At 59.1% G+C, this 52,925-nt stretch carries 41 protein-coding genes and 3 pseudogenes; 21 read left to right on the top strand and 23 right to left on the bottom strand.

Annotated features, from left to right (window positions below):
* Positions 1 to 226: pseudogene (locus BLP65_RS17220) on the bottom strand (group II intron reverse transcriptase/maturase); the annotation flags it as partial.
* Between the two features lie 1,018 nt (positions 227 to 1,244).
* Between BLP65_RS17220 and BLP65_RS11940 the strand changes: the two are divergent.
* The gene (locus BLP65_RS11940) at positions 1,245 to 1,760 is read left to right on the top strand and encodes a hypothetical protein (RefSeq protein WP_092997413.1); all 516 of its coding nucleotides are present in this window, start codon (positions 1,245 to 1,247) and stop codon (positions 1,758 to 1,760) included.
* A 190-nt stretch (positions 1,761 to 1,950) separates the two neighbouring features.
* On the opposite strand, the gene BLP65_RS11935 is transcribed toward BLP65_RS11940, so the two are convergent.
* Complete coding sequence (locus BLP65_RS11935; protein WP_092997410.1) at positions 1,951 to 2,370, bottom strand: hypothetical protein; 420 nt, start codon at positions 2,368 to 2,370, stop codon at positions 1,951 to 1,953.
* Between the two features lie 255 nt (positions 2,371 to 2,625).
* Between BLP65_RS11935 and BLP65_RS11930 the strand changes: the two are divergent.
* A pseudogene (locus tag BLP65_RS11930) lies at positions 2,626 to 3,080 on the top strand (integrase core domain-containing protein); the annotation flags it as partial.
* Positions 3,081 to 3,777: 697 nt separating this feature from the next.
* Here BLP65_RS11930 and BLP65_RS11920 read toward each other — a convergent pair.
* Positions 3,778 to 4,998: an IS110 family RNA-guided transposase gene (locus BLP65_RS11920; protein WP_092997401.1), complete on the bottom strand. Its 1,221-nt coding sequence runs from the start codon at positions 4,996 to 4,998 to the stop codon at positions 3,778 to 3,780.
* A 250-nt stretch (positions 4,999 to 5,248) separates the two neighbouring features.
* Between BLP65_RS11920 and BLP65_RS11915 the strand changes: the two are divergent.
* The 3 genes and pseudogenes from BLP65_RS11915 to BLP65_RS11905 all read left to right on the top strand — a co-directional run.
* Positions 5,249 to 5,455: pseudogene (locus BLP65_RS11915) on the top strand (hypothetical protein); the annotation flags it as partial.
* A 380-nt stretch (positions 5,456 to 5,835) separates the two neighbouring features.
* Positions 5,836 to 6,741 carry a hypothetical protein gene (locus BLP65_RS11910; protein ID WP_092997398.1) on the top strand — a complete coding sequence of 302 codons (906 nt, stop codon included), beginning with the start codon at positions 5,836 to 5,838 and terminating at the stop codon, positions 6,739 to 6,741.
* Between the two features lie 11 nt (positions 6,742 to 6,752).
* The gene (locus BLP65_RS11905) at positions 6,753 to 7,436 is read left to right on the top strand and encodes a DUF389 domain-containing protein (protein WP_139181503.1); all 684 of its coding nucleotides are present in this window, start codon (positions 6,753 to 6,755) and stop codon (positions 7,434 to 7,436) included.
* Positions 7,437 to 8,387: 951 nt separating this feature from the next.
* Here the strand turns inward: BLP65_RS11905 and BLP65_RS11900 are convergent.
* A complete protein-coding gene (locus tag BLP65_RS11900) occupies positions 8,388 to 11,585 on the bottom strand; it encodes an Ig-like domain-containing protein (protein ID WP_092997392.1) in 3,198 nt (1,065 codons plus the stop codon).
* A 282-nt stretch (positions 11,586 to 11,867) separates the two neighbouring features.
* Positions 11,868 to 13,676 (bottom strand): glycoside hydrolase family 15 protein, encoded by a 1,809-nt coding sequence (locus BLP65_RS11895; protein ID WP_092997389.1) that lies wholly within the window; start codon positions 13,674 to 13,676, stop codon positions 11,868 to 11,870.
* A 501-nt stretch (positions 13,677 to 14,177) separates the two neighbouring features.
* Here BLP65_RS11895 and BLP65_RS11890 point away from each other — a divergent pair.
* The 3 genes from BLP65_RS11890 to BLP65_RS11880 all read left to right on the top strand — a co-directional run bounded on the left by BLP65_RS11890 (position 14,178) and on the right by BLP65_RS11880 (position 16,467).
* Complete coding sequence (locus BLP65_RS11890) at positions 14,178 to 15,179, top strand: nucleoid-associated protein (RefSeq protein ID WP_175452550.1); 1,002 nt, start codon at positions 14,178 to 14,180, stop codon at positions 15,177 to 15,179.
* 14 nt (positions 15,180 to 15,193) lie between these two features.
* Entirely contained in the window at positions 15,194 to 15,823 is a 630-nt protein-coding gene (locus tag BLP65_RS11885; protein WP_092997382.1) for a pyridoxamine 5'-phosphate oxidase family protein, read from the top strand.
* 170 nt (positions 15,824 to 15,993) lie between these two features.
* A complete protein-coding gene (locus tag BLP65_RS11880; protein ID WP_092997379.1) occupies positions 15,994 to 16,467 on the top strand; it encodes a hypothetical protein in 474 nt (157 codons plus the stop codon).
* Positions 16,468 to 16,474: 7 nt separating this feature from the next.
* On the opposite strand, the gene BLP65_RS11875 is transcribed toward BLP65_RS11880, so the two are convergent.
* The 3 genes from BLP65_RS11875 to BLP65_RS11865 all read right to left on the bottom strand — a co-directional run bounded on the left by BLP65_RS11875 (position 16,475) and on the right by BLP65_RS11865 (position 19,775).
* Positions 16,475 to 16,822, bottom strand: coding sequence for a YdbL family probable chaperone protein (locus BLP65_RS11875; protein WP_092997377.1), 348 nt, complete (start codon positions 16,820 to 16,822; stop codon positions 16,475 to 16,477).
* A gap of 86 nt (positions 16,823 to 16,908) precedes the next feature.
* Positions 16,909 to 17,112, bottom strand: a complete 204-nt coding sequence (locus BLP65_RS11870; RefSeq protein WP_092997785.1) for a YnbE family lipoprotein — start codon at positions 17,110 to 17,112, stop codon at positions 16,909 to 16,911.
* Between the two features lie 62 nt (positions 17,113 to 17,174).
* Positions 17,175 to 19,775, bottom strand: coding sequence for an intermembrane phospholipid transport YdbH family protein (locus BLP65_RS11865; protein ID WP_092997374.1), 2,601 nt, complete (start codon positions 19,773 to 19,775; stop codon positions 17,175 to 17,177).
* A 300-nt stretch (positions 19,776 to 20,075) separates the two neighbouring features.
* On the opposite strand from BLP65_RS11865, the gene BLP65_RS11860 reads away from it, so the two are divergent.
* Positions 20,076 to 20,684, top strand: coding sequence for a PEP-CTERM sorting domain-containing protein (locus tag BLP65_RS11860; protein ID WP_092997371.1), 609 nt, complete (start codon positions 20,076 to 20,078; stop codon positions 20,682 to 20,684).
* 124 nt (positions 20,685 to 20,808) lie between these two features.
* On the opposite strand, the gene BLP65_RS11855 is transcribed toward BLP65_RS11860, so the two are convergent.
* From BLP65_RS11855 to BLP65_RS11830, 6 genes are all read right to left on the bottom strand, one after another.
* A complete protein-coding gene (locus BLP65_RS11855; RefSeq protein ID WP_092997368.1) occupies positions 20,809 to 22,077 on the bottom strand; it encodes an MFS transporter in 1,269 nt (422 codons plus the stop codon).
* Positions 22,078 to 22,111: 34 nt separating this feature from the next.
* Positions 22,112 to 22,828: a tRNA threonylcarbamoyladenosine dehydratase gene (locus tag BLP65_RS11850; protein WP_092997365.1), complete on the bottom strand. Its 717-nt coding sequence runs from the start codon at positions 22,826 to 22,828 to the stop codon at positions 22,112 to 22,114.
* 62 nt (positions 22,829 to 22,890) lie between these two features.
* Positions 22,891 to 23,658 carry a TatD family hydrolase gene (locus tag BLP65_RS11845; RefSeq protein WP_092997362.1) on the bottom strand — a complete coding sequence of 256 codons (768 nt, stop codon included), beginning with the start codon at positions 23,656 to 23,658 and terminating at the stop codon, positions 22,891 to 22,893.
* Positions 23,659 to 23,772: 114 nt separating this feature from the next.
* Positions 23,773 to 24,195 (bottom strand): hypothetical protein, encoded by a 423-nt coding sequence (locus BLP65_RS11840; protein ID WP_092997359.1) that lies wholly within the window; start codon positions 24,193 to 24,195, stop codon positions 23,773 to 23,775.
* A gap of 197 nt (positions 24,196 to 24,392) precedes the next feature.
* On the bottom strand, positions 24,393 to 24,836 hold the full coding sequence (locus BLP65_RS11835; RefSeq protein ID WP_092997356.1) for a F0F1 ATP synthase subunit epsilon: 444 nt from the start codon (positions 24,834 to 24,836) through the stop codon (positions 24,393 to 24,395).
* 8 nt (positions 24,837 to 24,844) lie between these two features.
* Positions 24,845 to 25,534 carry a cytidylate kinase-like family protein gene (locus BLP65_RS11830; RefSeq protein ID WP_092997353.1) on the bottom strand — a complete coding sequence of 230 codons (690 nt, stop codon included), beginning with the start codon at positions 25,532 to 25,534 and terminating at the stop codon, positions 24,845 to 24,847.
* A gap of 314 nt (positions 25,535 to 25,848) precedes the next feature.
* Between BLP65_RS11830 and BLP65_RS11825 the strand changes: the two genes are divergently transcribed.
* From BLP65_RS11825 to BLP65_RS11815, 3 genes are all read left to right on the top strand, one after another.
* Positions 25,849 to 28,785, top strand: coding sequence for an insulinase family protein (locus BLP65_RS11825; RefSeq protein WP_092997350.1), 2,937 nt, complete (start codon positions 25,849 to 25,851; stop codon positions 28,783 to 28,785).
* 109 nt (positions 28,786 to 28,894) lie between these two features.
* Positions 28,895 to 29,818, top strand: a complete 924-nt coding sequence (locus BLP65_RS11820; RefSeq protein ID WP_092997347.1) for an ABC transporter ATP-binding protein — start codon at positions 28,895 to 28,897, stop codon at positions 29,816 to 29,818.
* Positions 29,815 to 30,588, top strand: coding sequence for an ABC transporter permease (locus BLP65_RS11815; RefSeq protein WP_092997344.1), 774 nt, complete (start codon positions 29,815 to 29,817; stop codon positions 30,586 to 30,588). The genes BLP65_RS11820 and BLP65_RS11815 overlap by 4 nt, the downstream gene beginning before the upstream one ends.
* 124 nt (positions 30,589 to 30,712) lie before the next feature.
* Here BLP65_RS11815 and BLP65_RS11810 read toward each other — a convergent pair whose 3' ends face one another.
* The 8 genes from BLP65_RS11810 to BLP65_RS11775 form a co-directional block, all read right to left on the bottom strand.
* Positions 30,713 to 32,293, bottom strand: a complete 1,581-nt coding sequence (locus BLP65_RS11810; protein ID WP_092997341.1) for a peptide chain release factor 3 — start codon at positions 32,291 to 32,293, stop codon at positions 30,713 to 30,715.
* Positions 32,294 to 32,374: 81 nt separating this feature from the next.
* Entirely contained in the window at positions 32,375 to 32,836 is a 462-nt protein-coding gene (rimI, locus tag BLP65_RS11805; RefSeq protein ID WP_092997338.1) for a ribosomal protein S18-alanine N-acetyltransferase, read from the bottom strand.
* Complete coding sequence (locus BLP65_RS11800; protein ID WP_092997782.1) at positions 32,833 to 33,531, bottom strand: uracil-DNA glycosylase; 699 nt, start codon at positions 33,529 to 33,531, stop codon at positions 32,833 to 32,835. The genes rimI and BLP65_RS11800 overlap by 4 nt, the downstream gene beginning before the upstream one ends.
* 382 nt (positions 33,532 to 33,913) lie before the next feature.
* On the bottom strand, positions 33,914 to 35,461 hold the full coding sequence (locus BLP65_RS11795) for a 2-isopropylmalate synthase (protein WP_092997335.1): 1,548 nt from the start codon (positions 35,459 to 35,461) through the stop codon (positions 33,914 to 33,916).
* Positions 35,462 to 35,642: 181 nt separating this feature from the next.
* Complete coding sequence (gene pssA / locus BLP65_RS11790; RefSeq protein ID WP_092997332.1) at positions 35,643 to 36,404, bottom strand: CDP-diacylglycerol--serine O-phosphatidyltransferase; 762 nt, start codon at positions 36,402 to 36,404, stop codon at positions 35,643 to 35,645.
* Between the two features lie 280 nt (positions 36,405 to 36,684).
* Positions 36,685 to 37,743: a ketol-acid reductoisomerase gene (ilvC, locus tag BLP65_RS11785; RefSeq protein ID WP_281180221.1), complete on the bottom strand. Its 1,059-nt coding sequence runs from the start codon at positions 37,741 to 37,743 to the stop codon at positions 36,685 to 36,687.
* A 131-nt stretch (positions 37,744 to 37,874) separates the two neighbouring features.
* Complete coding sequence (gene ilvN / locus BLP65_RS11780; protein WP_092997327.1) at positions 37,875 to 38,369, bottom strand: acetolactate synthase small subunit; 495 nt, start codon at positions 38,367 to 38,369, stop codon at positions 37,875 to 37,877.
* Positions 38,370 to 38,886: 517 nt separating this feature from the next.
* Positions 38,887 to 40,584: an acetolactate synthase 3 large subunit gene (locus tag BLP65_RS11775; protein WP_245688315.1), complete on the bottom strand. Its 1,698-nt coding sequence runs from the start codon at positions 40,582 to 40,584 to the stop codon at positions 38,887 to 38,889.
* Between the two features lie 272 nt (positions 40,585 to 40,856).
* On the opposite strand from BLP65_RS11775, the gene BLP65_RS11770 reads away from it, so the two are divergent.
* From BLP65_RS11770 to BLP65_RS16960, 5 genes are all read left to right on the top strand, one after another.
* Positions 40,857 to 41,300 carry a DUF4124 domain-containing protein gene (locus BLP65_RS11770; protein ID WP_092997324.1) on the top strand — a complete coding sequence of 148 codons (444 nt, stop codon included), beginning with the start codon at positions 40,857 to 40,859 and terminating at the stop codon, positions 41,298 to 41,300.
* Positions 41,301 to 41,315: 15 nt separating this feature from the next.
* Complete coding sequence (locus BLP65_RS11765; RefSeq protein WP_092997321.1) at positions 41,316 to 41,666, top strand: phenylpyruvate tautomerase MIF-related protein; 351 nt, start codon at positions 41,316 to 41,318, stop codon at positions 41,664 to 41,666.
* Positions 41,667 to 42,061: 395 nt separating this feature from the next.
* Entirely contained in the window at positions 42,062 to 43,780 is a 1,719-nt protein-coding gene (locus BLP65_RS11760) for a proline--tRNA ligase (RefSeq protein WP_092997318.1), read from the top strand.
* A gap of 786 nt (positions 43,781 to 44,566) precedes the next feature.
* The gene (locus BLP65_RS11755) at positions 44,567 to 44,902 is read left to right on the top strand and encodes a hypothetical protein (RefSeq protein ID WP_092997315.1); all 336 of its coding nucleotides are present in this window, start codon (positions 44,567 to 44,569) and stop codon (positions 44,900 to 44,902) included.
* Positions 44,903 to 44,980: 78 nt separating this feature from the next.
* Entirely contained in the window at positions 44,981 to 45,352 is a 372-nt protein-coding gene (locus BLP65_RS16960) for a hypothetical protein (protein ID WP_217631982.1), read from the top strand.
* A 120-nt stretch (positions 45,353 to 45,472) separates the two neighbouring features.
* Here the strand turns inward: BLP65_RS16960 and BLP65_RS11745 are convergent, their stop codons facing one another.
* On the bottom strand, positions 45,473 to 46,387 hold the full coding sequence (locus BLP65_RS11745; protein WP_217631981.1) for a DMT family transporter: 915 nt from the start codon (positions 46,385 to 46,387) through the stop codon (positions 45,473 to 45,475).
* 411 nt (positions 46,388 to 46,798) lie between these two features.
* Here BLP65_RS11745 and kaiC point away from each other — a divergent pair, with 411 nt between their 5' ends.
* The 4 genes from kaiC (at position 46,799) to BLP65_RS11725 (ending at position 52,779) form a co-directional block, all read left to right on the top strand.
* Complete coding sequence (gene kaiC, locus BLP65_RS11740; RefSeq protein WP_175452549.1) at positions 46,799 to 48,514, top strand: circadian clock protein KaiC; 1,716 nt, start codon at positions 46,799 to 46,801, stop codon at positions 48,512 to 48,514.
* 2 nt (positions 48,515 to 48,516) lie between these two features.
* Positions 48,517 to 48,810 (top strand): circadian clock KaiB family protein, encoded by a 294-nt coding sequence (locus tag BLP65_RS11735; RefSeq protein ID WP_092997307.1) that lies wholly within the window; start codon positions 48,517 to 48,519, stop codon positions 48,808 to 48,810.
* Complete coding sequence (locus tag BLP65_RS11730) at positions 48,797 to 49,723, top strand: sensor histidine kinase (RefSeq protein WP_092997304.1); 927 nt, start codon at positions 48,797 to 48,799, stop codon at positions 49,721 to 49,723. Before BLP65_RS11735 ends, BLP65_RS11730 begins: the two co-directional genes overlap by 14 nt.
* Positions 49,724 to 50,400: 677 nt before the next feature.
* On the top strand, positions 50,401 to 52,779 hold the full coding sequence (locus BLP65_RS11725) for a S8 family serine peptidase (RefSeq protein ID WP_092997301.1): 2,379 nt from the start codon (positions 50,401 to 50,403) through the stop codon (positions 52,777 to 52,779).
* Positions 52,780 to 52,925: the final 146 nt, after the last annotated feature.

Genomic DNA, 52,925 nt, shown 5'->3' with positions numbered 1-52,925 from the left:
GGCGGATGTGCGGCCAGTGCACGCGTGCAAACGCGGGGAAGTCCTCGATGGGCATTCCGTCAATGCCGGGCGTCCCCTTGTTGGCCTTCACCCGTTTCCATGCGCGGCGCACGTTGGCACTGTCCAGCACCCGCGCCATCAACTCCTCGTGCAAGGCTGGCTGCATGAAGCCACGCCGCGACACATCTCCCCCGGTCGGGTTCGGCGATGGTGACGAGTGACTCACGGCTCCTCCTTGTTTTCTCATGTTTGGTCCTTCACCGCGGCATCGCTCCAGATACCGCGATTACTATGACCTCTGCTGACTTCTGCCCGATCACGCTGGAAATTGCTCCCCAGCGCGCTATGTCGCTACGTAACGGCTTGCCGCCTGATTCGCTCGCCCCGGCTGACGGCAGGCCGGGGCGCCAAGGCTTGGTCAACCAGTGGCCTATCTGGTTATACTGGCCGTAACGTAGGACATCGCGGAGTCGGGCAGACCTCCCCGAATAAGGACATGAACTTTCAGTGCACAGCCGCCGCATTTACCCTATCCCCTGCACCTGATGGGCTTCGTCATCTTGTGCTGACTCGCCCGGGGACTGAGCCTTCTATGCGATTTCTGTCCGTCGGCTCGCACTTTTGCGCTCGGGCTTCCTCCAGACAGACCCTCGCGGGGCTGCCCTTGCCGTCGGCTAGTAGTTATTTCCGTCCCGAAGGACATCTCAGGTACTCCTACAGGGGACTTTCACCCCATCAGTTCATGCCCATGTCGGGCGTACACAACCGCCTAGAGTCCGACGTCTTGCACTTCCGCTGCGCTCCAGGGCAAGGCGCGGCTCAAGCGGAACGTTATGCGTAAGGGTGTTCGAACAATCGATACCTTTCTATTCGTCTTTTCATCATTGGGTTTGGTGATTGGCGTAGCGTCACTGGTCCTTGGGTTATTCTTGGTCGCTACTGGTCACAGGACGATAGTGGAACGCTTAAATAATGCGGCAGTGATGATGTCAGTGCTTTTGGCATTCGGACTGATTTCCGGTGCGACGATATTGGCATCGAGGACCCGGTTCTTTGACATCCAAGGTGTTCGTGCGGCGTATAGATTTTCCGTGATTGCCTCCTCGCTTGCGTTTGGAGCCTTGTTTTTGTTTGCGATTGGCTTGGTTGCGTATCATGAGATTCGATGAATACCCGCATAACTTTCACGTCAAGCGCGATGCTCGTTCCTCGCGCGCCTTACGCTAGCGTTAGGCCCTTTTTTTATGGATCAAGAAGAAGAGCGCAACCGTGAAGAAGAGCATTTGATCTTCGTAATTCGGTCTACGAACATTGTGGAGACGAAAATGAAACGCGTTATAGAGGCGTTCATAAACCCTTCACCAGATCGTTCCGAATTCGTAGTCTCATATCTTCTGAATAATGCCACGATACCTTTCGGGGCTAAGGTGAAAGTCATTCTCGCCATTGCGAAGCGTCTTTTTGTCAGGGTGGACCGAAACGCGTTTCATACTCTGCTGAGTCGTCGTAACGCCTTTGCACATCAAGATCATCTCAGCTCCATTCGTGTCATAACCGACTCTGAAGATTACCCTGATGTTTCTTTCGTCGTTGAGTCAATAAAAGGCTCAGGCGAGCTTGAAATCGTCACCCAAGAGAGAGTTTTTGCGGAGTTTATGGAAGCGTTCATCAAAGTAGATGAGTATCTTGATGAACTGCTCACTGCGTTGGGTGCAACAGCGGGAACTACCCGGACACCCATCGTAAGAAGAGGAAGATAAAACTCTCATAATCTCCAATGATTGGCATTGCCCTCTTTTTTTTGCTGCGACTTCAGCCTAAGACACGGCAGCGATATGCTTAAACAGACTTGGTTGGATCCGTTTTGAGGCGGTAATCCGAACTCTGCGCGAGTGTAACCCGCGGGTCCGGCGATCCGCAGCGTAATGGTGCGAAAGTAAAGAGGGAGCATTACGCCAGCAGCGTTCGGCAAGCGCCCATCCCGAGCGTGCGTCGGTAGCCGAGTTGCTGGCAGGCCTGCTTGAGGTTGTGGGCCCCGCCCACCAATCCCTTGAAGGGGCTCTCAAACTGAGTCGTCAGATAGCCCCACTGCTTGGGATCGATCGCCAGGCGCTGGAGGATGGATGGAAGGTGCTCGGGGATGGCGCCGCGCTTGCCTTCACGGATAAGCCGTCCGGTGAAGTCCACTAGGTCAAGATAATCGGTGAGACGAAACGGCAAGCCCTTGGGCATGGGCTCTCGCGGATTGCCGGCAAAGGGCAGAAGGCGGGCCGGCTGTGATGGAGTCTCATTGGGATGCTCCGCTTGCGTTGCCGCGGCGGCTCGCTCCTGAACGGCGGTGAAGTCAGACGCCTCCGGCGTCTGTGCCATCTGCGCCCGAACCGAGAGGAAGCGAAGCCGTTTTAATGATTTAAGAAGCGTAATAAGTGAAATTATCGTAGCAGCTAGAATGCTGGCAAGGCTTTGGCCTAGAGATCACTTCCGTACCGATAGCCAATGGGAAACGCATCAAGCGCAAATCGATAAACAAGAAGCGGTCTTTGGGGAGGATTGGAAGAAGATGGCCCTATACAGACCTACCACCAGATTGCCAAGGTGGTCGGTATTGGGCAAAGCACAGTGGCCCGCCGGCCCAACAGCCGTGGCGCCGGTTGGGAGTATGTTCACATCGCTATCGATGACCATTCCCGAGTGGCCTTTGGCACAAATCCACCCGGATGAGACGGGTCGCAGCGCCTGCCGCGCCTGTTGCAGACGGTGCGCTACTACCCCGGGCTGGGTATTCGCTTCAAGCGCGTGCTGACCGACAACGGTCCCTGCATTGCTCAGAGCGCTTCGAGTGCCTCTGCCGGCGACTGGGGCTGAAGCATTGGCTGACCAAGCCGTACAGCCCCCGGACCAATGGCAAGGCCGAACGGCTTATTCAAACCGCCCTGCACGAGTGGGCCTATGCGCGCTCGTACAAGAACTCAATGCAGAGAGCCGGGCAGCTTCCGGTTTGGCTACATGAATACAACTGGCACCGCCCCCATGCCAGTCTGGATTACAAGCCTCCGGGCAGCCGGTTGGGCTTTCCGTGAACAACCTTATGCGGGGAGAAAAGGGTCAGGTCTTTCATCGTGCATACAGAGCAAAAAATACCTGCCCCTGATGGTTGCGTAACGCTGCAGCCGACCGTGAACCTCCCCTGCGTTAGCGGTTAGCATCGTTGCGCCAACTACCCGGACACCCATCGTAAGAAGAGGAAGAAAAAACTCTCATAATCGCCAATGATTGGCATTGCCCTCTTTTTGCTGCGACTTCAGCCGAAGACACGGCAGCGGCATGCTTAAACAGACCTGGTTGGATCCGTTTTGAGGCGGTGATCCGAACTCTGCGCGAGTGTAACCCGCGGGAGGCCGATCTCGGCGCGAGCATAGTTCGCGGATTGGGGGGATCCGCGCGGAGTAGCCGAAAATAAAGAGGAAGCGTTACGCCAGCAGCGTTCGGCAGGCGCCCATCCCGGGCGTTCGTCGGTAGCCGAGTTGCTGGCAGGCCTGCTTGAGGTTGTGGGCCCCGCCCACCAATCCCTTGAAGGGGCTCTCAAACTGAGTCGTCAGATAGCCCCACTGCTTGGGATCGATCGCCAGGCGCTGGAGGATGGATGGAAGGTGCTCGGGGATGGCGCCGCAGCGAATGGGGTCAGGTCTTTCCTATTGCATGAGAGCAAATAGGGTCAGGTCTTTCCTCTCGCAAATGCAAGAGGAAAGACCTGAACATCCCGCTGGTATTTTCAAGCTATTTCGAGCTAGTTTTCTCGGGTGAAGGTTCCCTGATCTCGTACGCCCTTCCCTGTTTGAGCATTCGAAATAGCACACGGCATAGGTGGCGTCCCAACGCTCGGATAGCCTGATTATGGCTCTTGCCCTGGGAGCGCTTCTTCTCATAAAAGCGCTGTGACTCAGGAACCTGCTTCCGGTGTCGATCGACACCCACCATCATTGCTGCCTTCGCGCGCGTGTTCACATGTTTCGGGTTCTTTGAACCGCGCTGGTTTCCGGAGCTGTTATCGAGGTTGGCCATGCCCACGTAGACCGCAAGGCTACCTTCTTTGGCGAAGCGCTCAATGGTACCGATTTCACCGGCCAGCTCCGACGAACATACGGTCGCAAAGCCCGGTATGGTATCGACCAGCTGTGCAATCTCTGACTGGCCCATGAGTTCTTCACAGCGGACTTCGAGCGCCTTAATCTTCTGCCTCAGGTCCAGTATTCGCTGGGCATCTTCAACAATCATCGGGCCGACCCACTCAATATCGTGGCTGAAGCTCGCGGCCTTCTGCCAATCGCCTATAACCTTGGCGTATTTGCGTCCGATGCCTTTAATCGAAAGCACCGTATTCTGACGGATACGGGCAAGCTTACGAAGGTCGTCACTATAGGTGATAAAGTTCAAAAACCAGAGGTTTTCCGCATCCTTGGTGATTGCCAGCAATCCGGGGCAGACCGCCTGCAAATCAGCCTGCATGCGGCTTAGAAGGCGACTTTTCTCATCAACGAGCGAACGGCGCCTGCGGGTCAAACGCTTCAGTTTTTCGTTCTCGACCGGCGTTGCTGTGACCTCCTGGAGCACCCCTTTGGCCGACGGGAGGTAGTCCCGAAGCTGAAACAGCTCAAGGCCTTTGCGTGCATCGATTCGGTCGGTTTTCGCCGCAGCGGGAAAAATCTCTTTAAAGCGAGCAAGCTTCAGATTGTTGATGTTGAAAAGGCGATAGCCTCGCGAGCGTACGAGGGTGTCCAGCGGGCGAGCCCAACCGTTGTAACCCTCCATGGCCACCGACACTTCTCCGCCGTAGCGATGGTGGTGGCGTTCGATTCGCTCGAAGAAAAGCTCGAAGCCTTCCGGCCGGTGGGGTAGGTCGAATTCGTCCAGCACTTCTCCACAGGGCAAGCCGATCGCTACACTGTGACTGTGACAGCCCACATCAATGCTGACGCGAATATCGGAGGTTGTTGTCATTGTTCGTGTCTCCGTAAGTCAGAACCAGTAGAAAAAATCATCCGCCGGTCTCGTCTACTTACAGAGCCACATCAGAGCGCTGATCGGCACCATCCCGTTCGACCCACCGGATGATGCAGGGTGGCGGGGGCGGCATTTCAAGTCTAGTGAGCCGATTCCGGCCACCGACCCCAAGAGCCACACCCCCGCCGAAGCTAATCTTACCTATTATGCGGGGGCTCCGCTAACCTGCAAATCCGATGGTAGACCCTATTTACCCTCGGCGTCTGACCGAACCAGCGCGCGAATTCGCGGGGAGACGACGATGGAGCCCGGCGTGCGCCGCCTGCTACGCGTGCATATCGACGACGCGATCGAGGCCGACCGCGTGTTCACGATACTGTTGGGCGACGAGGTCGAGCCACGACGTAATTTCATCGAGAGCAATGCGCTGAGGGCGACAAATATCGACGTCTGAGTCCCCTGGCGTCCGTGTTTCTGAGCTACCTATGCGGCAATGAACGCGCCGGCGGCGGATCGACGGTGATGGCTGCAAGGGAAAATTCAGGTGCCCCGGAAGAGCCGAATCCAATCCTTGCCAAAAAGCTTCGGGGGAACCATATTAATCTTCATGCAGAAAGCCGTTCTCATCCACATCGTCATCATTGCGTCGACTTCGTCGCCAATGCGGCCCACGCGCCATTCATCAGCTTACCGTGGATATCGCCGACAATTCGAGGTGACCCGACGTGCTTGACGTAGAGTGCTGGAGCGTCGCTAGAAAATGAGGTTTTGCAATTTCTACCCGCTCGCGCCAGGGGCTGGTGCTCTGGCACGAGGCCTGCGCCCTGGAACGTCGTGAGACTGGACCCCCCGAACGACAAGCGCGGTCCGCCGGTCTGGCAGCTTGCCTTCATCGGACTCGTGCTGCTCGGCACGGCCGTGGCGCTGATGCAGTGGGCGCAGACGCTCAGCATCACGCGCACGGTGGTCGGCAGTCCCGGCATGTTTCCGTACCAGGGCCCGATCACCTCGGTGCACGAGATCGCCGGCGAAAGCGCGAAGGCGAACCTGCTCGCGAAGGATGTGGTCCTCGCGGATGTCGAGATCGATCAGGTGATCGGAGAGCGGGTCTTCCTGATCTCGGAGCATGGTGAGACCGTGCCCGTGGTCCTGTTCGGCGAGTTGACCGGCTGGCAGCACGATCGTGCGGTCACGCTCGAGGCGGGCCAGCGGATCCGGATCTACGGCGTGATCCGGATGCTGCGCAGCATTGAGGAGATCGTGGACAAGCAGGCCCTCGCCGCAGACGACACGCAGAAGCTGCGGGGCCATGAGATCTTCATCAGCGCGTTTCGCGTGGCGCCGCTGCCGATCCGCGAGCGCGTGCGAATTCCCCGCGTGATCACCGCGGTGTCGCAGTTCGTGCAGGCCTCCGATCCCGAGGCGCTGCAGGCGCGCGAGGTGGTACTCGACAAGGTCAAGGTGCTGGACGTCCTTGGCGACCACGCGTTCCGCGTCGGCGACGAAAGCGCGAGCGTGCCGGTCGCGCTGCTCGGCGAGATGACCCGGCGCCAGGCCGACGATGTGGTCCAGATCCGCATCGGCCAGATGGTGCGGATCTATGGTGTGATCCGATTGCTACGCAGCCAGCAAGAGATCGAGGACATTTTGATGGTTTCGCCCGAGGTGGCCGCGCAGCTGCGTGGCAACGCTCTCTATGTCAGCGCGCTCCGGGTGGTCCTGCTGGAGCCGTCGTCGTGAGGACTGCGGTCGTGCATGACCAGCTCGTCCGTAGCGTGATCTCCGACGTGAAGACCGACTACGCCTACTACACGTTCATGACACTTTCCGGTATGCTCGCCGCGGTCGCATTCCTCACCGATTCAATTCCGCTGCTCCTCGGCGCGATGATCGTGGCGCCCGCGTATCCGCCCCTTGCCGCCGTGTCGTTCAGCATCGCGGGTGGCTATCCCCGTATGGCGGGGCGCGCACTCCTCGTGCTGTTCGGGGGGGTGGCGCTGGCGATCATCGCCGCGGTCGTGACCACGTGGTTGTTCAACGTCACCGACATCATCTCGAGCGCCTCGAACCTCGTCTCGAAACCGCTGCTCGAGGAGCGCGTCCGTACCGGCTGGTACAGCATCCTCGCCGCGGTCGTAGCCGGGGCCGCGGGCACCGTCGCCGTGATCCAGCGCAAGCAGGACGCGCTGATCGGGGTCGTCGCCGCGGTCGCGCTCATTCCCGCGGGCGCCGCCGGCGCGCTCGCCGCTTATTCCGGCGACCTCGGCCGTGCGCTCGGTGGCTTCGTGCTCCTCGCGGTCAACATCCTCGTGATCATCGCGGTCGGTCTGCTCGTCCTCGTCGCGATCCGACCGGGGCGCGCTGACGCCGCCAAGCATGACGCGGAAGGCGGCGAGATCGGAACCACGTCCGCCGAGGCCGACAGGGACGCATAGCACTAGCCCTGCAAGGTCAATGAGCCGGCGGGAGTCGCATTACGCGGTTCGTGTGGTGCCACTCCGAGCATGAGGGCATTCGCGCGCCGGTGCACGTGTTCACCGACCAACCCAAGAAGGTCGGGTCTTTCCGCTTGCATTCGCAAGAAGAAAGACCCTGTTACGGGTGAGCCTCGGCGGCTTGCCTGCGACTGAACCACCCCACCGCAGTCGAGTCGCCGGAAGGCCCACAAGCGCCGTGTGGAAAAATACCTGCCCCTGATAGTTGCGTAGCGCTTCAGCCGACCGTGAACCTCCCCCGCTTTAGCGGTTAGCATCGAGAACTACCCGGACACCCATCGCAAGAAGGGGAAGAAAAAACCCTCATAATCGCCAATGATTGGCATTGCCCTCTTTTTGCTGCGACTTCAGCCTAAGACACGGCAGCGGCATGCTTAAACAGACCTGGTTGGAACCGTTGTGAGGCGATAATCCGAACTCTGCACGAGTGTAATCCGCGTGAGGCCGATCTCGGCGCGAGCGTAGTTCGCGGATTGGGGGATCCGCACGGAGTAGCCGAAAATAAAGAGGGAGCGTTACGCCAGCAGCGTTCGGCAGGCGCCCATCCCGGGCTTTCGTCGGTAGCCGAGTGGCTGGCAGGCCTGCTTGAGGTTGTGGGCCCCGCCCACCAATCCCTTGAAGGGGCTCTCAAACTGAGTCGTCAGAGGTCAGGATAATCGGTGAGACGAAACGGCAAGCTCTTGGGCATGGGCTCTCGCGGATTGCCGGCAAAGGGCAGAAGGCGGGCCGGCTGTGATGGAGTCTCATTGGGATGCTCCGCTTGCGTTGCCGCGGCGGCTCGCTCCTGAACAAGTCTCTCCTTGAGAGGATGTTTCGAGTACCCCGTAGGGGCTTTGGAAGTTTAGTTGGCCCCGAGCGCGTTATACGCCCGGGGCCGGCAGCGGCCCGTTCTTACGGGCTGAAAAGCACGGCTGTGGGAACGTGGAAACCGAGTCCGTGTTCATCGGTTCGGACCGTGAAGCTGGTGCCCTGGTCAGCCGATATGGCAAGCCCGCCAAACGTCCCTACATAGAGGTAGCCTTCGTAGGTGTCGATGCTGCTGAGGTTTGCGTCCGGCAGACCGTCGGCGGTGGTCAGGTTCGTAAAAGTTGTGCCACCGTCGCTGGATATTGCCAGACCCGAGAAGGAGGTCGGATCGTCACTGTCGGCGACGACCTCCGCATAGAGGCGAGTGCCATCGTAATGCAACAGGTCGACGGGGATGGCGCCAAGGCCATTGTCACGGGTCAGCAACGTCGGGAACGTCACCCCCCCGTCGTCGGATACCACGATGCCGTACTCCGTTCCCACGTAGACGTCGCCGCTCGCGTCCACGACAACATCCGTCGGGTTTGCGAGGCTGAAGCTGCCGTCATACACCTTGGGGTCCCAGCCGTACATGGTGAAAGTAGCACCGCCGTCGTGGGAATAGTAATAGCCGAAATTGTTTCCGGTGGCATACACATTGCTCCCGTCCACCGCCAATTGTCCTCTGGCCTTCCACACGTCGTCCGAGACGCTTGTATCCGGCTGCTGGAAGCTGGCGCCGCCGTCGTGGGAGACGGCATAACCGGCGGGCAGGGAATTGGCAATAAAGTCGGTGGTGACGTGGATGGTCTTGCCGTCCTCCGAGACATCCAACTGATTGATCACGTAGCTTGGGAGGCCGTTTCCAAGGTTCAGGTTGGTGAAGGTGTAGCCCCCATCATCAGAGACGGAAATACCACCGGCATTGTGATAATAGACTTCGTAGCCGCTGGCCACATACAACCGACCGTTGGCATCGGCCACGATGTCGTGAACGCTGTGGTCGGCGAGCCCAATGGCGGTGAAGCGGGCGCCATAATCGTCGGAGTAGGCTAGGCCAGCGTCGGTGAAAGCCCAGACACGCGAACCGATGATTTCGATATCTTTAACGGTGCTGCCCGGCAGTCCCTCATACATGGTTGTGATGGTTCCGAAACTGGTGCCCGAGTCCCGGGACACCGCGAGCGCCTGTTTGGTTGCGTACTCGCCGAGGGAGCTGCCAAGCCCCACATAGATGTCGCTGCCGGAAACGGCCACGGAAAGTGCTACTTCGCTGGGCAGGCCGTTATCCGTCGTCAACCAGTCATAGGTCACGCCGTCATCGGACGTGATCGCCACGCCGACGCTCGTGGCCAGGTAAAGCGTGCCGTCCGGCGTTATGTGTACATCATTAATATAGATGGTACCGTCGGCCGGGACTTGGCGCTCGGTGAAGCTTGCCCCGCCGTCGGTCGAGACGAGAAGGCCGGCCGGACGGGTGGCTGCATACAGCGTATCGCCATAGCTTGCCAGTTGGACGATATCGGCTTCGTAGACCTCGTCAAAGGTAATACCCCGGTCGGTCGAACGCCAGAGGCCCCAACTGTCGCCTGCGAAAACCGTAGTACCCAGTTCCCAAACTGCCTGAATGCCGCTCGGCGCCGTCGGCGACTCTGTGAAACTGGCTCCCCCGTCAGTGGAAATATCGAGCCCTCGGAAACCGCCGGAGTAGACACGGCTGCCCCTGGCGTAGAGCGCGTCGGAGCCACGGAGCCCCGGGGCGCCACTGCGGTTTAGCCAGGTGTTCCCGTCGTCATCGGAAATGTAAAGCCCGGTTCCGACGGCATAGATGCGCCCGTTGGTGCTGTCGATGAACAATGGCTGGTAGCTGCTTCCCGCCTGTATAGCGCGGGTATTGACGAAACTGTCCGGGACCGGTCCGGCGCCGCGGGCGAGCCCCGACCCGGTTCCTACGTAGGTAAAGCCGGTTGTGGACAGAGAGTAGAGTATGTCGCGGACCGCTTCAGTGTTACCGGCAGCATCCTGACCGGCGAATTTCAGGTAGGTGTCGCCTTCGGCCAGCGTGGCAGTCGCGGTGGACGCCTCGACCACCGTTCCGTTGAGCGGATCGAAGCTCGGCACCGTGCCGTCGGTTGTGTAGACCAGGCGCACGCAGCCGGTGGCCGGCGTCCCACTGTCGGTGCAGCTCAGGTTGACGGTCTTGGATGCCTCGCGGTAGACCCCGCCCAAGGGACTGGCGGTGGTGGTCGGTTCGGTGCAGTCCCCATTCGTCGTGAAGTCCCAGCTGACGTCAGCCTCCAGCGGATTGCCGGCCCGGTCGGTCACGGCAGTGCTCAGGGTGGCGGTGTAGAGTGTGTTGCACTCCAGCCGGTCGATGGGCTTGAAGCTGACTACCGTTGCATCGGTGCTTGGCGACAAGGTGCCGACGACTTGGTGGTCCGCAGCACTTACCGTGAAACTTTCCTCGCTGACGCTTGCGGGCAGTACCGGCTCGCTGAAAGTCGCGCTGATGGTCTCTGTCAGGGAGACATCCGTTGCCTCGCTCGCGGGCACTGTTGAGGAGACAGTGGGAGGGATAGTATCGACGACGTAGGTTTCGGACTGGACCGGCTCGATGTTCCCCTCCTCATCGATGGCGAAGAACTTCAGAGTTACTTCCGTATTATGCGGCGTAATCTCTATGGGATCGGCATAGCGGTTGGAGTCGGTAGAAGGTGTCGATCCGTCGACTGTGTAATAGATGCCGGCACAGCCCGAGGCCGCGTCGTTACAGCTCAAGGTTATGCTCTGCGGGGCATTGAATAATCCGGAAACCGGGGACGCGGTGCTTTCGGGCGGCGTCAAATCGGCGGTACGGAATTTCCATTCCGTATAGGGCAGCGGGTTGAGTAAGGAGTCGACCACGCCATCGAGTTCCACTGTGTACGTGGTGAATTCGTCAAGCGTTCCGTAGGGATTGAGAGTGGCCGTCCGGCTGTCGGTGTCATAGGAGCGGCTTCCCCATACCGTCCCCCACACTGGGTCGATAAGCTTGAATGTGACCGAGTTTATCGAGTCACGGTAGATGTCCTTGCTGAAGACCACTTCTACATTACTATCCAGAGGCACCCCTGTGGCGTCGGGAGCGGGGCTGCGCGAGGCCACCCCCGGGGCGCTCGTGTCCGGCTCTTTAATCGGATCTTCGAGAATGGGGTCGGAAGTGGAACCGCCACCTCCGCCCCCGCAGGCCGAAAGTAAAACAGTGAGTGCAAGAGAACTGCCGAAGACGCTCTGGCGCGTTACTCGCCGTGTAGCTTGTTTCATCCTTGTTATCCCTGGTGAGTGGAATTCTTGTTGTTTGTGTGCATGCGTTGCGCATGGGCCCTAACCTGAAACGCTACCGTGAAAAAGTCGGCTCAAATGGGAACTGTGTCTCAACAATAAAAAATCTCGGGGAGAGTGTGACGGATTCATTAACACTATTTCATAAGTGTCCAATCGGAGGGCAGGCGACTTCGGTTGAAGTAGAGGAAAAATCGCGTTCTTGGATGATATTTCATGCAGTAGACCGAACTCGGCACCTGCGTTAGCGGTATCGTTGCGCTTCTATTCCGCCTGGCTGATGGCCCAGGCTGCATTGATCAGACCGATATGGCTGAAGGCTTGGGGAAAATTCCCCATCATCTCCCCGCTACGCGAGTCGAACTCTTCCGAGAGCAGACCCACATCGTTGGCGCAGGCGGCTGCGCGTTCGAATACGACTTTCGCCTGCTCCACCTGCCCCGCCAAAGCGCGGGCGTGAGCGAGCCAGAAGGTACATAGCAGGAAGGCGCCCTCATCGGCCGGCTCGCCATCGATCTCGCGATAGCGGTAGACCAGCCCCCGTTCATCGGTCAGGTGCTCCTCGATGGCGTCGATGGTGGCGAGCATTCGCGTATCGGTGGCGGGCAGGAAGCCACTCAGGGCCATGACTAGTGTCGAGGCGTCCAGTGTGTCTCCGTGAAAAGTTTGCGTGAATGCGCCGATCCTTTCACTCCAGCCGCGTGTCAGAATTGCCTCACGGATCTCGTCCCGTGCTGCCACCCATCGACCGACACTCTCTTCGCCACCAATCAAATCCGTGAGCCTGATGGCACTGTCCAACGCCGCCCAGCACATCAGTTTGGAGTGCAGAAAGTGGCGAGGCTTCCCCCGGATCTCCCACATACCCTGGTCCGGCTCCTTCCACCGGTTCGCCGCCACATCGGCAACCTCGGCCAGAAAGCTGCGGGTCAATGGATCAATATGTTCGGCAAGTTGGTGCCTTAGCCGTTCGGCCGCCGCCAGCAGTTCCCCATAGACGTCAAATTGCCGCTGAGTCCAGGCGCCGTTACCGACTCGTACCGGTGCACTCCCCCGCCAGCCGGGGAGATGCACAAGCTGCCGTTCAGTCAGATCATGTTCGCCACCGATACCAAACATGATCTGCGCATCCCGATCCTGTCGTACCTGGGCCAGGGAGGCATCGGCGATAAAATCGAAGAACTTATAGGCTTCATCGGGGCAGGCGGCCACCCAGAGTGCATCCAGGGTCATACTGGCATCCCGCACCCATGAGTAGCGGTAATCCCAATTGAGTCCGCCGCCCATCCGTTCCGGGAGAGACGTGGTCGCCGCCGCAACGAAAGCTCCGGTGGGATAATAAGTCAGGGCCTGGAGCAGCCGGCCACCGAAATGGACCTGTTCCCTCCAGGGACCCTGATAGGCCTGGTGCATCACCGACCAGTCTTGCCAGTTCGTGATGGTATCTTCGAGATATTCCTGGATGGCTTCGACCGACCAGGGGCCGGGGCTCGGTTCGGCGCTACTGCGAAACTCCAGGGCAAAAGCCGCACGCTGTCCCTCTTCCAGGCGAAAGTGCGCGTGAGCGGTGGAGGTATCCGTCTTCAGGGGAATGGATGCGGAGAGACGCAGGACGGATGCCCCGCCGCGGGCCAGCACGCCGCCCACCACCGGGCGCAGGATCGGCACTATCAAGCCGTACTCCGGACGTGGAGCGTAGTTTGTCGTCAACTCCATTGACCCGCGCGTGCATACTGCCTCCCGTAAAACGGCATGGGGCGAATCCTTGCCGATAGCATGGGCCCCCTGATGCAGGCCGATAGCGAGTGCATCACGGATGACCACCTCGCCCTCCCGCGAGCGAAAAGTGGTATTCACCACCATGGAGCCCTCGACGTAGCCGCGTTGACCCTGAATATCGTCTACCGGCCCAAGCTTCCAGTAGCCACCCTCGCCACCCAGCAGACGGGCGCACAGGGCCGGAGAATCAAACCGGGGGAGCGCGAGCCAATCAATGGAGCCGTCGCGGTGGACGAGCGCCGCTCCCTGACAGTCCGACAGGAGCGCATATTCGGCAATGGGGCGGTCGTGCATCACAGCATCTCCAGGCGCTTCCGCTTCAGTCAAAAACTAGTGTACTGTTGCATGCTTGTCGGTGCTTTCAGCGAGTCGCTGGCCGGCCAGACCGCTCCTGCGCATCCTGCGCGCGCGGCATTCGTGCATCCATGCACATCATGCAAGGCGCGTTTCGCAGGAAATGGCGCGCCCTTTGCAAGAAACGCAACGCCGCAGATGGCCGGCCAGCGGCTCGCCCGAAGGGAGCCCCCCAAAAATGCCATGACGGCGTTGCGGACTCCATCCCTGGAGTCCGCCCTTCGGGCCAGCCTTCGGCTGTCCGAATCCGCTCCCGGCGGATTCGTGCAGCGCTTGACAAGGGAATAACCATTGCCTGCGCGCTGCGCCTTGTCCTGACGTTTTTGGGGGGCTCTGAAAGTATCGCCAAGCATGCAACAGTACACTACAGGCTGCGGGAGTCCGTTGGCCGCAGCCTCTGCTGAGAGTAGAATTGCCACCTCGCTCCCAGGCTTCGAGTCCATGTCCATCACGCACGCCACCGTCCATCGTATCCGCCGTAGTACCGATTCCGAGGCCGAAATGTCTCTTCGCCAGCAGGAACTGGCTACCGAAGAGTCCTGCGAAGCGCTGCTGGATAGCTTGAAAAGCGCTTTTCTCGGAAGAATTAGCCGCGAACACGGAAGTTTCTCCACGGAAGAGGAGTCGGCTCCCCTGCCTCGGCAGCTGACGGATTTTGTCAACGAGGAGCGTGCCTTCGGGGAATTGACGGCAACCCTGATGGAGGATTTGCGACGGCACCTCGATAGCGGCAAGGTCGAACTAAATGCACACTGCCTCTTCTTCGTGGAAAAGACACCGGTCCGCCACCTCTTCTACTGGTTTGTAGCGAGCCAGAAGGAGGCGCTCTCCATCGGCGACGACCTCGAGGTGACGCCCAGCTACTCCCTCGACACCGGTCCCTCGCTGTTCGGCATCAAGGTGGACTTGGCCGAGTGGAAGGTACGACAGCATTACTCCTATCTGACCCTGCTGCCGCCTCGCGGTAATCCGGGCCTCACCGACGCCTTCCACGCACTGACGGGGTTTGCCAATGGCCTCGACAAGGCCGGTGCCACCCTCGCATTTCTCGAGGGCGTGGAGGCTTACTCGGAAAAGCTTCCGGAAGAGCAGGTCGGCGAGTATCGCAACCAGGTGGTCGAATACTGCCTGGAACGGGATCAACAGGATGCGCCGGTCGACCTGAAAGAACTGGCACAGACGCTCGACGGTGTTGATCACGACGAGTTCGTTCAGGTGGTAGAGCGTCGCGCTCCGGAAGGCGAACAGGAGTTGATGATGGACCGCCGCAGCCTGCGCCGCTATGTCAAATTTGCCGGTCGGGAGAAAGACCTGGCGATCAGCTTCGGCTCCTATCAGCTCAACCAGCGGGTCCACTACGACAGCGACACCGATACCCTCAGCATCAACGGCCTGCCCAGCGCCCTCAGGAAACAGCTTCTGGAGCATCTGCGGCGGGATTAGTGTGCTGCTGTTGCATGCTGGGCGGTCCGGGGCATGGGCCCGCTATCCTTGCCGGTATGGACACCGACAGCTTCGACACAATCCTGGAAAACACCTGGCGCCAACTGCGCCGGGCAACCGCAGATGAAACCTCCGCCCTGCACCGCCCGGTATTGGCTACCGTTGACCGAAACAATGAACCGGATGCCCGCACCGTCATACTTCGCGAGATCCGGCGGGAGTCGCGGCAACTTTTCGTGAATACCGATCGCCGTTCATCAAAAGGCGACGACCTGGTGCTACGCCCGTGGGGCGTCTTTGTGTTTTTCGATCCGGAAAGTGCCGTGCAACTCCGGATACTGACGGAGATCCGAATTCACGTCGAAGACGAGGTCACGGCCGAGGCATGGCGAAAGCTGCCGGCCAAGGGACGGCGGCGCTATCTTACCGCCGCTGCACCGGGCAGCCCCGCACCGGCTCCAGGTGCCGGGGTGCCGGGTCCGGACGAATCCGTAGATGATGCCGCCGGGTACCGTCACTTTGCCACCCTGGAGGCCGTTGCCATCCACCTGGACTGGCTCCACTATGCCCCCGAAGGACCGGCGCGGGCGGAGTTCGACTGGGATGAAGAGGGAAAGGTCTCGGCGCGCTGGCTCCATCCTTGACCCGTGCATTTCACCAAATGCCGATTCGTGACAGGCCTTCTCTTCGGCAGGCCCCCGGCGGAGGCTATCTGCCGTGGTGTTTCTCATGTTCCGGGAATTGGGGCAGTCGGCGGAATACCTCTCGCTTTGCCGTTAGAATATGCGGCATTCTCAAGTCCCGAGTCTTCCCAATGAGAGCACTTTACCTTTTTCTGGTTGTGATCCTTGCCCTCACGGCAGTGTTTGCGTTCATGGGGGCTTCCGCCAATCTCTTCGAATGGTATGAGGCGCGACAGGAACAGAGTCCATTGCAAGGTAACGAACGGGTCACTGGCCGCATCATCGACAAGCGGGTGGTTCGACAGGAGCATGTCATGCCTTCGGGGCTACCCCTTATTCAGGAACAGCATCGACTCTACATCGAGATACAGAAGGGGGTGCGTGCCGGTGAGGTAGTGTCGAAGGCAGCACCCCCATCGCAGTATGATCGCCTGGCGGTGGGGAGCGAGGTCGACGTACTGGTGGGCAGCGATAAAGCGCGTATCGTCGAGCTGGACTATCGTGTGAAAACGCCCACCTGGGCTTTCCTGGGCATAGCCATTTTCGCTGCACTGGGTTGCGCGGCGCTGGTGTATCGCATCCGCCGGATGCCCCTCGGCAGCTGATCGCGCATTATTTCCGAATCCAGGTGCCCTCGGGAACCTGGACGAACATCCCACCAGGCGTCTTTTCAATCGCCTTTTTCCCTGCAAGTTGTTGCACGATTGTCACCGAGGTGTCATTGCGGGCGGCGATCTCTTCATATTTTTCCAGCCGCTTCCGGTTAATCTCCCGCACCAGATCCGAGACCTCCGGCGGGGGGTTATCGATAACAACACCCAGATAGCCATCCGGGCGTTCACCGACCAATCCACGGGTCTTGGCCTCCTCAAGCTCCAAAGCCGATGCCACGGACCATCCCGCGAGCGCAGCGAGCAGGACTATCAAACCGAAAATCCGTGCCGTAATTGTTCTGGTCATTCTTTCATCCCCAGGCCTGTTATCCGCCGAGGCGCCTGCCACTGAATCAAAGCGCCCCGATAGTGCTTGGCGTAGCGGTGTCTTGGTTAAAACAGTGGACTCTCTTCGCTGAACACCTCATCCAGCTCTTCATCGACCTTAACGCGAATATCGTGCTGTACCTTCACATTAAGGTTGATGGTAATGGGTTCTTCCGGCGGGGCGAGTTGCACGGTGGGTGTGCAGCCGACAGCCGATACTGTCAGCAGGCTCACAGCCCACAGCCCCCGCCAGAGGGAATTCACTGGCATCCGCATCTTTTCCTCCAGAGTGCGCATACATCCATCGTACCTCCTTCCATGGCCGGATTCCGCTACTGCTTTGGATTTTGTCGCCGGCGATAGAAGTCCTGTACCCATTGATCGATCTGCCCCTCAAGCTCCTGGCCCGCCCGCAGGCTCCGCAGCAGGTCGGGTATATTCTCCTCGAGGTTGATGTTGAATTGAACACTCCTCCCCTGAAAGAGGTCCGGATTGTTACCGAGCAGCCGTATTTCGAGCTCCAGCTGTCCGCCAGGTGCGTAATCGGCATTGGCCTTTAGTGATTCGTAGTGAAAGTCACGCAATGCCGCAATAGCCAACTGCATTTTCTGCCCGCTTTTTTCCAGTGCCTGGCCCTCCTCCCCCGGACGGTAACGAATCACCCCCGATTGGATGGCGGCCACCTCGCCACCCTGCATGGCGAGCCCTTTTTCACTCAACTGGAGGGGAAGCACTCCACTGACCCGTCCAAAACCCTCTATCGGGGCCTGTTCGAGGTCCAATAGTTGATCCAGGCCGATCTGCTCGAGTTCGACCGCGAACCGGTTTACCGGCTGCGCCAGATCCAGTTCAATGATGTCGCTCCGGACCCGGCCTCCAAGCAGTTCAACAGAGGGGTTTTCCAGTCGCAGCTGCAGCGGCAACCCTGGACCGATGCGCAGCGCGGCCCGCGTTTGGAAACCGCGTCCGGGAAAACCGGCAGTCATGCGTTCGATGGTCAGGGGTGCAGGCTGACGAGTCTGGAGTATGCCGTCGGGCTCCAGCGCAAGCCAGGCGTCGAGTTCGGCCCCGGAGAACAGCAGCTCTTTGTAATACCCGCCGAGTTTTTCACCCTTCAGATCGAATTCGCCCGATAAGCCCGCGCTCTCCCCAGTCTGCCACTGGAATTGTCCCCCCGCATGGATGGTGCCCTTGCCGACATCAAAGGGATACGGCCACGGCTGGTAAAAGCTTGCAAGGGAGTGCCCCTCCGGCCTCAGGAGTACCGGTTCGAGCTGCCAGCGGGCCGCACCGGTCTGTGCTTCGAGGTGATGCGTGACCGAAATCGTGGCCGACAGAACAGGACCCGTCGCAGCCGCGGAGATAACGACCTGTTCGGGGCCGGCCGTAAAACGGCCTTCGGCCGACAACGGGGGCAATTCACCCGCACCGACCCTCCCCTGCAGCGACCGAGCGGAAAATGTGCCCGCTGCCTCCCAGTGCTCGCCCGCTCCGCTCAGTTCCTGCACCTCCAGGGACGCCCCTTCCACCGCGGTCTGTGCAGTTTCCATCCCCCAGTCAGGAGCATCCACCCTCCAGCGCGCAGGACTCACCGTCCACTTTCCCTTCCGCTTCCAGGCGATCTCCGCCTCGTTGAGAAGGCTGAGCTCAAGGGGCGATTCCGAAGGTCCCGCGTACGGTTCGAAAATAGCGATGTTCGCATCAGGTCGCACCCTCCACTGCAGGGCATCCTGGGTCCAATGCAGCGGCCCGCCAGCCGCCAGCCGGATCGGCGGTTTGCCATCCCGGCGCGCGGTCCCTGTCGCCTGAACCAGGGTGCGGATTTCAGGGACTTCGCCGAGATCCACTCTCGGGTCGGTAAGACGGGCAGTTGCGTCCAGGCGCTCAGTGATTGCGTCCGCCGTCACGACGATTTCACCGCGGCCGGCAAACACGGGAGAGCCCACGTTGCGAACCCGACCCTCGGCCCGAAAGGAGTCACGGAAGGCAATGCCGAGCCGTTGCGATCCCGGCCCGCGGCCGTCCACCCGACCGCCCTCTGAAACCGTCAGGACCAAACGTTCCGAATCGAATTGGACGTTCCCGTCCAGGTCCGCCTGCCAGGCGGTCAGCCCCTGAAGGGAAGCATCGAGACGGTACTCTCCTTCGAAGCCGTTCTCGTGAACCACCCCGTCCAGCAGGGTCCGGCCGCGTCCCTGCCACTGTTCCGGCATCTTCCACCAGGGGGCCAGGGCGTTACGTACAGAGGCTGCCGAGCCCTCCAGTGCGGCCTCGGCCTTCAGCCCGACGCCCGCCCTGCTCAGGCGCAGTCGAACCCGGGGCTTGGAAGATTCCGAGGGGGCAAAGAGCTTCAGCTCCAGTATTTCCTCCTGCCATTCGGTAGTCACGATTGCCCTTTCGGCACCGCTGCCGGCGACCACCATCCGACCATTCAGGTGATCGGCGCTGTAAACCCAGTTTCCTGCCACAGTCGCCGCAGGTTTCTCCGGCACTTCGATAGTCAGCGCTTCGATGGTCAAGGTCTGAAAGGGCAGGAGGGGAAGGCGTGGCAACCGGCTCGGAAACTGTCCGATCCCGGCAGCGCCTTTACGCGCCGGAACAGCAATGTTTCCTTTCTCCAGATAAATGCTATCGACCCGCCCCTCAAGCACTCCGGCCAGTCCGTAGGTCACCTCCAGCGGTCCGAGGGATACCGGCACCCGGTTCCAGGTGAATCGAAGGCTTTCGACACGCAACCGATCCGGGCCGACATGAGTGACCTTCACATGGGGGTGTGCCATGCCGTGGCTTTTTAGCAGATGCTGCGCCAGCCATCCGGTGGCTACCGGCAGCAAAAGGTAAAGCAGCACCGCGACCACCACCAACGCGGGCAGGAGTCTTCCCAGGATCCGCGCCAGCCGGGTCAACACGACGCCCTGGTTAGACTTCTGCAAACGCCAGATTCGTTGTTGTGCAACAATGTCGTCTCCTTATCGACTCCTGTTGACCACCCGGTGCGAAGGCCATATAGCCCTCGTACATACCAAAAAGGCCATTCCATGACACTCCTGCCGTGGAATGGTTTACCTACCCGTAAAAATACCCGGTTCTACAGAGTTTGCCGCCCGAAAGCGGGGCGAATACCCCATCTCCTTCAGTAGCTGCATGGCCTAGATTACAGTTAGAGCCGTAGCACAGGGATGACACGGCTCTGGAAAGGCATCTATCGCCAAGACCACAAAGGGAGAAAACCAATGATTGCAAAACGTGCCCTGTTGGGTACAACACTCATCGCCGGAGGCTTCATGCTCTCCGGGGCGAATGCCGCGACAATTAGTTGTCCGGCGTCCATCGAAGGGAATGTAACCAACACAGCAGCTTGCGAATACAGCGATACCGCCAACCAGGATTTCCTGAATACCGATCCAATCACCGTCAACCAGGAGGCGTTTTTCGGTTTCACCGATTGGGAATACGCAGACAAGGCGGATATTAATGACGGCATCAGCTACGACACTGCCCATGATATCGGTTTCACCATAACCGGTGATGCTCAATCCGGCAGCTGGGCCATCGACGGGACGGCCTGGAACGACTGGGACGATATCATGATGGTGTTCAAGGACGGCGCCAATACGACTTTGGTCGGCTACCTTCTGGCAGAGAGCGCCACCGGAGGTACCTGGTCCAGTCCGTTCGAAGACGATCCCTTCGGAGTGGGAAATACCCGGGATGTCTCTCACATCAGCGCCTATGTCAGGGGCGATGGTGGGGTCACGGTGCCGGAGCCGGGTCCTCTGGCGCTCATGATCGGCGGCCTGGTCGGGCTCGGCATGACCCGGCGGATTCGCTCCCGCAGCTAAGCCGAGGCGGGCGCCGCAAGCCGGCGCCCTCCCTTCCGATCCGGTTTGCGTCCTCTCCCCGAAGAAGGAGTGAGCCGGGGCGAAAGCTAACCTTCTCCTCTTGCACTATTTCGCGAATGGATCGCTAGGTGTGTCCCGAAATCGCCCGACGACCAGCCTCCACATCGACCCGGGACAGGAACCAGGCACCCGCGCCGAACAGTACCAGCAGAACCACGAGCGAGGCCCGGTTGCTGCCGGTGAGTACGCCGGTAACGCCCACCATTACCGGGCCGAACACAGCCGCGAACTTCGACATCATATTGAAGAAACCGAAGAACTCACCCGATTTATCCGGAGGAATCAGCCGCGCATAAAGCGAACGACTCAGCGACTGCAGGCCCCCCTGGACCAGTCCGATGGTCACGGCCATGGCGTAGAAATCGCCTGCGGTCTCCATGAACATCGCCCAAAACACCACGCCGGTGTAGACGGCCAGGGCGATATAGATTCCATTTTTCGGCCCGATGCGCTCTCCGATTCGGCCAAAAATCAACGCGGCCGGCACACCGACAAACTGAGTAATAAGCAACGCCATCAGCAGGCTTTCATGCGCCAATCCCAGTGCCAGACCATAGTCCACAGCCATACGGACTATGGTGTCCACGGCATCGATATAGAGCCAGTAGGCGAGCAGAAAGTAAAACGTCATACGAAGCGCCCGTAAATGACGGAAGGTCTCACGCAACTGCCGCCAGCCGCCCCGGGCAGCCTTCAGGGCGCTTACGTGCCGACCGGGCCGCTCTTTGACGAATAGCGAAAGCGGTAACGTAAACAGGGCCCACCACAACGCCACGGTAATGAACGAGAGCCGAACCGCCTCGGATGCATCGGCCAAACCGAAGAACTCCGGCTGAACGGTCATCCACACATTGAATGCAAACAGCAATCCACCGCCGAGATAACCGAGGGAAAATCCGAAGGCCGAGACCCGGTCGTAGCCCTCCGGCCTGGTGATGAAGACGATCAGAGAATCGTAAAAGCCGAGGCTCCCGGAAAAGCCCACTGTCGCCAGAAAATAGAGCAGCGCCGCCAACAGCCACTCACCCTGTCCCACCCAGGGCATCAGCGCCGTCATCAGCACGCCAAACGTGGTAAACGTCAGCAAAAACTTTTTGCGGGCGCCCCAGCAATCGGCGACGGCACCCAAGAGCGGGGCCAGAGCAACGATGAGCAGACTGGACAGGGAGTTGGCCAGGCCGAGCCAGAAGGTACTCTGCTCGTCCGGCAGGTCGACGGCCCAGTACTGCTTGAAGAACACCGGAAAGAAACCCGCCATCACCGTGGTGGCGAAAGCCGAGTTGGCCCAATCATAGAGAGCCCATGACCAGGTGGAGCGGCTGTGCTTCAACATGGCAAGAACGAGCGACAACGCCGAGTCGAGCGCATCAACTCTTGACGAGTCGCTGAATCACGGTGCCGGCCAAGGTCAGTCCGAACAGAGCCGGGAGATAGCTGATGGTGCCGTTTACCGCCCTGTCCCGTCCGGATTCGGTGGGTTCGGGGGGCAACGGCGCGCACGAAGGCTCGTTGGACCAGACCGCGCCGATGCCCCTTCCCGCTCCTCGACGCCTCAGGCGTTTGCGAATGACGCGCGCGAGCGGACAGTTATCGGTATCCATCACGTCTCCCACCACAATGCGGCTCGGGTCAAGTTTTCCTCCTGCCCCCATACTGGAAATCACCGGAATTCGACGTTCGTGGGCAGCCATCAACAGTGAAACTTTACAGTTCAGACTATCAATAGCATCGATCACAAAATCATAAGACCCGACAAGCAGTTCATCAACGTCATCACTGCGAATGAAACGTTTAATCAACTGCACATCACAATGGGGATTGATATCTGCAACTCGCTCAGCCATGACGTCCGTTTTCAGCCGTCCCACAGTCGAACAAAGTGCAGGCAGCTGCCGATTCAGATTGGAGCCGGCAACAATATCGTGGTCAATCAGGGTCAGCCGCCCAATACCGGCCCGTGCCAGGGCCTCGACTGCATACGAGCCCACGCCACCCAGTCCGGCAACCAGTATGTGGGCACGTCGCAATCGAAGAATGCCGGCTTCGCCGAGAATAATGGCCGTACGTTGAAACAAGGGATCCATGGAAACGTATCTGTAGGTTTTGGATTGCAGGTGCGAAAGAATGCACACCTTTAGCCGTACCATCAAGCAAGCGCGGGCATCAACTCGACGGCGTTCATGGTCGTTTTACCGGCGATCACTTCCGGTGCTTCGCCCCGCAGTTCCGATAGTGCAATGAGGATCTCGGGAAGGTAGGCCGGACTATTGCGTTCTCCACGGTGTGACACCGGTGGCAGATCAGGTGCATCAGTCTCAAGCACGATAGCATCAAGCGGCAATTCCACCGCCAGGCGGCGTATGTTTCGCGAGCGCTCGTAAGTCGCCACGCCCCCGAATCCCAGCTTGAATCCCAGCCCTATAAATTGCTCCGCCTGCTGACGGCTCCCATTGAAGGCGTGAGCAATGCCGCCGTTGGAAAACCGCATGCGTCGCAACATGGCAAGGACATGGTCGTGAGCCTTGCGGATATGCAACAAGACCGGCAGGCCCGTCTCGCGGGCTATCACCAATTGGGCTTCCAGGAGCCTCTTCTGTCCGGCTACGTCAGGTGAATCGATGAAGTAATCAAGACCGATCTCACCGATTGCCACCGGTGCCGATTCCGCCACCCGGCGCTCCACCTCCTCCAGATCATGCGGAGCGTGCCGGTTCATGAAAACCGGATGCAATCCGAAAGCTGGAAACAACAACGGCTCTTTGCAGATCCCATCCAGGCGATCAAAGCTTTCAGCAGTAATCCCCGGGACAACGATTCCACCGACGTTCTGCCGTCGCGATTCCGCTATGACGCGATCACGGTCTTCTGAAAAATCATCAACATCGATGTGGCAGTGGGTGTCGATCAGTCGCATACCGAGAGAGTATACAAAATCAAACCGGGACCACACCCGAAAAACAGATTAACCGCAGAGACGCCGAATTCCCCAGGATAAGGGCTCGTGCGCGCCTCTGCGTGGATGGAAAGCTTATGCGAGAGTATAGGTCGCCCGTTCCGGAGCAGCGATGCGTCCATTGCGCTTCAGGTAGGCGAGGCACTGGCCCAGGTTTGAGGTGTCGATTCCCGACTGCTCCAGCGAAGAGCGAATCTCTTTTGTCGTCGCCTTGCCGGACTGACTGAGCACATCCAGGACCGCCTGAGAGATGTTGCCTGATGAACGGCTGCCACGCACCGCGCTTCCGATGCTGCGTTTCAGTGTACGAATTTCCTTGTCAACGGCACCGACGGCTTTTTTGTGTTGAGCGATCAGTTCACGGCGCTGGACGCGAAGTACCTCAATTTGAGCTTTCACCTCTTCACGCTCCGATTCAAGCTCCTCCTGCTCACGCCGTTTTGCCAATTCGTACAGCTCTTGGGCACTCAGGGCTTCGATATTTTTACGTTTTGCCACTTACTATTCTCCTCGAAAACGCTTCTTCTGAAAAACAGATACCTGGTTCAATGGAAGCATTATATACAAATCGACAAATTAGTAAATTTCTCTTGTTGTCACAACCTTCCCTGATTGCAATTCAGTCGATTTATTTCGGAAATAAAGAAAAACGCCGCTTGGAAAAGCGGCGCACACCCTCGATGATGACAAACGTTTTAACGTTTTCGCTTCCATTGACTGTCATTTAACGTTCGTAGCTGAGCCAGTGCTTTCATCAATTCAACGCGTGCGTGGTCACGATCGGTATACAGGATACTGGTGCGAATAACCTCTTCGGCCCGACGTTTGGCCTCCAAGGCAGCCTGCTTGTCGATCTGCTCTCCGCGCAGGACAGTATCTGCGAGGATCGTCACCTCATGGGGCTGAACTTCCATCATGCCACCCGACACGTAGATATATTCGTATTCGCCATTGGGCAGCTTCAGACGTGCTTCGCCCGGATTCAACAGCGTCATCAATGGGGTATGGCGTGGCAGGATCCCCAGCTCCCCTTGAACCGATGCGACCGATACCATGCTGACTTCACCGGAGAAAACCTGCTCATGGGCGCTAACAATATGCAAAACGAGTGTCGGAGCACTGTTGGTGGGAGAGCTCATGCTAGTCCTTATCGATACTTGCGTTTATCCATAACCAGGTGGATAGCATTAAGGACCAGCTCGGTAATCTCGTCCCAGCGGTCATCGAAATGATCGGTGTTGACAATAAGGTCGAAGCGTTCCGGTTCATTCACATGATGCCCAAATGCTTTCCAGAGGAACTGTTCCCTCTCTTTATTCACCCGCACAACCTCTGCAAGCGATGCATTAAAATCCATCTCCTGGCGAACCGATATCCGCCGGGCAGAGCGTTCGGGGCTTCCAACCACTCGCAGTCGAAATACCCGCCTGTTGGCCAGAATCAAGTGACTTCCGCGTCCGACAATAATCCCACCACGTTGCGACAGCGCCAGCACCACCTTCACCAAGTGGTAGCGATAAGAGGCTAAAAAGGCTTTTTGACCCGTCAGAAAATTGTAGATCCAGGTAGCTTTGCCCGTTTCTACCCTATCATCGAGCTTCGCCATCAACTCTGGCGAGGACTTTGCACTTTCAGCAACAGCATCGAGAATTGCCCGATCCCAGACCTCGACACCCAGAGCCGCGGATAACCGTTCGGCAATCTGTTCACCGCCAGCACCATAACTCCGGGAAATGGTCACAACCGACTTCTCCGGTCCCTGCCCGGGTTTCCGTTGGTCGTAACGATGCTCGGACAGGATTAAATTCTGGATTAGCTCTTGAACGTCGGTGGGCATGATTCACTCGCTGCCAGCTTACAAAAGGTTACTTTCTCGACTTCATGGAGAGCGGCGCCTCGTACATCGGTCTCTCCGGCCAATATAGGCAATCACTCCGGACGAAAGCGCCCGAAAGGAACGACTTTCGCACGTTTACATCATATTTATATCGTATCAGCGGCTCGCTGTGGAGATGTTATTATCTCCGTTTGACAGGATTATTGAATAGTGACGGTTGTATACGGTGGCGGGCATCCCCACCTAATACGACACTAGACTTATCACGGATCTCCCTGATCCGACTCAATCGAAATGGAAGGAACGAGCAGCCTATGAGTGACTCGGCGAGCCGACCGCAAACCGATCCCGCCTTTGAATGGATCCGCAGTACCCCGGTGGCCTCCATGAATGTGGAGGTCCAGGAGTATCGTCACAGCGCGACCGGTGCACCGCACTATCACATCGCCGCCAGTGACGACCAGAATACCTTTTTGGTGGCATTTCGCACGGTACCCCGGGACTCCACCGGAGTTGCCCATATTCTCGAGCACACGGCCCTCTGCGGTAGCCGCCGCTATCCGGTCCGGGATCCCTTCTTCATGATGACCCGGCGCTCGTTGAATACCTTCATGAATGCCTTCACGGCCAGCGACTGGACCGCTTACCCGTTCGCAAGCCGGAACCGGAAGGATTACGACAACCTTCTATCGGTATATCTGGACGCGGCGTTTCATCCCACTCTCGATCCACTGGATTTCGCCCAGGAAGGGCACCGGGTGGAGTTTGCCGAGCCGGACAATGCCGAGAGTGAGCTGGTCTTCAAGGGGGTGGTCTTCAACGAGATGAAGGGCGCCATGAGTTCGCCGGTTTCGACGCTTTACCAGACGCTTACCGAGCACCTGTTTCCGACGATAACCTATCACTACAACAGCGGTGGCGACCCGGCCCATATCCCGGATCTGACCCATGAGCAGCTCAAGGCTTTCCATGCCAGACACTATCATCCGTCGAATGCCATCTTTCTGACCTATGGGGATATTCCGGCTCACGAACTCCAGGCCCGCTTCCAAGAACAGGCGCTCGCGGAGTTCGAACCGTTGGGATATGAAATCCGCGTCCCTGATGAACAGCGCTATGAGGCTCCCGTTGCGGTATCGGGCCACTACGCCCTGGATGGAGAGACGGATACTCGTGACCGTACCCACATCGTCGTCGGCTGGCTGCTTGGCCGCAGTGCCGACCCCAAAGAGGTCCTGAAGACCCATCTTCTGACAGGTGTTCTGCTCGACAATGGTGCATCTCCCCTGCGCAAGGCCCTGGAAACCACGGAACTGGGCAGCGCCCCTTCTCCACTTTGCGGGCTGCAGGACTCCCCAAGGGAAATGATCTTTTCAGCAGGAGTCGAGGGTTCCAACCCGGAGCATGCGGAAGCGGTGGAACAATTGGTTCTCGACACGCTGAAGGATGTCGCCGAAAACGGGGTGGATCCGGCCATGGTCGAGGCCGTTTTGCATCAGATCGAGCTGCAGCAGCGCGAGATCAGTGGCGATGGCTTCCCGTACGGTCTCCAGCTCATCGTGCATGCACTCACCCCGGCCATTCACGGGGGCGACCCGGCCGAGGCCCTGAATATCGACGATGTTCTGCTGGAACTCAGGGAAGCCATTGAGGATCCGGAATTCATTCGCTCACTGGCTCGTGAACAACTAATCGAAAACCGCCACCGTGTTCGTCTGGTGATGGAGCCGGACCCGGAGCTTTCCGGCAATCGCGCGAAGGCCGAAGCCGCACGGCTGACCGAGATCAAGGCGGGAATGTCGGAACAGGAAAAGCGTGAGGTGATCGAACTGGCCGAGTCACTCAATCGCCGCCAGTTCCAGCAGGATGACCCCGACAAACTCCCGAAGGTCGGCCTTGAGGACATCCCGTCCGATCTGCCGATTCCAAAGGGCGAAACCGGAACGATCGACGGGGTGCCGTCGACCTGGTTTGCAAGAGGCACCAATGGCTTGTTCTACCAGGAAGTGGTGGTGGAGCTTCCCGAGCTGGATCAGGAGCTCTCGGATCTCCTGCCGCTCTATTGCGATGCACTCGCCGAGGTGGGCAGCGGCGGGCGCGACTATCTGGAGACCCAGGCGCTGCAGGCCGCGGTCACCGGCGGGATCGGTGCCCGCGCCACGGTTCGGGGAGCGGTGGACGACATCAATGCGACCCGTGGCGTATTTGTGGTGGGCGGCAAATCGTTGACCCGCAACCATAATCACCTTGCGGGTCTGTTGCAGGAGACCTTCCAGAGCGCGCGCTTTGACGAATTGGCACGCCTGCGGGAACTGGTGGCCCAGGAGCGCCTGCACCAGGAGCAGAGTGTCACCGGCAGCGGACATGCGCTGGCGATGGTCGCAGCCTCCAGCGGACTGAGCCCGGCCGCTGCCCTTGCGCATCACTGGAACGGACTCGCGGGGATCAAACGGCTCAAGGCACTCGATGACAGCCTCGATGATCCCGCCAGCCTGAAAGATTATGCGGCGCGCCTGTCGCAGTTGCGGGACACGCTGGTCCAGGCCCCGCGCCAATTCCTGCTAATCGGTGAAGGAGATGCCCGCCAGGCCATCGAAACAGCCGTCAGCCAGCATTGGGGCAGACTGCAGACCAGCGGCGGCAACGCGCCTTTCACGCCACCCACTCCCGCAGCGCCTCTGGGCCAGGCCTGGACTACGTCCACCCAGGTCAATTTCTGTGCACGGGCCTACCCTACCGTGGCACCGGAACATCCCGATGCCGCACCCCTGCTGGTGCTGGCAGGCTTTCTGCGCAACAACTTCCTGCACCGGGCGATCCGCGAGCAGGGCGGTGCCTATGGCGGGGGTGCCAGCTTCGACCCCGATGCCGGGGCATTCCGCTTTTTCTCCTATCGGGACCCTCGTCTCGCAGAGACCCTGAACGATTTCGATCGCTGCATCGAGTGGATGGTGAGTGAGACCCACGAGTGGCGGCTCATCGAAGAGGCGATCCTCGGCGTCATATCGGGTATCGACAAGCCGGGTTCACCGGCCGGCGAGGCAAAAAAGGCGTTTCACGCCGCCCTGCACGGCCGTACGCCGGAGCAGCGTCGACGCGTCCGCGCCCGTATCCTGGAGGTGCGGGAGGCGGACCTGAAACGGGTGGCCGAAACCTACCTCAAACCCGAGCAGGCGAATACCGCTGTCATCACCAGCAGCTCCATCCTGGCCAGGGAACCGGACCTCGGGCTGGACGTCATCAGTCTCTGAACCAACGAAAGAAAAACAGAATAACCACGGAGGCACGGGGCGCACGGGGAAGGGGTAATTTTAATGGTTTTCCCCGTACCCCCGTGTTCCCCGTGGTTTAATTGACTTCATGAAAGCACTGGAAATTGAGGGTCTCGAGAAGACCTATCGCAACGGTTTTGTGGCCCTGAAAGGCATCGACCTTTCTGTCGAGGAGGGCGATTTTTTTGCCCTCCTCGGCCCCAATGGGGCGGGAAAATCCACCACGATTGGCATCATCACCTCGCTGGTCGACAAGACCGGTGGCAGTGTCCGCGTGTTCGGCGCCGATGTGAGCAAGGATCCGATGGAAGCACGCCGTTGCATCGGGCTGGTTCCCCAGGAGTTCAACTTCAACCAGTTCGAGCCGGTCGGCGAGATCATCACGAACCAGGCAGGCTACTACGGTGTAGAGCCACAGATTGCCCGTGAACGGAGCGAGCATTATCTGAAGAAACTGGGCCTGTGGGAGAAACGCCATGGATCTGCACGCAATCTCTCCGGCGGCATGAAGCGCCGCCTGATGATTGCCCGCGCACTGACCCATGAACCAAAGCTGTTGATTCTGGACGAACCCACGGCCGGCGTTGACATCGAACTGCGTCGCTCAATGTGGGCTTTTCTGCGGGAAGTCAATGCCGAAGGCACCACTATCATCCTGACCACCCACTACCTGGAAGAGGCAGAAAGCCTCTGTCGGAACATCGCCATCATCGACCAGGGCGAAATCATCGAGAATACCAGCATGCGGACGCTGCTCACCCAGCTTAACCGCGAAACGCTGATACTCGACCTGAAAGAGCCCCTCGAATCAGCCCCGCAATTAGACGGTTATTCCGTGGTTTACATCGAACCACATACCATTGAAGTGGAGGTTTGGCGCGAGCAGGGGCTGAATCCCCTTTTCGAGACACTGAGCCGGCAAAATCTGGAAGTCATCAGCATGCGCAACAAGGCCAACCGGCTGGAAGAGCTATTTATGGCTATGGTCGAAGGCGGGGAGACCGTCGAATGATCCGGCGCACCGAGCTCATCGCTTTCAAGACGATCGTCGTCAAGGAAATCCGCCGTTTCCGGCGCATTTGGCCTCAGACGATTCTTCCACCCATGGTGACCACCGCCCTCTATTTCATCATCTTCGGCGGGCTTATTGGCAGCCGGATCGGACCCATGCAGGGATTATCCTACATGGAGTACATCGTGCCGGGTGTCATCATGCTCGGCATAATCACCAATTCGTATGCCAACGTCGTATCGTCGTTTTTCGGTGCCAAATTCCAGCGCTTTATCGAAGAGTTACTGATCGCTCCGGTACCGAATTACATGATCGTGCTCGGCTACGTGGCCGGTGGAATGGCGCGGGGTTTGAGTGTCGGTCTGATGGTCACGCTGGTTGCGGCATTCTTCGTCGATCTCGAGGTTCACAGCTGGTTCATCACCCTGAGCACGGCACTGCTTACCGCACTGCTATTCGCGATCGGGGGCTTTATCAACGCGGTTTACGCAAAGAGCTTCGATGACATCGCGATCATACCCACCTTCGTGTTGACTCCACTGACCTATCTGGGCGGGATCTTTTTCACGGTGGAGATGCTCCCGGGTTTCTGGCAGAACGTGGCGCTTTTCAATCCTATCCTGTACATCATAAACGCCTTCCGTTACGGACTGCTCGGGGTATCCGATATCGATGTCGGCGTGGCCTTCGGCATCATCGGACTCTTCATCGTCGCGCTTTTTTCGTTTGCACTCTATCTGCTCCACAAGGGCATCGGTGTGCGCAGCTAGGAGGCTCCCGAGAATAGCAATGGGCTCCAAAATGTAGGTTGGCGCTGAGGGAAGAAGCCCAACAATATCAGCGTTGGGGTTCGCATAACTCACCCCAACCTACAAAAAACAGTGTTCGCCGGCTTTAATGTTCCCGCGTAGCGTGGAACCGAATGTCGGGCCAGCGTTCGATGGTCAGCTCCAGATTGACGCGGGTCGGGGCCAGGTAGGTCAGCATGCCGGCACCATCTTCGGCCAGGTTGTCGCTGGCCTTGTTCTTGAACTGCTCGAGCATCTTCGGATCGTCGCAATCAACCCAACGGGCCGTGGCCACATTGACCGGCTCAAAGGTACAGTCGACCTTGTATTCATCCTGAAGACGCTGGGCAACGACATCGAACTGCAGGATACCCACTGCTCCCAGAATCAGATCGTTATTGCGGAACGGCTTGAAGAGCTGCGTTGCGCCCTCCTCCGAAAGCTGTTCCAGCCCCTTCAAGAGCTGCTTGGACTTGAGCGGGTCCTTCAGCCGTGCACGGCGGAATAACTCCGGCGCAAAATGGGGGATACCGGTAAACTGGAGGTCCTCCCCCATCGTGAAGGTATCGCCAATCTGGATGGTGCCGTGGTTGTGGAGCCCGATGATATCCCCCGGATAGCCCTCTTCCACGTGCCCGCGCTCCTGCGCCAGAAAAGTGATCGCGTTGGGGATTTTCACGTCCCGGCCGAGTCGTACCTGTCGCATCTTCATGCCCGGATTGAAGACACCCGAACAAACCCGCATGAAGGCGACTCGATCGCGGTGCTGCGGGTCCATGTTCGCCTGAATCTTGAACACGAAGCCGGAGAACTTCTCCTCGGTCGGCAACACTTCGCGACTGTCGGTCGGGCGCGGCAGCGGCGCCGGTGCGTAATCCACCAGTGCGTCGAGGATTTCGCCCACGCCGAAGTTGTTGATGGCGGACCCGAAGAAGACCGGGGTCTGCAGGCCGGACCGATAGGCGTCGAAATCGAACGCATGACTGGCGCCGCGGACCAGTTCGACCTCCTCGCGCAGCTCCTCGGCCATGCTTCCGAAGAGTTCGTCCAGCCGGGGATTATCGAGTCCCTCGATGATCTCTCCCTCCTGAACCTTGCCACCGTGCTGCGCAGGCAGCAGATGCACACGGTTGTTATAGAGGTCGAACACTCCCTTGAAACGCTTGCCCATACCGATGGGCCAGGTGATGGGCGCACACTGGATTTTCAGCACGTCCTCGACCTCGTCCAGCAAATCGATGGGATCACGCCCTTCACGATCGAGCTTGTTGATGAAGGTGATGATGGGCGTATCGCGCAGGCGACACACCTCCATCAGTTTGATGGTACGGTCCTCGACGCCTTTGGCCACGTCGATCACCATAAGCGCCGAATCGACAGCCGTCAGTGTTCGGTAGGTGTCCTCGGAAAAGTCCTCGTGGCCGGGCGTATCCAACAGATTGATTACGTGATCCCGGTGCGGGAACTGCATCACCGACGAGGTCACCGAAATCCCGCGCTGCTGCTCCATCTTCATCCAGTCGGAGTGCGCATGACGGGCGGCCTTGCGGCCCTTGACGGTACCAGCAAGCTGAATGGCACCACCAAACAACAGCAACTTTTCGGTAAGGGTTGTCTTTCCCGCATCGGGATGCGAGATGATGGCAAAGGTGCGCCGGCGCTCGGTTTCGGACTGCAGTTTCGACATGTCGGGAAAAGTGCTCGGGAAAAGAGGCGAATTATATCAGGCCATGGCGAGCCGCTGCATGGGAATCTGGCCTCATACGGCTCAAAGTTCGCGCGAGAGGACCAGGGCGTCTTCCCGTCCTTCATGGTCCGGGTAGTAATCGCGGCGCCTGCCAATCTCTTGGAACTGTAACTCCTCGTAGAGTTTCATCGCCGTGCGATTGGAGGGCCGGACCTCCAGAAATATGGTACCGACACGGTTCCGTTCAGCCACCGTGATCAGATGCTCCAGCATGCTGCGGCCGAGACCACGACGACGCCACTTCGGGTGAACGGCCACATTCAGCACGTGCGCCTCCCCGGCTCCGAGGGACATCACGCTGTATCCGATGATCTCCTCGCCGCACTCCCACACCCAGCAGGAGTATCCCACCCGCAGGCAGTCACGAAAGATCGCCTCGGTCCAGCCAAAGGGATAGATCTCGCGCTCAACCTCCATGACCTTGACGACATCGGCATCGAACATGGGGCGCAGACGCGGCAGCGAATCCGGGGCGGCACTCATCCGTTCGCACCCTTGTACACGCGCTTGAGGAGCCGCAGGTCATTCCACACCGCGCGTTTCTCGGCCGGAGAACGCAACAGCAGAACGGGGGCGTGGGTGACGATAACCGGAATATCGGCGGCGAGATAACGGTGAACATCCCCACGACGAGGTTCGGGCCGGTCCGTATCCAAAAGACTTCGAGCCGCGGACTGCCCCACCGCCAGAATGACCGCGGGGTTGACCAGCTCGATCTGGCGTCGCAGGTATCCCACGCAAGCAGAGAACTCGCCGGGTTCGGGATCGCGGTCGTCCGGTGGCCTGCATTTAACGGCTGTAGCGAGATAAACGGCGGAGCGGGGAAAGCCGGCGGCTCGCAGCATCTTGTCCAGCAGCTTGCCGGAGATGCCAGCGAAAGGTTCGCCCCGGCGGTCGTCATCGGCTCCCGGCGACTCACCCAGAACCATCAAGCCTGCCTTGTGGCTGCCGACTCCGAATACGGTTCGAGTCCGGCTGGCCACCAGTTGCGGGCACTGCTCACAGACGGCAACCCGAGCCGCCAGTTCGTCCCAATCGAGCGCCATCGGCTCGAAATCCGGGACCGGCGGGGCCTGTTCGTCGGACACGAATGCACTTTCCGGTTCGGGCGCGGACTGCCGCCGCACCCAAACCCGAATACCCATGGCATCGAGATAGGCCTGTCTACGTGCGTCCATCATTCATTCGCAAAAAACAACCATAAAACCACAGAGAACACGGAGAAAAACACACCCAAGAGTCGTTTCTATTGTAGGGGCCATTGTCTTCGTTGAGCGATGGCGGGTGTCGTCTGCACGAGGGCTCCGTAGCGGAAATCGCCGCGGGGGCGCGCCTCCTACCGGAGACCGAGGCGCCGTTCCCCGGTAGGAGCGCCGCCCCGGCGCGAATCCGATCCAGGCAGTTGCCGTAAAACGTAAATACGTAAAACCTGGAACGTTACAAACCCCCATCGCCGCGGGGGCGCGCCTCCTACCAGCGGACTGAGGCGCCGTTCCCCGGTAGGAGGGCCGCCCCCGGCGCGAATCCGATCCAGGCAGGTGCCGTAACACATAAATCACATCAAAGCTCCGGCCCCTGGGGATGCCCCCGCTCGGCGGCAGTCACCACCTTGTTAAGGGCGTTGATATAGGCCTTGGCCGAGGCGATGACGATATCGGTATCTGCACCCTGACCATTGACGATACGGCCTCCCCGCTCAAGGCGGACGGTCACCTCTCCCTGGGAATCGGTGCCCGTAGTGATATTGTTGACCGAGTACAGCAACAGTTCCGTCTGACTGTCAACGATAGACTCGATGGCCTTGAGGGCCGCATCGACCGGGCCGCCACCCGGTGCGCTGCCGCGCTTCTCCTCGCCGTCCACCCAGAGCGTGACATTCGCCTCAGGCGTCTCGCCTGTCTCGGAGCAGACACGCAGGGAGACCAGCTTGATGCGTTCGTTGACCGAGTGCTCCAGATTGGTCTCCGTGACCAGGGCCTGGATATCCTCATCATAGATTTCGTGCTTCTTGTCGGCGAGCGTCTTGAAGCGCTGAAAGGCCGCGTTGAGCTCCTCCTCCGAGGCGAACGCAACCCCCAGGTCCTGGAGCCGGCTGCGGAAGGCATTACGGCCCGAATGCTTGCCCAGCACCATGCGGTTGGCGCTCCAGCCCACGTCCTCGGCACGCATGATTTCGTAGGTCTCACGGTGTTTGAGGACCCCGTCCTGATGGATGCCCGACTCGTGGGCGAAGGCATTGGCGCCGACGATGGCCTTGTTCGGCTGAACCGAAAAACCGGTGATCCCCGCCACCAGCCGCGAGCCGGGGACGATTTGAGTGGCATCGATGCCGGTTTCGCAGGGAAACACATCCTGACGGGTGCGTACCGCCATCACCACCTCTTCCAGGGCGGCATTGCCGGCCCGCTCACCCAGTCCGTTGATGGTGCACTCCACCTGACGGGCGCCATTGAGCACGGCTGACAGGGAGTTGGCAACGGCAAGTCCCAGGTCATTATGGCAATGGACCGAGAACACTGCCTTATCGGCGTTGGGCGTGCCCTCGATGGCCCGTCCCACCATGGCACCGAACTGTTCCGGGACGTTGTAACCCACCGTGTCGGGGATGTTGATGGTGGTGGCCCCGGCGGCGATCACCGCTTCGAAAATACGGCAGAGAAAATCGATTTCCGAACGCCCGGCATCCTCGGCCGAGAATTCGACATCATCGGTGTACCGGCGGGCTCGCTCGACCGCCCTGACCGCCTGCTTGACCACCTCATCCGGACTCATGCGCAGCTTGCGCTCCATATGGATGGGAGAGGTGGCGATGAAGGTGTGAATACGACCCGATGCGGCCGGCTTCAGCGCCTCGCCGGCACGATCGATATCGGGATCGAGCGCCCGTGCCAGCCCACAGACAGTGCTGTCCTTAATCTCACGGGCCACCGCCTGCACCGATTCGAAGTCGCCGCTACTGGCGATCGGAAAACCCGCTTCAATGACGTCCACCCGCATGCGCTCGAGGGCCTTGGCGATGCGGACCTTCTCCTCCTTGGTCATGGAGGCACCGGGACTCTGCTCGCCGTCCCGCAGGGTGGTATCAAAGATGAAAAGTTTATCGCTCATGGATCCATGACTCCGGGATTTGCACTCATCTTACCGGATGCGGGCGGGTATTAACCACGGGGAACACGGGGATCACGGGGCTTTAATGGATAACCACCAAAAACACGGAGGTAGCCCATCCGACCGCTCTGTGTCCTCTGTGGTTTACCGACCAGCCCAGTGTTCCCCGTGCGCCCCGTGGTTAATCCTCCTCACCATCGTCGTCCGCAGCCGTCGAGAGCTTGGCCCGGCGGCGGCGGAGGAGCATCAGGGTGGTGACCGGACCGGAGAGGGCGTAGACGAGGAAGGCACCGAACAGCACCTTGGGCGGGTCGGTGGATACCAGGACGAAGACCAGGACGATGATCAGCAGGGCAAAGAACGGCACCTTTCCACGAACATCCAGATCCTTGAAGCTGTAGTAGCGCACGTTGCTGACCATCAGTATCCCGCAGGCGACGGTGACTGCCAGAGTCGCCCACGCCAACTGTTCGCCCTCGATGCCATAATCCTGGAAAACCCAGACCATTCCCGTAAGTACACCTGCCGAAGCGGGGCTCGCCAGACCGGTGAAGTAGCGTTTGTCGGCGACGGCCAGTTGTACATTGAAGCGTGCCAACCGCAAAGCCGCGCCGGCCGTATAGATGAAGGCCGCCAGCCACCCGAGCTTGCCGAGCCCGGCCAATGACCACTCGTACATCACCAGGGCCGGAGCCAGCCCGAAGGAGATGAGATCGGCAAGGCTGTCATACTGCGCACCGAACTCGCTCTGGGTATTGGTCATGCGTGCCACACGCCCATCGAGACCATCCAGCACCATAGCCACGAAGATGGCCACGGCGGCCGCCTCGAACTGGTCGTTCATCGCCGCAACGATGGCATAGAATCCGGCAAACAGGGCGGCGGTGGTAAACAGGTTCGGCAGCAGATAGATACCGCGATGACGGCGTTCCGGTGTATTCATAGGGTTGTTTAACCGCAAAGGCGCAAAGAACGCAAAGAAAAAACACACTAACGGCCGCTGTGGAGAGACTCAGCGGTAAACGAACAGTGTATTTCGCCCCGGCCGCCGGGACAAGGAAGGGCCTGAAGGGGGGAACCACCGAAGGCACCGAAAACCTTGAGACAGAATAAAACCACGGGGAACACGGGGTCTGATCGATTTATCCCTCTCCGTGCTCCCCGTGTTCCCCGTGTTCCCCGTGGTTCAGTCTGTCAGCCGCGCTCTTCGATTATTACTGAAACTAGTTTTTCTCCTTGTCCACCAGCGCGTTGGCGGTGATCCAGGGCATCATGGAGCGCAGCCGTTCGCCGGTCTTTTCGATTTCGTGCTCGGCGTTGTTACGACGAATGGCCGTCATCTCCGGATAGTTGGTGCTGCCTTCGAGGATGAACCGCTTGGCGTATTCACCGTTCTGGATGTTCTTCAGGGCCTCACGCATGGCGGCACGGCTCTGATCGTTGATGATCTTTGGGCCGGTAACGTATTCGCCATACTCCGCGTTATTGGAGATAGAGTAGTTCATGTTGGCGATGCCACCCTCGTACATCAGGTCGACAATCAGCTTCAACTCGTGCAGACACTCGAAATAGGCCATTTCCGGCGCATAACCGGCGTCCACCAGAGTCTCGAAGCCGGCACGCACCAGCTCAACCGTACCGCCGCAGAGCACCGCCTGTTCGCCGAACAGGTCGGTCTCGGTCTCATCCTTGAAGGTGGTCTCGATGATGCCGGTACGGCCGCCGCCGATGGCAGAGGCGTAGGACAGGGCGATTTCCCGGGCCTTGCCGCTGGCGTCCTGGTGGATGGCGATGAGGTCGGGAATGCCGCCGCCGCGGGTAAACTCGGAGCGTACGGTATGTCCCGGGGCCTTGGGGGCGATCATGATCACGTCCAGATCGGCACGCGGCACGATCTGGTTATAGTGGATATTGAAGCCGTGGGCGAAAGCCAGAACGGCACCCTGCTTCAGGTTCGGTGCGATGCTCTTGTTGTAGATCTCGGCTTGATTCTCATCCGGGGCCAACACCATCACCAGGTCCGCCGCCTTGCAGGCTTCGTCGACGGCTTTGACGGTCAGACCGGCGCTTTCCGCCTTTTTGGCCGAAGAGGAGCCTTCACGCAGCGCAACCGTGACATCGACTCCGGATTCCTTGAGGTTATTGGCGTGGGCGTGCCCTTGGGAACCATAACCCACGATCGCCACCTTCATTCCCCGAATGATGGAGAGGTCGCAGTCTTTGTCGTAATAGATGTTCATCATGTCCTTTATCCGTTTATGCAAATTGTTGTTTGTGTTCAGTACAGGCCAGACGCCAGATACGAGGGACAAGATACGAGATTCAAGGGAAGGTGCGGGCTTCGCCCGCGCTCAATTGAAGATCGTGCGCGAAGCGCTCCACCCTCGTATCTCTTTCCTCGTATCTCGCACCTCTATACCCGCAGGCTGTTGGTGCCTCGGGAGATGGCGGAGACGCCGGTACGGACGGTCTCCATGATGTTGTTTTCGCCGAGTGCGTCGATAAAGGCGTCCAGCTTGTCGCCGGTGCCGGTCAGCTCAATCGTATAACTGGCATCGGTGACGTCGATCACCCGGCCTCGGAAGAAGTCGCACAGGCGCTTGATCTCGGCGCGCTCCTCGTGTCCTTTGGCCTTGGCCTTGATGACCATCATCTCCCGTTCGATATGGGGCCCTTCGGTCAGGTCCGCCAGTTTGACCACATCGATGAGCTTGTTCAGCTGTTTGGTGATCTGCTCGATGATCTCATCCGAACCGCGAGTGACCAGTGTCATCCGCGACAGCGAGGCATCCTCCGTGGGAGCCACGGTAAGCGACTCGATGTTGTAACCACGCGCGGAAAACAGACCGGCAACCCGGGACAGGGCGCCCGCTTCATTTTCCATCAGAATCGAGATGATGTGCCGCATGCCGCTACTCCTAAACCTGGAATCCGTCGTTGAACGCGCCCGAGTGTGCCTTCGGCGTGCTGCCTGGCAAGGCGCGACGAGGCGGCAGGGCTTGCCCTGCCCTTGCCCCACAAATCGCCTTCAGCGAGTCGCCGGCCGGCCAGATGCAAGGCGCGGCCTCGCAGGAAGGGTTGTTCCCTTTCAAGAGGGCGCAACGCCGCAGATGGCCGGCCAGCGGCTCGCCCGGAGGGAGCCACTGGGGCGCGCCATGACTACGTTGCAGCGCTTGGAAAGGAGAATGACCCTTCCCCTGCGCACCGCGCCTTGTCCTGACGCGCCCCAGTGGCTCTGATGGTGATTTGTGGGGCAAGGGCAGGGCTAGCCTCTGCAACGAGGAGTAACACCGCCAGGCGGCGCGCCGGAGGTGCAATCGGGTGCGTAGCACTCCCGCTCGCTCGATGAAGGCTTTGGACAGTAACATTTTTTTCCCCAATACGTTTACAGAGGCTGCGTAGCGGTCAACGGCGGTTTCCAGGTTTCAAACCAGAATCATTTCTTCAAGGCCGGCACCGGCCGGCACCATTGGATAGACGTTTTCCGTCTGGTCCGTAATAAAGTTCAGGAATACGAACCGGTTCTTGTGTTTGGAAAATGCCTCCTCGAGCGCGGGTTTCACATCCTCGGGCTTCTCGATCTGCATGCCGACGTGTCCGTAGGCCTCCGCCAGCTTCACAAAATCCGGGAGAGACTCCATATAGGAATTCGAATACCGCTTCTCGTAAAAGAACTCCTGCCACTGACGCACCATTCCGAGATAGCGGTTATTGAGGCAGACGACCTTGATCGGCAAGCCATACTGCAGGCAGGTGGACAGCTCCTGGATGTTCATCTGGATGCTGCCCTCGCCCGTAATGCAGGCCACCTTGGATTTGGGATGAGCAAACTGTACGCCCATGGCAGCAGGCATACCGAAGCCCATGGTGCCAAGGCCTCCGGAGTTGATCCAGCGGCGCGGTTTGTCGAACTTGTAGAACTGGGCCGCCCACATCTGGTGCTGACCCACATCCGACGTCACGAAGGCGTCCCCCTTGGTCACCTCATACAACGTATCAATCACATACTGCGGCTTGATAACGTCGCTCTTCTGGTCATACCTGAGGCACTCCTTGGCGCGCCAATCCTCGATCTGCTCCCACCACTTCGCCAGCGCCGGTCCGTCAGGCGCCTTGCCCGCCTCCTTCACCAGCTTGTTCATGTCCTTCAGCACATTGGATACGCTGCCCACGATAGGCACATCCACCTTGACGTTCTTCGAGATGGACGCCGGGTCGATATCCACGTGGATGATCTTCGCGTGCGGCGCGAATTTGGCGATATTTCCGGTCACCCGGTCATCGAAGCGGGCGCCAATGGCGATCAGCAGATCGCAATGGGAGACCGACAGGTTGGCCTCGTAGGTGCCGTGCATACCCAGCATTCCGAGGAACTGTTTGTCAGTGGCCGGATAGCCCCCGAGTCCCATGGACGTGTTGGTAACCGGAAAGCCTAGCAGCTTGGCAAAATCGGTCAGCGCTTTCGAGGCATTGTCCAGAATCACCCCGCCGCCGCTGTAGATGAGCGGCCGTTTGGCCGAGAGCATCAGGTTTACCGCCCGCTTGATCTGGCCCGTATGCCCCTTCACCACCGGGTTGTAGGAGCGGAGATGTGCCTTCTTGGGATGGGTGTACTTTGTCCGAAGGGCAGTGATGTCTTTGGGAATATCCACCACCACCGGTCCCGGCCGGCCGGTGGTTGCGATATAGAAGGCCTTCTTCAGGGTCGAGGCCAGCTGAGCGACATCCTTCACCAGGAAGTTGTGCTTCACGCACGGACGGGTTATCCCTACCGCATCCACCTCCTGAAAGGCGTCGTTGCCGATGAGGGCGCTGTTCACCTGGCCGGTAAGCACCACCATGGGGATCGAGTCCATGTAGGCGGTGGCAATGCCGGTCACGGCATTGGTGGCACCCGGGCCCGAGGTGACCAGCACCACGCCGGGTTTGCCGGTAGAACGGGCATAGCCATCGGCGGCGTGCGTGGCCGCCTGCTCGTGGCGTACCAGTACATGCTTTACATCGTCCTGCCTGAATATCGCATCGTAAATGTGCAGGACGGCGCCTCCCGGATAGCCGAACACGTGTTCAACGCCTTCGTCTTTCAGGAAGCGAACGAGGATTTCAGCACCGGTCAGCTCCACGTGTCGCGCTCCAGATAGCAAAAATGCCCGTAAAAACGGGCGGGTTACGGATTGTATATTAGAAACGGAAAAACTACTGAGATTCCCACGGCAGGTCAAGTGATGCCTGCATCGGACAGGCAACCGCATACGTTGGAACAGCGGCTCGAGCACGTAAGTGTACGTTCACCGCATCATCGGTTGCCGGGATATCGACCCGTTCACGGAGTAGGCACTTTCGCCGGACTAACCAGATCCTCATAATAGGTGAAGAACTGCCGGCGGAGAACATTATGACAAGAAGCAACGCTTATCGCACCCTGATTGCCACAATCTGTCTTGTGCTGGCCGCACCGGCAGTCGCTAAGATGTACAAATGGACTGACAACGAAGGCAATATTCACTACTCACAGATTCCGCCCGAGGGGCGAGAGGCACGGGAGATAGCTGCCCCGCCGAAGGTCAGACCACAACAGGCTGAAGAACCGGCACAGGACAAGACCGCCCAACCCGAGGGCGAGGAGAGCGCCAAAGAACCGGAGCTCACCCCCGAACAGCAGGCCGAACGGGAACAGCTCTACCGGCGCAACTGCGACGCGGCACAAAAGAACCTCAAGCTTTTCCAGAACGCCCGGCGCATCATGGAAAATGGCGAGCTGGTGATCATCACTGAAGAGGATCGCGCCAAACGCCTCGAAAGCACCCGGGAGCAGATCGAAAAATACTGCAACCCCTAACTGAAGGAGTCAGCCATGCCCTATCTGATGGTAAAGACCAACCAGCCCGTCCCGTCCACCCCAAAGGGGGAGTTCCTCGCCCTCGCCTCACAGACGGTAGCCGAGGCCCTGGGTAAGCCGGAACGCCTGGTGATGGTGGCTCTGGAAGATGAGAGCTCCATGGTCTTTGGGGGTGACCATGCTCCCTGCGTCTACATGGAACTGAAGAGCATCGGACTGCCGCAAGAGCGCACGGCCGAACTGTCGGAAAGCTTGTGCACCCTCATCGAGAAGACACTGGGCATCGTCCGCGAGCGTATCTTCATCGAATTTGCCGATGCCGAACGGCACATGTGGGGCTATAACGGCGGCACCTTTGCGAAATAGGCCAGAATCAGTGCAGAACATCTAGACCGTCATTGCGAGTCGTACCCGCCGCTGTGCGGCCAAACGACGAACTCTTAGCCGTCATTGCGAGGAGCCCCAGCGACGCGGCAATCTGGTACTTGGCACTTCAAGATTGCTTTGTCGCTGGGGCCCTCCTGAAGAACTTAACGATTCCCCCTTGAATTTCAAACCACGGGGAACACGGGGCGCACGGGGTAGAAAAAACCCGAACAACTCGTTTTACCCCGTGGTCTCCATGTTCCCTGTGGTTACCAGCTCTTCATTAATGCGGGCCTGCGCAGCTACTCCTGCGCAATTGCGACTGGCACACTTCAGCCGGGCCGGTTACCATTTTCCGTCTTACTCGTTCGAACGACTAAACCACCAGGATTTTCATGCGCGCCTCGAAATATCTGATTGCCACTCTCAAGGAGACCCCCGCCGACGCGGAGGTCGTCAGTCATCAGCTCATGCTGCGGGCGGGGCTCATCCGCAAGCTGGCCTCCGGCCTGTATACCTGGCTGCCGATGGGGCTGCGGGTCCTGCAGAAGGTGGAAACCATCGTCCGCGAGGAGATGAACCGCTCCGGAGCGCAGGAGGTGCTGATGCCGGCGGTGCAGCCCGCGGAGCTGTGGCGGGAGTCGGGGCGCTGGGAGAACATGGGCGCCGAGATGCTGCGCATGAAGGATCGGCACGACCGGGAGTTCTGTTTCGGCCCCACCCATGAGGAGGTAATCACCGACCTCTGCCGCAACGAACTGCGCTCCTACAAACAGCTGCCGGCCAATTTCTACCAGATCCAGACCAAGTTCCGCGATGAACGCCGGCCCCGCTTCGGGGTGATGCGCGCACGCGAATTCCTGATGAAGGACGCCTACTCGTTCCATGTGGATCAGGCCTCTCTCGAAGAGACCTACCGGGTGATGCACGACACCTACTGCCGCATCTTCGATCGGCTGCAACTGGAGTACCGTCCGGTTCTGGCCGATCCGGGCGCCATCGGCGGCACCGGCTCCCAGGAGTTCCACGTGCTGGCCGAATCCGGCGAAGATGCCATCGCCTTCTCCGATTCCAGCGACTACGCCGCCAACGTAGAGTTGGCCGAGGCGCTGGCCCCGGAAGGCGAGCGTCCGGCCCCCTCCCGGGAAATGGAACTGGTCGACACCCCCAAAGCCAGGACCATCGCCGAACTGGTGGGACAGTTCGACCAGCCCATCGAAAAGACCGTGAAGACGCTGGTGGTGCAGGCCTCCGAAGACGTGGACGCCGATCTGGTGGCCCTGTTGGTGCGTGGCGACCATGAGCTGAACGCCATCAAGGCGGAAAAGCTGGCGGAAGTCGCGGCGCCCTTGCGCATGGCCGAAGAGGCGGAGATCCGTGCGGCCATCGGCGCCGGTCCCGGCTCACTGGGTCCGGTGGGGCTTTCCATACCGGTCATTGCGGACCGTACCGTGGCGAAGATGTCCGATTTCTCGGCCGGGGCCAACCAGGATGGCAAGCACCACTTCGGCATCAACTGGGGCCGTGATGCGGAGGAGCCTGAGGTGGCGGACCTGCGCAACGTGGAAGATGGCGACCCCAGCCCCGACGGCAAAGGCCATCTGCAGATCAAGCGCGGCATCGAGGTGGGTCACATCTTCCAGCTTGGCAAGAAATACTCCCAGGCGATGAATGCCACGGTGCTGGATGAGGCCGGCAAGGCCGTCACCATGACCATGGGCTGCTACGGTATCGGTGTCTCGCGCGTGGTCGCCGCCGCCATCGAGCAGAACCACGACGATGCCGGCATTATCTGGCCGGAACCCATCGCCCCGTACCAGCTTGCCCTCCTCCCGATAAACGCCAATAAATCCGAGCGGGTGCGAGAGACCGCGGAGAAGCTCTACCAGGAGCTGAGCGAACTCGGCATCGAGGTACTGTACGACGACCGCGGCGAACGCCCCGGCGTCATGTTCGCCAACATGGAGCTCATCGGCATCCCGCACCGGCTGGTAATAGGTGACCGGGGCCTCGACAAAGGCAACCTCGAATACAAAGGCCGCCGCGACGAAAAGAGCGTGGACGTGCCGGTGGAAGGCGTCATCGAATTCCTCCGCGACAAGCTGGGGGTTTGATCGCCTTCTTCTAAGGCGCGACAACAGAAGCGGTTAACCACGGGGTGCACGGGGTGCACGGGGAACACGGGGGCTTGGTTGTATAGCGCTTGATGCTTCGCCCCGTGCAAGATGTAAATTCAGCATAGGGTGCCCCACGGGCATCACTCACTATTTTCTCCCAACTTGCCATCCCCCCGCCTAGCCGATAGTGTCATCCACTATACCGACGCCACCGGAACCGACGGCGTCGCAACAAACGATGGACATCGCCATGGAAGCTTCTCCCGGGCCTGACATCAGATCACCCACTGCACCGGCCGGCCAATCCCGACCAGACTGTCGTCGTCACGCCACAGAAAACGCTGAACCCTTTCGGCCCGTCCGTTCAACACATCAACTCCGTCTCTATCCCCGCAGACGCGTCATTTGACGCACACCACCGGACTCGGCTTGACCTTTTGGTGTCAACTACGTTCTCGCTACCATCGATTTTTGGCGGTTATATGGTTCACCGCGGCATAACGGTTTATGCGCGAGCAACCGCCTATCCACGCAAAAAATTGGCAGTGTTCAGTGCAACTTATTGGTTTGGGGAGAAAAATCAACCGCATCCTCGGTTGATTATTTATGGTTTAGGCAGTACCGAAACGCCTACATAGTTAGATTTATATGAAGCTTCTATCAGGCCACGAAAGCATTGTTCAAGAAGACATCGAAACGTGTTCCCTGGCTCAATTGGCGTTCGCTTCCTTGAACAAGTTCAGCACGGTCCCTTATCTGCAACACACGGCGGACTCAGCATGAATGCTCCTCGAAAAGCTTCTTGGCCTCGCGATTAAGGCGCGATTCCTTGATGATCAGACAGGCATACTAAAGCAGCACGACCGCCGGCTGCTGGCTATTGGAAAATACTACGAGAACGGTGTTTTGAAGCATGAGGCGATAAGCATACGTTTGGTGCTTAATAAGTTAATCTACAACACTACTATCTCGGTTGGAACGGATGCTCGAACCTGCGTCGTTTTTCCCTCGGAACCGTCGGGACCTCATGAACCGCGCGCCGCTGCGACGGACCAAATAGAAGCGAAGAAATTATATATGCCAACAAATCAATTGGCGAATCGGAGCAAAGATGAATAAGACGAAAAATATTTCTGATTGGATAGGGCGTGCTGTTTATGGACTTATCAGCTTAAGCTTGGGTGTCATCAGTTCACAATGATGGGCGTTGCCTTATGGGATATATGGCTTTCGGTACACGAAAAAACCTTGCTTGTTACAGCCCTTCTTAATGCCATCGGCTTGATCGTGATTGGGACGGCTGTTTTTGATGTCTCCAAATTCTTATTGGAGGAAGAAGTTTTCAGCAGCAGTGGTACAAAGTCGCCCGCAAAACAGAGAGAGACTTTATTAAAGTTTCTCGTCATAATTGCCATTGCCGTAAGCTTGGAATCGCTGGTGTTTGTTTTTGACGCCGGGACAAAAGATATCACTATGTTGATCTACCCCACTTTCTTGTTAATTGCAGCTATTTTGGTGGTGGTCGGTCTTGGTGTATATCAGAAGTTGACTCGTGACGATGCCAAATAGCCGCCCCGTTCGAAAAGCGGCTCCATATTCAGGTAGCCCCGTGTTCCCCATTTGGTCCCCGCGATGTGTCGCAGTCTGGCCGCGCAGAGCATGAGGGCCGAGGTGCACAAGTTGACTGAACTACCTGGGAGGCAACATTCGGATAACGGGTCGGCGAAAGCCCAGCCGGTATACCAGCACCACGCCCAGGCCGGCTACGGCTAAACCGAGCACGTCGGTCAGAATCAGCCGGTCGCCAAAGGCGGCCCAGGCCATCAGCATGGTCACCGGTGGGCTGAGGTAGAACAGGCTGGCCACACGAGTGGCATCGTGGCGTACCAGCAGTCGCCACATGCTCCAGTAGGCGCCCAGCGATACGACCAGGATCAGCCAGCTCAGGGTGGCAATGAAAGGCAGGGCCCAGTCGGTGGCAAAGCCCTCGATCAACCAGGCCGGTAGCAGCAGTGCCAGTCCTGTGGCCGCGCTTTGATAAAACAGAGCGGTATCATCGGGCAAACGGGTCGCCGGGCCGTGTTTCTGGCGGTGCCGCTGTAACAGGCTCGCCGCGGTAATCCCCACCACCGACCCGAAGGGAATCAGATACGCCCAAATCACAACCGTGGTGTCCTGTGATATCCGTGCCACCACCGCGATCAACACGCCGCAAAATCCGAGAATCAATCCCAGCCATTGCCAGGCATCGGTGCGTTCGCCGAGTATCGGGCCTGACAGGGCGCCGGTCAAAAGCGGCTGCAGTGCCGTGATCAAGGCGACGATACCCGCCGGCAGACCCAGATAGAGGGCGATCAGTACGCAACCGAGCCAGACACCATGGGCAAGAACGCCCACCAGGGCCGTGTGACCCACCGTCCTGCCGCCCGGCCAGATCAGACGACCTTGCAGGCCGAGCCAGACACCCAGCAAGATGGTCAGAATCAGATAACGCCAGAACAACAAGCTCCAGGGCGAGGCGAACGGCAAACCGTATTCGGCCGCGATGAAGCCCGAATTCCACAGCAGCACGAACAGCAGTTCGAGCCCGAAAAGGCGAAGCACAATCTGTTTCATAAAGTGAGTAAAGGACAATTGGAGTCGGATAATAATCCCAGCGCGTGCGCGAACGGACAAAATGAACATGGGGACCCATCACAGGCGGACGCAAGTACACTGTATCTGGTCTTTCCTCTTGGGTAGACGGGGTCACTCGCCAGGGATGCTGCCGTCGAGCGTCACGGACGAAAGATAATTGCATAATCTCCACTTCCTGCATCCCTGTAGGTTCGTATTCACAGCGTACCTGCTATCAAGGACTCGCCGGCGCCAAAATGTGAGTATGCGTTTACCCTGCCGTGCTTTGCATTGCCAGTTTCGATTCCCTATCCTTCCTGTGATTCTTGGCACTCTTGCGGCTTGGAAGAGCTGACCTTCCACCCATATCCAATATCTAATCTACCAGGAGTCATCACTGTGGGATTCGCACGCACCGAGCTACCCAAGATCTCTACGGGTATCGACGGTCTCGATGCCATTCTCGGCGGGGGGATCCCCGAGGGTCGCACGACTTTGGTGCATGGCGGTACCGGTTCGGGCAAGACCATGGTGGGGCTGCAGTGGCTGCACTCGGGCGCCCTTGCCGGCGAGGCGGGGCTGTTCCTCTCCCTGGAGGAGAGCGCCGAGTCACTGCGCCGCAATACCGCCGCCCTGGGCTGGGACCTGGAGCGGGAGGAGCGGGAGGGCCGGCTCGCACTGGTGGATGCCAAGCCTGAGCCCTCGGCCATCGCAGCGGGCGATTTCAGCCTCACCGGCTTTCTGGCGCTCATCGAGGGGCAGGCGCGGCGGCTGGGGGCGCGGCGCGTGGTCATCGACGCCATTGACATGCTGCTCTACCTCTTCAATGACCCGGTGCGCGAGCGCAATGAGATGCTGCAGTTGCACGAGTGGCTCACCGAGCAGCGGTTTACCGCAGTGCTCACTGCCAAGCGTATCGGCGAAACCCTCCAGTATCCCTATCTGGAGTTCCTGACCGACTGCGTCATCCAACTGGAGGCCTCGCCCGAATCCCGTGGCGGGCGTGAATTGCAGGTCATCAAGTATCGCGGTTCGGGATTCAGCGCCGGTACGCATCGTTACACCATTTCCGATGAGGGCGTCGCACTCTACCCGCTGGTAAACACCGAGCTCGGCTACCGAACCGTAGGCAGTCCCGTTGCCACTGGTCTGCCCGATCTCGATCAAATCCTCGGGGGCGGTGTGCGCCAGGGTTCCTGTGCGTTGATCTCCGGGGCCAGCGGAACGGGCAAGTCGACCTTCGCCAGCACTTATGCCCAATCCGCCTGCGAGCGCGGCGAGGGGGTGCTCTATCTCAACTTCGAGGAGTCGGCCAACAACTTCATCGCCCTGATGCGAAGCACCGGCCTGTACCTGCAGCCCGTGGTCGATACCGGCCTGTTGCGGATCTTCGCGCAAGCTCCGGAGGCGGCAGGCACGGAGGAGCACCTGCACCGAGCTATCAAGCTACTAAAGAGTTTCGAGCCGCGGCATCTGATCATCGATGCCATCTCCGCGTGTAAACGCATGGGGTCGGAGTCCGCGGCCTTCTCCTATCTGCTGCGACTATTGACCTACTGCCGGGAGCGGGGCATTACCGCGCTGTTGACCAACCAGGTCGCGGGTATCCACGAAACTCACGAAATGGGGGGTATCGGCTTTTCCTCCCTCATCGACACCATCGTATACCTCGACTACGTTCACATCGGCGGCGAGGTCAACCGCACGCTGCTGGTGGCAAAATCCCGCGGCTCGCCGCACTCCAATCAGTATCGCGAGTTCGTCATCAGCGACCGGGGCATCCGTTTCATGCCGGTCTATACCGGCAGGGGCGGGATGCTGACCGGTGTCGCACGCCAGGAGCAGGAGCTGCGCGAACAGTTCGATCAGCGCAAGCGAGACCATGAAATCGAGGCCAAGAGGCGCGAGGTCCGCCACCGGCGGGCGATTTTCGATGCGGAGAAAACCGCTACCGAATTGCAAATCGACAAGGCCGATATGGAGTTGCAGGCACTGGAGAGCGACCAGCAGATCGCCCGGGAGGCCGAGCGCAAGCGACAAGCGATGCGCCTGAGCGAAGGAGAGAAGCGGGCCGACGACCCTTCACAGGACTCGAAAGATGGGGCGACTGATTGACCATGGCGGCGGAGCGGTTTCACTTTTCTCTTTACGTGGCGGGCGACGAGGCCAACTCCCACACCGCCGTCAACAACCTTGAAGCCATCTGTTCCGGGACATTGCGCGGGGCTTGCAGTGTCGAGATCATCGATGTGTTCGCCAACCTCGACGCCGCGCTCGAACAGCGGATCGTCATTACCCCGACCCTCATCGTGCGAACCGAACGGCCGCCCACGAAGATGGTCATATACGGCAATCTCAGTGACACCACCACCATCCTTAGGAGATTGGGGCAGCCCGATGGCAACAAATGAACATGAGCCGAGCCGTGAAGAGCTCGAGGCGCGGCTCGAGGAAGCCGAATCTCTGATCGAGGCGTTGCGCAAACACGAGGTTGACGCCATCCTCGGCGGCAAGGACATCGCGCTGGTACGCCTGCGAGAGATGGAGGAGGAGCTACAGCGGCGCCAGCACAAGATCGAGCACCGCAACCAGCAGCTCGAGCAGGCGCACCATTCACTGGAGAGCCGCTCCCGCGAACTCGAGCAGGCGAACGACGAACTGGAAGCGTTTACCTATTCGGTATCCCATGACCTGCGCGCCCCGTTGCGGGCGCTTAACGGTTTCTCCGAAATCCTGGAGGAGGACTACGCCGGCAGCCTGGACGACGAGGGGCGGGAGTATCTGAAACGCATCAGCGGCAATGCGCTCAGGATGAACGAGCTCATCGATGCGATGCTCCGATTGACCAAGATATCGCGCCATGAGATGCGACTGGAGAACATCGACTTGAGTGCCATGGCCGCGGAGGTGATCGACGAGCTAAGAGGCTCGGAACCCGAAAGGGAGGTGGAGGTGCGCATCGAGCCGGGCCTCGTGGCCCGAGCCGACCCGGAATTAATCAAAATAGTGCTCACCAACCTGTTGGGCAATGCCTGGAAATACACCGCCGGAACGAGCGGTCCCCAAATCGAATTTGGTCGCGGCCCTGCGCAACCGGGATACGAGACCTTCATTGTGCGAGACAACGGCGCCGGCTTCGATATGGAGCATACCCACGGGCTGTTCACGCCCTTTCGCCGACTCCACAGCAAAGAGGAGTTTGCCGGCACCGGTATCGGGCTGGCCACCGTGGCACGCGTAATCCGACGCCATGGCGGCAGGGTTGGCGCCGAAGGGGAAGTCGGCAAAGGGAGCGCCTTTCGATTCACGCTCCCGGCGACCTGAGCTGCTGCAACGCAGCTCCACCTCATCGGCCCCGCGGTCGTACGGAGGTAGAGGTATGCCACCAATATCCTTGATACGTATACCTTCCCGAGCCGTGTCAAACATGCATGCTTCCCGCATCGCTGCGTGCGGTAAAGGTGGCTATTCCTGACTCAGCAGTGTATGACGGTGACCAGCCTGGGGCGTGGAAAACCGATAGTCGACGAGCACTGAATCCGCGGGTAACTTGGACCGATATGGACGCCTCCCAGGGCCACTCGAGGTTCAATGTCCGGGTTCATTGAACCATTGACGTCTAAGATTTAGAGCTTTGCTACCTCATCTCGACCCGACAGTTTGCGTTAGGTCGAAAAGTCTTGCCATGCGTGGACGGTAATCCCCTTACCCAAAAGCAGCAGCTTTGTTTGCCCCTATCAGTCGGTTATTCTAACCACACCTGCGGTTGACGCTCGGGATGTCGTCTTCTCCAAACGCACCTACGGCAAGGTCCGCTTTGGCTGGCGTTGCTCGACCTCAAGGGCGTTAACGCCACTCGCTAGCACCGTCAGTGCACCAAACGCAACACCAAGTCAGGGTGTGTGGGAAAACGAACGCCGATTGGCAGCAGACGTTAGGCAAATCCACTGTACAGTCGGGGGGCTTACCATTGGCAATTTCAGAACGAGATTTGCAAAACCATGAACACGGATAAACCGATCTTTCGCTGCTTGCTTTCAGGCCTCTTATTTCTGCTAGGCACGACCTGCACGTGGGCGAGCGATTACGCACCAGGTGAGATCCTGGTCAAGTATCGTAATTCCGATCAGGTCTTAGAATCGGATCGAGCCATGCGCGCCAGCCCTGTCGAATACGACCATCGCTATCGATGGCAACGCCTGCGCTTACCGCCGGAACTGACTGTCGAGCAGGCCGTGGCTCATTACCGTCAACAACCGGAAGTGGAGTACGCCGAACCCAACTACATCGCTTCCAAGGCGGAATTGAGCCCGAACGACATTTATTACTCATCCCACCAGTGGGGCCTGCAAAACCTGCGGTCGGAACGCGCCTGGGACGAAACCACCGGAAGCAGTGACATGCTTATCGCCGTGGTAGACACCGGCATCTTCTATGACCATCCGGACCTGAAGGGCAACATGTGGATCAACCCGGGGGAAACCCGGAACGGCGAGGATGACGATGGCAACGGCATCATCGACGATATCCATGGCGTGAACTACAACAGCGGAACAACGACAGGCGATCCCAAAGATGATGACATTGCCGATTGGCACGGTACCCACGTGGCGGGTATCGCAGGTGCGGTAAGTAATAATGACCTGGGCATCGCCGGCGTTAACTGGGGCGTAAAAGTAATGGCTGTGAAAGTGCTGCACGGCGCAAGTGGCAGCGGCTTCACCAGCGACATCGTCAGCGGTATCGATTATGCAATTGCCAATGGCGCCAATGTGATCAACCTGAGCCTAACCATCCCGGGCTATAGCAATGCATTGGCCGATGCCCTGGCGCGTGCTGATGCTGCCGGAATCCTAACTGTTTCGGCCGCAGGCAACTCGGGCAGCAACAATGATGCCATCCCTTATTCCCCCGCGGGCGTCCGCACAGACAACAATATCGCCGTCGCGGCGATAAACCGCAGCGACGACCACGCCAGCTACTCCAATTATGGCCGCCTCACCGTCGATCTGGCCGCACCCGGTGGCGAGTGCACCTATAAGGAAAATTTGATCTGCGTCGATCCCAATGCCATCTACAGCACCATCGGCACAGGGAGCAGCAACTACGATAATTACCGCTATCTTGCCGGCACCTCCATGGCGACACCCCACGTTTCCGGCCTGGCGGCGCTCATATGGTCCCATGTTCCCGACCTAACCCACCGTCAGGTCAAGGCACGCATCCTCAATGGCGCGCGCAAGCTTGGCGCGCTCGACCACATCACCATTAGCGGCGGCACAGCCGATGCCTACGCCGCCCTGACCACAGCCGATAAGCCGGCCGTATTCCGCGTAGCCCCCTCCTCGGCCTATGCCGGCGATACAATGACCATCACCGGCGCCAACTTCGGTACCTCCATGGGCAGGGTAACCGTTGGCGAACTGGAGTTTCCTGTACCCTCCTCCTGGAGCGATACCACCATAAAGGTCAACGTACCGCGGGAGCTGCCTACCATTTATAACCGGCTTCAGGTCGGTGCCGAGGGCAGCGGCTTTTTCGTCCGCCGTCTCAACCACTCCCCGACCGCTAGCTTTGCCGTCGATCCCGCCGGCGGTACTGCGCCATTGACCGTGACCCTGACCGCCAGTGCCAGTGATGTTGACGGTGCCATCGTAAGTTATGAATGGGACGTGGGCGACGGCACCTTTTCGCACAACACCGGGGCTAGTAATGTCCTGCAACATACGTTTACATCTAGCGGTACGTACCCACTCAGAGTGCGTGTTTCCGACAGTGACGGTGGAACGGCAATCGCCAGCACCAGCCTTACTGTTACCAGCGGCAGTAGCGACACTGATGAAAGTGACAGTCGATGTTTCATCGCCACGGCCGCCTACGGCAGCCCACTGGCGGATGAAGTCATGGTCCTTCGCAAGTTCCGCGACCGGTATCTCATCGGCAACCGCTTCGGTGAGGCATTTGTCGAGTTCTACTACACCAACAGCCCGGCGCTCGCGAACGCCATACGCAACAACAGCTGGATGCGTGGTACGGTCCGTATGCTGCTCAGACCGGCTATATCACTGATCGGCTGGTTCATGAACGATGCCACCGCAGGCAGTTCGCGGCCCGCCTCCATAGCACCGAACGAATCCGATCAGACTTCCGAGCACGAATATATTGTCGCTTTCGTTGCTGGGACGAATGAAAATATGGCACGCACCATCGTGAAGGCGTTCGGAGGGCTCCTCCGCGAATACGATTCCTCATCCAACTATGGCGTCGTCGTGTTTACCCAAGAACTCATCGATGGTGACACCATCACCCAATTGGAATCCCATCCGGAAGTCCGATATGTCGAGCCGAATCTGATCGGGGGCAAACCGCCTTTTCCTTGAGGTTCGACGCAAGGCACTTGGCTGATCACGACCATCACTCCTGCTCTGGTCGCCACAGCGACCGCTTCGTCGCGACTCCTGCTATTCGCCGTTCCTCGGGGGTTCCCCTTAGGACAGCGTATAGCTATTCGCAAGCGCCCCCGGCG

The sequence above is a fragment of the Thiohalomonas denitrificans genome (assembly GCF_900102855.1).
GTDB classification, from domain to species: domain Bacteria; phylum Pseudomonadota; class Gammaproteobacteria; order Thiohalomonadales; family Thiohalomonadaceae; genus Thiohalomonas; species Thiohalomonas denitrificans.
Note: the sequence above shows the minus strand (reverse complement) of the source record. Positions and strands in the feature narration are given on the sequence as shown.

What these genes read in the sequence shown, in the direction of transcription:
- BLP65_RS11755 (WP_092997315.1), top strand. Translation starts at nt 44,567, where the DNA reads ATGCTCCTCGAAAAGCTTCTTGGCCTCGCGATTAAGGCGCGATTCCTT.
- BLP65_RS11830 (WP_092997353.1), bottom strand. Translation starts at nt 25,534, where the DNA reads ATGCCCACCGACGTTCAAGAGCTAATCCAGAATTTAATCCTGTCCGAG.
- BLP65_RS11860 (WP_092997371.1), top strand. Translation starts at nt 20,076, where the DNA reads ATGATTGCAAAACGTGCCCTGTTGGGTACAACACTCATCGCCGGAGGC.
- BLP65_RS11870 (WP_092997785.1), bottom strand. Translation starts at nt 17,112, where the DNA reads ATGCCAGTGAATTCCCTCTGGCGGGGGCTGTGGGCTGTGAGCCTGCTG.
- BLP65_RS11815 (WP_092997344.1), top strand. Translation starts at nt 29,815, where the DNA reads ATGATCCGGCGCACCGAGCTCATCGCTTTCAAGACGATCGTCGTCAAG.
- BLP65_RS16960 (WP_217631982.1), top strand. Translation starts at nt 44,981, where the DNA reads ATGATGGGCGTTGCCTTATGGGATATATGGCTTTCGGTACACGAAAAA.
- BLP65_RS11760 (WP_092997318.1), top strand. Translation starts at nt 42,062, where the DNA reads ATGCGCGCCTCGAAATATCTGATTGCCACTCTCAAGGAGACCCCCGCC.
- BLP65_RS11880 (WP_092997379.1), top strand. Translation starts at nt 15,994, where the DNA reads ATGAGAGCACTTTACCTTTTTCTGGTTGTGATCCTTGCCCTCACGGCA.
- rimI (WP_092997338.1), bottom strand. Translation starts at nt 32,836, where the DNA reads ATGAGTGCCGCCCCGGATTCGCTGCCGCGTCTGCGCCCCATGTTCGAT.
- BLP65_RS11890 (WP_175452550.1), top strand. Translation starts at nt 14,178, where the DNA reads ATGTCCATCACGCACGCCACCGTCCATCGTATCCGCCGTAGTACCGAT.
- BLP65_RS11820 (WP_092997347.1), top strand. Translation starts at nt 28,895, where the DNA reads ATGAAAGCACTGGAAATTGAGGGTCTCGAGAAGACCTATCGCAACGGT.
- BLP65_RS11770 (WP_092997324.1), top strand. Translation starts at nt 40,857, where the DNA reads ATGACAAGAAGCAACGCTTATCGCACCCTGATTGCCACAATCTGTCTT.
- BLP65_RS11935 (WP_092997410.1), bottom strand. Translation starts at nt 2,370, where the DNA reads ATGGCACAGACGCCGGAGGCGTCTGACTTCACCGCCGTTCAGGAGCGA.
- BLP65_RS11810 (WP_092997341.1), bottom strand. Translation starts at nt 32,293, where the DNA reads ATGTCGAAACTGCAGTCCGAAACCGAGCGCCGGCGCACCTTTGCCATC.
- pssA (WP_092997332.1), bottom strand. Translation starts at nt 36,404, where the DNA reads ATGAATACACCGGAACGCCGTCATCGCGGTATCTATCTGCTGCCGAAC.
- BLP65_RS11850 (WP_092997365.1), bottom strand. Translation starts at nt 22,828, where the DNA reads ATGGATCCCTTGTTTCAACGTACGGCCATTATTCTCGGCGAAGCCGGC.
- BLP65_RS11900 (WP_092997392.1), bottom strand. Translation starts at nt 11,585, where the DNA reads ATGAAACAAGCTACACGGCGAGTAACGCGCCAGAGCGTCTTCGGCAGT.
- BLP65_RS11875 (WP_092997377.1), bottom strand. Translation starts at nt 16,822, where the DNA reads ATGACCAGAACAATTACGGCACGGATTTTCGGTTTGATAGTCCTGCTC.
- BLP65_RS11800 (WP_092997782.1), bottom strand. Translation starts at nt 33,531, where the DNA reads ATGGACGCACGTAGACAGGCCTATCTCGATGCCATGGGTATTCGGGTT.
- ilvN (WP_092997327.1), bottom strand. Translation starts at nt 38,369, where the DNA reads ATGCGGCACATCATCTCGATTCTGATGGAAAATGAAGCGGGCGCCCTG.
- BLP65_RS11855 (WP_092997368.1), bottom strand. Translation starts at nt 22,077, where the DNA reads ATGTTGAAGCACAGCCGCTCCACCTGGTCATGGGCTCTCTATGATTGG.
- BLP65_RS11920 (WP_092997401.1), bottom strand. Translation starts at nt 4,998, where the DNA reads ATGACAACAACCTCCGATATTCGCGTCAGCATTGATGTGGGCTGTCAC.
- BLP65_RS11795 (WP_092997335.1), bottom strand. Translation starts at nt 35,461, where the DNA reads ATGAGCGATAAACTTTTCATCTTTGATACCACCCTGCGGGACGGCGAG.
- BLP65_RS11765 (WP_092997321.1), top strand. Translation starts at nt 41,316, where the DNA reads ATGCCCTATCTGATGGTAAAGACCAACCAGCCCGTCCCGTCCACCCCA.
- BLP65_RS11725 (WP_092997301.1), top strand. Translation starts at nt 50,401, where the DNA reads ATGAACACGGATAAACCGATCTTTCGCTGCTTGCTTTCAGGCCTCTTA.
- BLP65_RS11885 (WP_092997382.1), top strand. Translation starts at nt 15,194, where the DNA reads ATGCTGGGCGGTCCGGGGCATGGGCCCGCTATCCTTGCCGGTATGGAC.
- BLP65_RS11845 (WP_092997362.1), bottom strand. Translation starts at nt 23,658, where the DNA reads ATGCGACTGATCGACACCCACTGCCACATCGATGTTGATGATTTTTCA.
- BLP65_RS11825 (WP_092997350.1), top strand. Translation starts at nt 25,849, where the DNA reads ATGAGTGACTCGGCGAGCCGACCGCAAACCGATCCCGCCTTTGAATGG.
- BLP65_RS11940 (WP_092997413.1), top strand. Translation starts at nt 1,245, where the DNA reads ATGGATCAAGAAGAAGAGCGCAACCGTGAAGAAGAGCATTTGATCTTC.
- BLP65_RS11895 (WP_092997389.1), bottom strand. Translation starts at nt 13,676, where the DNA reads ATGCACGACCGCCCCATTGCCGAATATGCGCTCCTGTCGGACTGTCAG.
- BLP65_RS11835 (WP_092997356.1), bottom strand. Translation starts at nt 24,836, where the DNA reads ATGAGCTCTCCCACCAACAGTGCTCCGACACTCGTTTTGCATATTGTT.
- BLP65_RS11730 (WP_092997304.1), top strand. Translation starts at nt 48,797, where the DNA reads ATGGCAACAAATGAACATGAGCCGAGCCGTGAAGAGCTCGAGGCGCGG.
- BLP65_RS11735 (WP_092997307.1), top strand. Translation starts at nt 48,517, where the DNA reads ATGGCGGCGGAGCGGTTTCACTTTTCTCTTTACGTGGCGGGCGACGAG.